This window comes from Amycolatopsis sp. A1MSW2902 (assembly GCF_017312175.1).
Lineage (GTDB): Bacteria > Actinomycetota > Actinomycetes > Mycobacteriales > Pseudonocardiaceae > Amycolatopsis > Amycolatopsis nivea.
The window spans coordinates 4,054,418-4,110,902 of the sequence record NZ_QJPO01000001.1 but is presented as its reverse complement, the minus strand read 5'-3'; the positions used below and the strand labels follow the sequence as shown (position 1 = coordinate 4,110,902).

Annotated in this window: 51 protein-coding genes (2 of these 51 cut by a window edge); 20 read left to right on the top strand and 31 right to left on the bottom strand. The window is 70.5% G+C overall.

What is annotated here, in order from left to right:
- The 5 genes from DMP23_RS18920 to mdo all read right to left on the bottom strand — a co-directional run.
- Positions 1-253, bottom strand: the beginning of a protein-coding gene (locus DMP23_RS18920) for a GPR1/FUN34/YaaH family transporter (RefSeq protein ID WP_238606672.1). Its footprint begins 389 nt before the window's first position; 253 of the gene's 642 nt are visible here — the first part of the coding sequence; it begins with the start codon at positions 251-253; its stop codon lies beyond the left edge, outside the window.
- 39 nt (positions 254-292) lie between these two features.
- Positions 293-1,210, bottom strand: a complete 918-nt coding sequence (gene mftM, locus DMP23_RS18915; RefSeq protein ID WP_337821882.1) for a mycofactocin oligosaccharide methyltransferase MftM — start codon at positions 1,208-1,210, stop codon at positions 293-295.
- On the bottom strand, positions 1,207-2,718 hold the full coding sequence (locus DMP23_RS18910) for a VWA domain-containing protein (RefSeq protein WP_337821881.1): 1,512 nt from the start codon (positions 2,716-2,718) through the stop codon (positions 1,207-1,209). Before DMP23_RS18910 ends, mftM begins: the two co-directional genes overlap by 4 nt.
- Before the next feature lie 10 nt (positions 2,719-2,728).
- Positions 2,729-3,907, bottom strand: coding sequence for an AAA family ATPase (locus DMP23_RS18905; RefSeq protein ID WP_037814404.1), 1,179 nt, complete (start codon positions 3,905-3,907; stop codon positions 2,729-2,731).
- Between the two features lie 67 nt (positions 3,908-3,974).
- Positions 3,975-5,267, bottom strand: a complete 1,293-nt coding sequence (gene mdo / locus DMP23_RS18900; RefSeq protein ID WP_134666197.1) for an NDMA-dependent methanol dehydrogenase — start codon at positions 5,265-5,267, stop codon at positions 3,975-3,977.
- A 335-nt stretch (positions 5,268-5,602) separates the two neighbouring features.
- Between mdo and DMP23_RS18895 the strand changes: the two genes are divergently transcribed.
- Positions 5,603-6,736, top strand: coding sequence for a HoxN/HupN/NixA family nickel/cobalt transporter (locus DMP23_RS18895; protein WP_337821880.1), 1,134 nt, complete (start codon positions 5,603-5,605; stop codon positions 6,734-6,736).
- Positions 6,737-6,791: 55 nt separating this feature from the next.
- Here the strand turns inward: DMP23_RS18895 and DMP23_RS18890 are convergent, their stop codons facing one another.
- The 3 genes from DMP23_RS18890 to DMP23_RS18880 all read right to left on the bottom strand — a co-directional run bounded on the left by DMP23_RS18890 (position 6,792) and on the right by DMP23_RS18880 (position 10,237).
- Entirely contained in the window at positions 6,792-7,202 is a 411-nt protein-coding gene (locus DMP23_RS18890) for a peptidase inhibitor family I36 protein (protein ID WP_037814400.1), read from the bottom strand.
- A gap of 290 nt (positions 7,203-7,492) precedes the next feature.
- Entirely contained in the window at positions 7,493-9,103 is a 1,611-nt protein-coding gene (locus tag DMP23_RS18885; RefSeq protein ID WP_337821879.1) for a PucR family transcriptional regulator, read from the bottom strand.
- Positions 9,104-9,187: 84 nt separating this feature from the next.
- Complete coding sequence (locus DMP23_RS18880) at positions 9,188-10,237, bottom strand: LacI family DNA-binding transcriptional regulator (RefSeq protein WP_337821878.1); 1,050 nt, start codon at positions 10,235-10,237, stop codon at positions 9,188-9,190.
- Between the two features lie 266 nt (positions 10,238-10,503).
- On the opposite strand from DMP23_RS18880, the gene hisD reads away from it, so the two are divergent.
- The 6 genes from hisD to DMP23_RS18850 are packed head-to-tail and all read left to right on the top strand — an operon-like array spanning position 10,504 to position 19,091.
- The gene (gene hisD, locus DMP23_RS18875; protein ID WP_337821877.1) at positions 10,504-11,829 is read left to right on the top strand and encodes a histidinol dehydrogenase; all 1,326 of its coding nucleotides are present in this window, start codon (positions 10,504-10,506) and stop codon (positions 11,827-11,829) included.
- A 48-nt stretch (positions 11,830-11,877) separates the two neighbouring features.
- Entirely contained in the window at positions 11,878-13,458 is a 1,581-nt protein-coding gene (locus DMP23_RS18870; protein ID WP_051729037.1) for an APC family permease, read from the top strand.
- Positions 13,455-14,123: a ThuA domain-containing protein gene (locus tag DMP23_RS18865; RefSeq protein WP_336158748.1), complete on the top strand. Its 669-nt coding sequence runs from the start codon at positions 13,455-13,457 to the stop codon at positions 14,121-14,123. The genes DMP23_RS18870 and DMP23_RS18865 overlap by 4 nt, the downstream gene beginning before the upstream one ends.
- Positions 14,124-14,151: 28 nt before the next feature.
- Positions 14,152-15,939: a thiamine pyrophosphate-binding protein gene (locus DMP23_RS18860; protein WP_337821876.1), complete on the top strand. Its 1,788-nt coding sequence runs from the start codon at positions 14,152-14,154 to the stop codon at positions 15,937-15,939.
- 14 nt (positions 15,940-15,953) lie between these two features.
- Positions 15,954-17,516 (top strand): GMC family oxidoreductase, encoded by a 1,563-nt coding sequence (locus tag DMP23_RS18855; RefSeq protein ID WP_337821875.1) that lies wholly within the window; start codon positions 15,954-15,956, stop codon positions 17,514-17,516.
- A 12-nt stretch (positions 17,517-17,528) separates the two neighbouring features.
- The gene (locus DMP23_RS18850) at positions 17,529-19,091 is read left to right on the top strand and encodes a GMC family oxidoreductase (protein WP_337821874.1); all 1,563 of its coding nucleotides are present in this window, start codon (positions 17,529-17,531) and stop codon (positions 19,089-19,091) included.
- Between the two features lie 30 nt (positions 19,092-19,121).
- On the opposite strand, the gene DMP23_RS18845 is transcribed toward DMP23_RS18850, so the two are convergent.
- From DMP23_RS18845 to xsc, 5 genes are all read right to left on the bottom strand, one after another.
- Positions 19,122-19,841, bottom strand: coding sequence for a sulfite exporter TauE/SafE family protein (locus tag DMP23_RS18845; protein ID WP_337821873.1), 720 nt, complete (start codon positions 19,839-19,841; stop codon positions 19,122-19,124).
- Positions 19,842-19,881: 40 nt separating this feature from the next.
- A complete protein-coding gene (locus tag DMP23_RS18840) occupies positions 19,882-20,628 on the bottom strand; it encodes a sulfite exporter TauE/SafE family protein (protein WP_043838116.1) in 747 nt (248 codons plus the stop codon).
- A 191-nt stretch (positions 20,629-20,819) separates the two neighbouring features.
- Entirely contained in the window at positions 20,820-22,184 is a 1,365-nt protein-coding gene (locus DMP23_RS18835; RefSeq protein ID WP_337824412.1) for an amino acid permease, read from the bottom strand.
- Between the two features lie 295 nt (positions 22,185-22,479).
- Positions 22,480-23,844, bottom strand: coding sequence for an aspartate aminotransferase family protein (locus tag DMP23_RS18830; RefSeq protein WP_037814387.1), 1,365 nt, complete (start codon positions 23,842-23,844; stop codon positions 22,480-22,482).
- 168 nt (positions 23,845-24,012) lie between these two features.
- Entirely contained in the window at positions 24,013-25,821 is a 1,809-nt protein-coding gene (gene xsc / locus DMP23_RS18825; protein WP_037814386.1) for a sulfoacetaldehyde acetyltransferase, read from the bottom strand.
- A 145-nt stretch (positions 25,822-25,966) separates the two neighbouring features.
- Between xsc and DMP23_RS18820 the strand changes: the two genes are divergently transcribed.
- From DMP23_RS18820 to DMP23_RS18810, 3 genes are read left to right on the top strand one after another with little or no spacing between them, the layout of a single operon-like run.
- A complete protein-coding gene (locus tag DMP23_RS18820) occupies positions 25,967-26,812 on the top strand; it encodes an IclR family transcriptional regulator (protein ID WP_037814385.1) in 846 nt (281 codons plus the stop codon).
- A 13-nt stretch (positions 26,813-26,825) separates the two neighbouring features.
- Positions 26,826-27,770: an AAA family ATPase gene (locus tag DMP23_RS18815; protein ID WP_337821872.1), complete on the top strand. Its 945-nt coding sequence runs from the start codon at positions 26,826-26,828 to the stop codon at positions 27,768-27,770.
- Positions 27,767-29,446 (top strand): cobaltochelatase CobT-related protein, encoded by a 1,680-nt coding sequence (locus DMP23_RS18810; RefSeq protein ID WP_337821871.1) that lies wholly within the window; start codon positions 27,767-27,769, stop codon positions 29,444-29,446. Before DMP23_RS18815 ends, DMP23_RS18810 begins: the two co-directional genes overlap by 4 nt.
- Here the strand turns inward: DMP23_RS18810 and DMP23_RS18805 are convergent.
- The 5 genes from DMP23_RS18805 to ald form a co-directional block, all read right to left on the bottom strand.
- Entirely contained in the window at positions 29,443-30,882 is a 1,440-nt protein-coding gene (locus DMP23_RS18805; protein WP_337821870.1) for a sodium:solute symporter family protein, read from the bottom strand. The genes DMP23_RS18810 and DMP23_RS18805 overlap by 4 nt on opposite strands.
- Entirely contained in the window at positions 30,882-31,115 is a 234-nt protein-coding gene (locus DMP23_RS18800) for a DUF3311 domain-containing protein (protein ID WP_037814381.1), read from the bottom strand. The genes DMP23_RS18805 and DMP23_RS18800 overlap by 1 nt, the downstream gene beginning before the upstream one ends.
- The gene (locus DMP23_RS18795) at positions 31,112-32,776 is read right to left on the bottom strand and encodes an amidohydrolase (RefSeq protein ID WP_337821869.1); all 1,665 of its coding nucleotides are present in this window, start codon (positions 32,774-32,776) and stop codon (positions 31,112-31,114) included. Before DMP23_RS18795 ends, DMP23_RS18800 begins: the two co-directional genes overlap by 4 nt.
- 95 nt (positions 32,777-32,871) lie before the next feature.
- The gene (gene pdxR / locus DMP23_RS18790; RefSeq protein ID WP_037814380.1) at positions 32,872-34,335 is read right to left on the bottom strand and encodes a MocR-like pyridoxine biosynthesis transcription factor PdxR; all 1,464 of its coding nucleotides are present in this window, start codon (positions 34,333-34,335) and stop codon (positions 32,872-32,874) included.
- 96 nt (positions 34,336-34,431) lie between these two features.
- Entirely contained in the window at positions 34,432-35,547 is a 1,116-nt protein-coding gene (gene ald, locus DMP23_RS18785) for an alanine dehydrogenase (RefSeq protein WP_043838106.1), read from the bottom strand.
- Between the two features lie 204 nt (positions 35,548-35,751).
- Between ald and DMP23_RS18780 the strand changes: the two genes are divergently transcribed.
- Positions 35,752-36,741: a phosphotransacetylase gene (locus DMP23_RS18780; RefSeq protein WP_337821868.1), complete on the top strand. Its 990-nt coding sequence runs from the start codon at positions 35,752-35,754 to the stop codon at positions 36,739-36,741.
- Complete coding sequence (locus tag DMP23_RS18775; RefSeq protein WP_337821867.1) at positions 36,738-37,415, top strand: phosphonatase-like hydrolase; 678 nt, start codon at positions 36,738-36,740, stop codon at positions 37,413-37,415. Before DMP23_RS18780 ends, DMP23_RS18775 begins: the two co-directional genes overlap by 4 nt.
- Positions 37,416-37,430: 15 nt before the next feature.
- On the opposite strand, the gene DMP23_RS18770 is transcribed toward DMP23_RS18775, so the two are convergent.
- Positions 37,431-37,994, bottom strand: coding sequence for a TetR family transcriptional regulator (locus DMP23_RS18770; RefSeq protein WP_037814375.1), 564 nt, complete (start codon positions 37,992-37,994; stop codon positions 37,431-37,433).
- A gap of 72 nt (positions 37,995-38,066) precedes the next feature.
- On the opposite strand from DMP23_RS18770, the gene DMP23_RS18765 reads away from it, so the two are divergent.
- The gene (locus DMP23_RS18765; protein WP_337821866.1) at positions 38,067-39,239 is read left to right on the top strand and encodes an FAD-dependent monooxygenase; all 1,173 of its coding nucleotides are present in this window, start codon (positions 38,067-38,069) and stop codon (positions 39,237-39,239) included.
- A 154-nt stretch (positions 39,240-39,393) separates the two neighbouring features.
- Here DMP23_RS18765 and DMP23_RS18760 read toward each other — a convergent pair whose 3' ends face one another.
- The 3 genes from DMP23_RS18760 to DMP23_RS18750 form a co-directional block, all read right to left on the bottom strand.
- Positions 39,394-40,038, bottom strand: a complete 645-nt coding sequence (locus DMP23_RS18760) for a cysteine hydrolase family protein (RefSeq protein WP_337821865.1) — start codon at positions 40,036-40,038, stop codon at positions 39,394-39,396.
- A 73-nt stretch (positions 40,039-40,111) separates the two neighbouring features.
- Positions 40,112-41,038, bottom strand: coding sequence for a LysR substrate-binding domain-containing protein (locus DMP23_RS18755; RefSeq protein WP_043838096.1), 927 nt, complete (start codon positions 41,036-41,038; stop codon positions 40,112-40,114).
- A gap of 35 nt (positions 41,039-41,073) precedes the next feature.
- Positions 41,074-41,910, bottom strand: a complete 837-nt coding sequence (locus DMP23_RS18750; protein ID WP_337821864.1) for an alpha/beta hydrolase — start codon at positions 41,908-41,910, stop codon at positions 41,074-41,076.
- A gap of 156 nt (positions 41,911-42,066) precedes the next feature.
- Here DMP23_RS18750 and DMP23_RS18745 point away from each other — a divergent pair, with 156 nt between their 5' ends.
- Genes DMP23_RS18745 through DMP23_RS18725 form a run of 5 tightly spaced genes read left to right on the top strand, consistent with a single transcriptional unit; the run spans position 42,067 to position 46,178 of the window.
- On the top strand, positions 42,067-43,524 hold the full coding sequence (locus DMP23_RS18745; RefSeq protein WP_337821863.1) for a 2-hydroxymuconic semialdehyde dehydrogenase: 1,458 nt from the start codon (positions 42,067-42,069) through the stop codon (positions 43,522-43,524).
- A complete protein-coding gene (locus tag DMP23_RS18740; RefSeq protein WP_337821862.1) occupies positions 43,521-44,252 on the top strand; it encodes a 2-keto-4-pentenoate hydratase in 732 nt (243 codons plus the stop codon). Before DMP23_RS18745 ends, DMP23_RS18740 begins: the two co-directional genes overlap by 4 nt.
- Positions 44,249-44,680 carry a RidA family protein gene (locus DMP23_RS18735; RefSeq protein WP_337821861.1) on the top strand — a complete coding sequence of 144 codons (432 nt, stop codon included), beginning with the start codon at positions 44,249-44,251 and terminating at the stop codon, positions 44,678-44,680. The genes DMP23_RS18740 and DMP23_RS18735 overlap by 4 nt, the downstream gene beginning before the upstream one ends.
- Entirely contained in the window at positions 44,677-45,201 is a 525-nt protein-coding gene (locus DMP23_RS18730) for a 3-hydroxyanthranilate 3,4-dioxygenase (RefSeq protein ID WP_037814362.1), read from the top strand. Before DMP23_RS18735 ends, DMP23_RS18730 begins: the two co-directional genes overlap by 4 nt.
- Before the next feature lie 2 nt (positions 45,202-45,203).
- Positions 45,204-46,178 carry an amidohydrolase family protein gene (locus DMP23_RS18725; protein ID WP_337821860.1) on the top strand — a complete coding sequence of 325 codons (975 nt, stop codon included), beginning with the start codon at positions 45,204-45,206 and terminating at the stop codon, positions 46,176-46,178.
- Here the strand turns inward: DMP23_RS18725 and DMP23_RS18720 are convergent.
- Both DMP23_RS18720 and DMP23_RS18715 read right to left on the bottom strand, forming a co-directional pair.
- Positions 46,175-47,497, bottom strand: a complete 1,323-nt coding sequence (locus tag DMP23_RS18720; protein ID WP_337821859.1) for an NtaA/DmoA family FMN-dependent monooxygenase — start codon at positions 47,495-47,497, stop codon at positions 46,175-46,177. The two genes, DMP23_RS18725 and DMP23_RS18720, sit on opposite strands and share 4 nt — an antisense overlap.
- Positions 47,498-47,513: 16 nt before the next feature.
- On the bottom strand, positions 47,514-48,629 hold the full coding sequence (locus DMP23_RS18715; RefSeq protein ID WP_337821858.1) for an LLM class flavin-dependent oxidoreductase: 1,116 nt from the start codon (positions 48,627-48,629) through the stop codon (positions 47,514-47,516).
- 136 nt (positions 48,630-48,765) lie between these two features.
- On the opposite strand from DMP23_RS18715, the gene DMP23_RS18710 reads away from it, so the two are divergent.
- Positions 48,766-49,632 (top strand): aminoglycoside phosphotransferase family protein, encoded by an 867-nt coding sequence (locus DMP23_RS18710; protein WP_337821857.1) that lies wholly within the window; start codon positions 48,766-48,768, stop codon positions 49,630-49,632.
- On the opposite strand, the gene DMP23_RS18705 is transcribed toward DMP23_RS18710, so the two are convergent.
- The gene (locus DMP23_RS18705; protein ID WP_337821856.1) at positions 49,629-50,408 is read right to left on the bottom strand and encodes a nitroreductase/quinone reductase family protein; all 780 of its coding nucleotides are present in this window, start codon (positions 50,406-50,408) and stop codon (positions 49,629-49,631) included. The two genes, DMP23_RS18710 and DMP23_RS18705, sit on opposite strands and share 4 nt — an antisense overlap.
- A 25-nt stretch (positions 50,409-50,433) precedes the next feature.
- A complete protein-coding gene (locus DMP23_RS18700) occupies positions 50,434-51,456 on the bottom strand; it encodes an LLM class flavin-dependent oxidoreductase (protein ID WP_134733936.1) in 1,023 nt (340 codons plus the stop codon).
- A gap of 95 nt (positions 51,457-51,551) precedes the next feature.
- Here DMP23_RS18700 and DMP23_RS18695 point away from each other — a divergent pair, with 95 nt between their 5' ends.
- Entirely contained in the window at positions 51,552-52,529 is a 978-nt protein-coding gene (locus DMP23_RS18695; protein ID WP_134733935.1) for a quinone oxidoreductase family protein, read from the top strand.
- Between the two features lie 98 nt (positions 52,530-52,627).
- Here the strand turns inward: DMP23_RS18695 and DMP23_RS18690 are convergent, their stop codons facing one another.
- The 5 genes in view from DMP23_RS18690 to DMP23_RS18670 are tightly spaced (at most 6 nt apart) and all read right to left on the bottom strand, a layout consistent with a single transcriptional unit that may run on beyond the window.
- A complete protein-coding gene (locus DMP23_RS18690; RefSeq protein WP_337821855.1) occupies positions 52,628-52,831 on the bottom strand; it encodes a hypothetical protein in 204 nt (67 codons plus the stop codon).
- A 6-nt stretch (positions 52,832-52,837) separates the two neighbouring features.
- Positions 52,838-54,418 (bottom strand): ABC transporter ATP-binding protein, encoded by a 1,581-nt coding sequence (locus tag DMP23_RS18685; protein ID WP_337821854.1) that lies wholly within the window; start codon positions 54,416-54,418, stop codon positions 52,838-52,840.
- Between the two features lie 3 nt (positions 54,419-54,421).
- Positions 54,422-55,246, bottom strand: a complete 825-nt coding sequence (locus DMP23_RS18680) for an ABC transporter permease (RefSeq protein ID WP_134733933.1) — start codon at positions 55,244-55,246, stop codon at positions 54,422-54,424.
- Positions 55,239-56,198 (bottom strand): ABC transporter permease, encoded by a 960-nt coding sequence (locus DMP23_RS18675; protein ID WP_275291936.1) that lies wholly within the window; start codon positions 56,196-56,198, stop codon positions 55,239-55,241. Before DMP23_RS18675 ends, DMP23_RS18680 begins: the two co-directional genes overlap by 8 nt.
- Positions 56,195-56,485 carry the final stretch of an ABC transporter substrate-binding protein gene (locus DMP23_RS18670; RefSeq protein ID WP_337824411.1) on the bottom strand. The gene runs 1,287 nt beyond the window's last position, so only the last 291 of its 1,578 coding nucleotides appear in the window; the start codon falls outside the window, past its right edge; its stop codon occupies positions 56,195-56,197. Before DMP23_RS18670 ends, DMP23_RS18675 begins: the two co-directional genes overlap by 4 nt.

Genomic DNA, 56,485 nt, shown 5'->3' with positions numbered 1-56,485 from the left:
CGTTCTGCCCGAGAGCCGCCGCCCACACCGCGGACACGAGCTGGCCGATCCCGGTGGCGACGAGGATGATCGCCAGCGGCGCGCCGACCGCGGCGGCCGGGACGAAGCCGACCAGCGTGAGCCCGAGCGCGATCGAGCCGACGAGGAAGGTCGGCACGCCGATGAGGGCCGGATCGCCGCCGAGCGGCGAGGGCGCCGGGTCCGGTTCGGCGGCCGCGTGGGAAACGGGGACGTCGATTTCCGCTGCAGTCATCACTTCCTCCTTAGGTCGCCGCGCACCGTTGCGCGGCAGTCAGCGGGGATGCAGCACGAGCCAGCCGCCGTGGTGCTCGTGCACGCTGAACCGGCGGCCCGAGCGGACCCCGAGCCGGCGCAGCGCGGGCAGGTCGAAGACGCGGACGTGCCCGTACTCCTCGGCGGGCTCGTCCTCGAACGGCACGGCGAGCACCACCGGCCCGCGCGCCAGCCGCGTCGCCTCGCGCACGACCTCCTCGCCGACGTCCGGGTCCAGGTGCTCCAGCAGGTGCAGCAAGGTCACGGTGTCCGCGGACGCGTCCGGCAACGGCAGCCGGGCCGCGTCGCACACGAGCGTTTCCACCGGGAGATCCCGCCGTGTCGCGTAGGCCTCGAGCAGTTGCATGGCGCCCGCCGACACGTCCGAGGCGACCACCTCGTTGCGGCCGCGTCCGGCGAGCAGCAGGGCGAAAAAACCGAAACACGAGCCGAGGTCCAGGACGCGGCCGGGCGGCGTGAGGCGCAGCGCGTGCTCGTACACCGGCGCGAATCCGGCGATCACCGAGCGGCCGGGCAGGCGCGGCGGCTCCCGCAGGCACGCGCGGATCCGGTGGAGAGTGTTGTCGTAGAACCGCAGCCACGCTCGCATCGGATCGTCCACAGTGGACTTGACGACGCCGGTGAACGCGTGCTCGAAAACCTCGGCCCCGGACAGCCAGCCGGGTGCGAAGAGTTCGTCGGCCAGCAGCCCGGCCAGGTCGTTGTCGAGGTCCTCCGGGCGCAGCCGGTGCCGCAGTTCCACCCGGCGGCCGTCCTTGTGCAGGCTGAAGTGCTCGGTCCGGACCAGCGGCGCGGGGCCGCCCTGCCCGGCGGTTTCCCGGACCACGGCGAGCGGCCGCGCGAAGTACGCCCCGGCGAGGACGGGGGCGAGCGGGTCGAGGAAGCGGCCGGCGGTGCTCGGCGCGGTCGTCGTCATCCCAGCACGTCCTCGGCCAGCCGGAACGCCGCCCGGTCGAGCCCGGCCAGATCCGCGGCGACCTGCACGTGGTCGCAGAACTCCGCGTACGCGGGCAGATCGCATCCGCCGAGCCGCCACGAGTACCGCGGTTCCGGGGTCAGCCACAGGGTTTGCCGCACGCGCCGGGTGATCTCCTCGAACACTTCGAGCTTCGGATCGTTGCCGTTGCCGCGGCCGTCCCCGAGCACCAGCAGCGTCGTGCGCCGGTTCAGCGCGGCGCTGTGGTCCTCGATCAGCTGCTCGAACGCCCGTCCGTAGTCGGAATTCGCGTCGACGTCCAGCAGCCCGCCCGCGGGCAGTCCGTCGAAAACCAGGCCCAGCGCGCGTTCGAGCGGGTGCTCGGCGAACAGTTCGGTGATCTCGGCCGGTTCGTCGACGAACGCGAACGTGCGCACCTGTCCGAAAAGCGACTGCAGGCCGTGCACCAGGTGGAGGGTGAACCGGGCGGTGGCGCGCACCGACAGTGAAACGTCAGCGAGCACGAGCAGCCGGGGCTTGTCCTCGGCCCGCGTGACTGTCACCGGACGGAACGGCACGCCGTCGTAGCGCATGTTCCGCCGCATCGTGCGGGCCGGATGCACCCGGCCGCGCAACGTGTTGCGCTTGCGGCTGGTCAGCGCGCCGCGCAGGGTGTGCGCCAAGCGCCGCAACGATTCTTCCAGCTGCGCGCGCTCGCGTTCGTCGACCCGCTCGGCCCGCGCCGCCTCGACGACCCGTGTCTCCACCGCGGTTTCGGCGAGTTCGGCCAGCTTCTCCAGATGCCGCCGCAGCAGTTCCGGGAGGTCTTCCAGCACCCCGGCCAGCCCGGGCGGCAGCTGCGCGAGGTCTTCTTCCGCGTCGTTCAGCCAGCCGAGCAAGGCGTTCTCCTGGGCGACGGTCAGCTCGACGTCGAGCCGGCGCCCGGTGGCGGGCGCGAGCTTGCCCGGCACCCCGGCGTTGTGCAGCGACGAGGTTTCCAGCTGCACGCTCGGCGCGGCCGTGCCGCCGGACGCGCTGTCCTTCGAGAGCACGATCTCGTCGGTCATCGCGGCCAGGTCGATCTTGTTCGCTTCCTGGTGCAGGTTGTACTGCTGGGCCAGGTCCTGCTGGTCGAAGTAGTCCCGGATGTCGGCGGGCTTGCCGTGGCTGTGCCCCTGCTCGGGGGTTTCGGACGGCTCCGGCGAGACGGTGAACGTTTCGAGTTCGCCGGTGTCGGACAGGTCGTCGTGGCCGTGCCCGTGCCCGGTTTCTTCGCGCAGCCGCTCGATTTCCCGCAGCGAGAAGTAGGCGTCGAACGCTTCCTCGAACAGTTCGTCGTCCCGCTGGTCCTTGACCAGCGTCATCCGCAACGCCTCGCGCAGGGTGGCGCGCTCGGCGAGAATCCCGGCCTGGGCGGCCGCGCGCATCGCGTCGGTCGCCTCGGAGACCGACATGCGCAAACCGAACAGGCGCAGCAGGCGCACGAACCGGTGCAGGCTGCTCTCCACGGCCGCCGCCTCAGACCGGACGCCGTCGGGTGAACGCCTCGAACGCCCGTCCGCCCTGGCCGCCGCTCGACCGCTGTGCCGGGCCGGAGCCTGGAGAGCCGTAGTAGTTCTCGTCGTGGCGGCCGGGCTGGTCCTTGGCCAGCCGCGCCGCCCGGCCTCCGTCGTCCTCGTGGTGCGAATGGCCGTCGTGGTGACCATGCCCGTGGCCATGTCCGTGCCCGTGGCTGTGCGGCAGTTCGGCGGGCAGCTCCCGGTTCGGGTCGACCAGATCCGGCAGCACCTGCAACGCGCGCCCCAGGTCGCGTTCGTACTTCAGCACCACATTCGCCGTCTCGGCCAGGACTTCCGGCGAGAGCTCCTCGACGCCGAGCACAGCGAGCGTGCGGGCCCAGTCGATGGTTTCGGAGATGCTCGGGCTCTTGCGCAGCCGCAGCCCGCGCAGCTTCCGCACCACCTCGACGAGCGTGCGCGCGGCCGCGTCGGGCAGCCCGGTTTTCTTGGAACGCAGGATCTCCAGTTCGCGTTCAGTGTCCGGGTAGTCCAGGAACAGGTGGAGGCAACGCCGTTTCAGCGCGGCGGAAAGGTCGCGCGTGTTGTTGGACGTGAGCACCACCAGCGGCGGGACCTTCGCGACGTAGGTGCCGACCTCCGGCACCGAAACCTGGTACTCCGCAAGGCATTCCAGCAGCACCGCCTCCAGCGCCTCGTCCGCGCGGTCCACCTCGTCGATCAGCAGCACCGCCGGTTCCTCGCCGCGCACCGCGTCCAGCAGCGGCCGCGGCGCGAGGAAGTGGTCGGAGAAGAACACGCTGTCCTGCGCGTCGATCCGGGCGACCGCACTGGCCAGGTCCGGCGCGTCGGCGATCACGTCGCCGATTTTCTCGCGCAGCATCTGGATGTAGAGCAACTGCTTGCCGTAGTCCCATTCGTAGAGGGCTTTCGTCTCGTCCTGGCCCTCGTAGCACTGCAGCCGCAGCAGCCTGCGGCCGGTGACCGCGGCGAGGGTTTTGGCCAGTTCGGTCTTGCCGACGCCGGCCGGGCCCTCCAGCAGCACCGGTTTGTCCAACGCGGACATCAGGTAGACGGTGGCGGCCAGCCGGCGGTCCGCGATGTAGCCGGCGCCGGCGAACCGGTCGGCCACCTCTTCGATCGAGCCGAACCGGGCGTGGTCGGGGATTGCGGTGGGCACGTCGCCTCCGGTGCGTCGAAGTCGGGAAGAAGCGCGGCGGGGCCGGAGCGAGCCCCGCCGCGCGGGATCAGCCGAGCAGGTCGTCGAGATCGCCGTTGAGGCAGTGGTCGACGACCGGGCGGACCGTGTCGAAGGTGCACTCCTTGGCGTTGCCCGGGGTGCACGCGTCGCCGAGGACGTGGTTGGTGATGCGGTCGACGTCGGCGTCGTCGCCCTTGATCACCTTCGCCCGCTCGTAGTACTTGGTCGGGCCCTGGCCCAGCCGGTTCTTCGAGTAGGAGTCCGCGGTGACGTCGGTGAACTTCTCCGGGATGCCCACGTCGCGCAGCAACCGGATGGCCGCGGCGAGCGCGGCGTCGGCGGCCTGCACGTCGGTTTTGCCGTAGGTGTCGACACCGAGCGCCTCGGCGATGTCAGCGAACCGCTTGTACGCGGCCGGCATGTTGAACGCCCACACCCGCGGCAGCGCGATCGCGTTGTTCAGGCCGTGGTGGGTGTCGTAGAACGCGCTCACCGCGTGCGAGATCGAGTGGATGATCCCGAGTCCGCCGGAGTTGAACGCCTGCGCGGCGATGTACTGGGCGTACATCATGCCTTCGCGGCCGGCGAGGTCCTGGCCGTTCCACACCGCGGCTCGCAGATTCTGGCCGGTCAGCTTGATCGCGTGCAGCGCGTTTCCCAGCGACGGCTCGAAATTCAGCCGGGACACGTACGGTTCGGAGGCGTGCGCCAGCACGTCGAAACCGCACTGTGCGGTGTAGTCGATCGGGCAATCGTAGTAGAGAACGGGGTCGTCGATCGCCAGCGTGGTCACCGACGCGTCGTCGAACGCCACGTACTTGTGCGGGTTCTCCGGATCGGTCGTGGTGTCGGTGATGACGTAAGCCCACGACGTCTCGGAACCGGTGCCCGCGGTGGTGGAAACCGCGATGTGCGGCGGGTTCTTCGGGTTCTCGGATTTGTTGAAGCCCTCGAACTCGTTGACGTTGCGGCCGTCGTGCGCGACCGAAATGCGCGCGCCCTTGCAGGCGTCGTGCGAGGAACCGCCGCCGATCGAGACGAACGAATCGCACTTGTTCTCCTGGTACAGCGTCACGGCGTCCATGACGTTGTAGTCCTTGGGATTCGACTCCACCTGGTCGTACACGACGACCTCGAGACCGTGGTACTTCATCGACTCCACGATCTTGTGCACGATGTCCGTCCCGCGCAGGCCGGACGTCATGACGAGCACCTTCTTGAACCCCATCTTGAGGGCTTCCGGCCCGATCAGCTCGTGCGAGCCGGGACCGAGCAGCGCCCGCGGGAACGGGTGGAACTCCTTGATGGGAAACGGTTTCAACAGCTCATCGACCTGCATGATCGCACTGGTCCTCTCGGCACGTCCGGGCGACGTGCGTGCGGCGGGCGGCTGCTCTGGCAAGAGCACGGACAACCGGAAAGCTAGGCGCGCCATCGCGGTCCGGGAACCCGGCGCGGGCCGATCCCGGCCGACCGGAGACCCCGCTCGGCACGATCGGACGGGCCCCGCCTGCCCGATCGGTCAGGTGCGCGGTCGCGGACCCCGAGCGAGTCCCCGGTACCTGCCCGCCCGGACAGGTACGGCGCGCCCGATCGCACGGCGAGAACCGGGCCCGGGCCGACCTATCGTCGGTCGGCGGACCAGCCCGCGCCCGAAACCTGAGGTGATGCCCGATGACGTCGATCGCGAGTACCCGCCCCGCCGCGCGCCGCCGGCTGTCGCGCCGGGAACGGGCGCACGTCGGCGGGATGGCCGCGTTCATCGCCCTGCTGCACGTCGTGGGCTGGGGCGTGCTGCTCCTGCTCGTCGTCCCCGGCCACTACCGGATCGGCGCGGGGGTGTTCGGCGCGGGAACCGGGCTGACCGCCTACCTGCTCGGGCTGCGGCACGCCTTCGACGCCGACCACATCGCCGCTATCGACAACACCACGCGCAAGCTGATCGCCGAGGGCAAACGCCCGCTCTCGGTGGGATTCTGGTTCTCGCTCGGACATTCCACCGTGGTGGTCGTGCTGACGCTGCTGCTCGCGACCGGGATCCGGACGCTGGGCATCGAACTGACCGACGACGGGTCGCCGCTGCGCACGTTCGGCGGCCTGATCGGCACGGTCGTGTCCGGCGGGTTCCTGTGGCTGCTCGGCATCGTCAACCTGGTCGTGCTCGCCGGGATCGTGCGGGTCTTCCGCCGGATGCGCCGGGGCGACTGCGACGAGGCGGCACTGGACACGCACCTGGAGAACCGCGGTTTCCTCACCCGGATCCTGCGCCGGACGATGCGCGCGATCTCCGCGCCGTGGCAGATCTACCCGGTCGGCATCCTGTTCGGGCTCGGCTTCGACACGGTCAGCGAAATCGCCCTGCTGGTGCTCGCGGGCACGAGCGTGGGCGCCGGACTCCCTTGGTACGCCGTGATGTGCCTGCCGGTGCTCTTCGCGGCGGGCATGTCACTGCTCGACACCATCGACGGCTCGTTCATGAACTACGCCTACGGCTGGGCGCTGTCGCAGCCGCTGCGCAAGGTCTACTACAACCTGACGCTCACCGGCCTGTCCGTCGCGGTCGCGTTGCTCATCGGCACCGTCGAGCTGCTGTCGGTACTGGCGGAAAAGCTCGGGCTGACCGGCGGGCTCTGGGACTGGGTCGCCGGACTCGACGTGAACCGGATGGGATTCGGGATCGTCGGAGTGTTCGTCCTCGGCTGGGCGATCGCGATCGGAGTGTGGAAACTGGGGCGGCTCGAAGAGCGATGGCCGGTGCCGGCCGGTGCGGAGGCCGCTGGCGGAGAGGGATCGGATCGCCCGGGCTGAGCCGCTGGGGAAAGACGCGGGAGCCCCTGCTCGGCAAGGGCTCCCGCGTTCCGGATCAGCAGGCGTTGAGCTTCCAGTAGTCGGCGTTGTCGTTGGCGCCGGGGATGTTGGCCAGGTTCGGCACGTCCCCGTACGGCGGGACCTTGATGAGCAGCTTGTCGGGCGCGAGCACGACGTCGTTGTAGACGCAGATGGTGCGGTTGCCGTTGTTGATGATCGACGACAGCTGGTTGCGCTTGTTGCCGCTGGACGCGGGCGGGTTGTTGAAGTCCCCGGACTGCGTGCTGTTGTAGTTGAGATGCCAGCCGGTGGTGCCGCGGTTGTAGTTGGCGTCCTGGTAGAAGCAGTAGTAGCCGGCCGGGCACGGCGCGGTGGCCGCGGAGGCCGGGGCCGCGGCAAGGACGGTGCCGGCGGCGGCGCCGGCCACGGCGGCCGCGAGAGCCACTGCGGAGCGGATCGTGGGCATGTGGGTTTCTCCCCTCGAAGCGGTCGCCACCGGAGCGGGCGACCGGACGAGCACTACGCTGCCGGGATCCGTCCCCGTCTCGTCCTCGCGCCGTCCTTCCGCAGGTCAGCCCCGATGAAGATCGCGGTTGACCGAGCCACCAGCGGGAGTGATCTCTCAGCCGTGCTCGAGCAGGGGCGGAGCGGGGCTGGTTCGATGCGGGGGAGATGTCGCGCGGGATCTCGACGGTGATCCCCGCACCGCGTTCGAAATCGGCTGTCGTGAGGCGATTCTGCCGCTGAATCAGCCGTTTAGGGGCGGCGCGCGACCGGGCGGCGGAGCAGGTCGTGTCCGCGCACCGCCAGTTGAAGGCGTTGCTGTGATTCGCTGCTGCTCAGGTCGAGCCCGAGCAGCGCGGAAATGCGATCCAGCCGGTAATACAGCGTCCGGCGCTGGACGAAAAGCATCTCCGCGGCGCGGGCTTTGTTGCCCGCGGCGTCCAGGAAAGCTCGCAGGGTGGGCAGCAGGGGGTTCGTGCTTTGCGCGTCGTTGGCGAGGAGCGCGCCGATTTCGTCTTCGACGTAGCGGGCGAGTTCGGGGCCTTCGGCGAGCGTCACGAGCAGCCGGAGGGCGCCAAGGTCATCGAAATGGAGGAAATGGCCGGCGGAGGTCGCGGAGGCTGCCGCCGCGGCGCTGCGGCCTTGCCGGACCGCGGCGGGCAACGCTGCCGCCGGGACGGTCCGGCTCACTCCGCCCCAATGTCCGGCTCCGGCGAGTGCCGCTTCGATCGCCGCGGCGGTCGTCCGGCGGCCGGGCGCGACGACGGACAGGGCGAAGTCGCCAAGGTCTCCGACGACCGCGTTCGCGTCGAGTCCGTGCAGGACGGAGTCCGCGGAGTGGACCGGGGACTGATCGGGCGAATCGCGGAGCGCGGACACGAAGACGACCAGGGTCTTGCTGCGCAAATCCCGGCCGAGGGTGCGGGCGAGGCGGACGAAGTCCTCGCCGGAGATTTCCCCGAGCATGAGGCGATTCAGCAGCGCACCCTGCCGCTGCGCTGAGCGTGCTCCGCTTTCCCGTTCGCTGAGCAGGCTGATCGCGACCGCGGCGGAAGCCCTTTCCAGCGCGTGGAGATCGGCTGGCGCGGGTGCCGCGGTCCCGTGGAGCAGATGCAGCCAGCCCCAGGACTCGCCGCGCAGGACGACAGGTCTGCGTGCGCAAGCCGCGACTTCGCGGAAAGAGCCCGCCTTGGCGACCGGCGCGGCGGACCCGTCGGTGATGGCGGGACGGTGCAGTTCGTGCATCGCGCGAGAGTGCGCTGCCCAGTCCTCGGCGACAGCGTCGGATTCGGCGGTCGCGCCCGCGTAGGCCAGCATCTGATGGGCCACGTTTTCCAGCACCGCGGGCATTCCCGTCCGCCGGGACAGCTCCTCGACCATCGCGAGGTAGTCCTGATCGGACAGCAGGAGATTGAGAAACGCCTGCCCGGCTTCTTCTTCCGCGAGCAACTGCGCAACCCGGCCCTCGACCAGCATCTCGTGCACCTGTGCCGACGCTTCGGCGAACGGGATCTCGTCCAGGAGCCCGACAAGCGGCAGCCCGGCCGCCTCCGCCTCCTCGATCGCGGCGGCGGGCATCTCGTCGAACATCCGCCCGGCCAGTTCGACCACCAGCACGGACGCCCGCGCGTCGGCGACTCGCCTGACGAACGCCCGTTGCCGGTCCGGCGTGTCGCCCATGCCGAGACCCGCGGTCAGCAGCATCTCGTGGCCGCTGAGGAAACGGTGGATGTCCGGGATCTCGCCGGTGTGCACCCACCGGACCGGCCGGTCGAGGTGCTGTTCGCCGGCGTACACCCGGGCGACGGTGCGCTGGAAGACCTCGAGGCGCAAAGCGGTGCGCGCGGTCAGGATTTCGGGCATGGTCCACCTCAGCCACAACAAAGGACGATCGGTTCTTCGGCGGGAAACGGGGGAGAGGCAAGCGTTTCAGCACCGGCGCAAGGGCTATCCCGCGGGCGCGGCAGTGGTTTCTCGCACGACGAGGTCCACCGGCAGTTCGACCGTCTCCGCCGGGGTGCGTCCGTTCAGCAGGTCGTGCAGCATTTCCGCGACGATCCGGCCCTTCTCCCGCATTGGCTGGCGCATGGTGGTGAGCGACCAGCGCTCGGCGTCCGGGGCGTCGTCGAATCCGATCACCGACAGGTCTTCCGGCACTCGCAACCCGCGTGCGCGGGCGGCTTCCAGCGCCGCGATCGCCATGGTGTCGGAGGTCGCCGCGATCGCCGTGAGCGGTGCGGTGTCGAGGAGTTCGTGCGCGGCGGCGGTCCCGGCCGCGCGGTCGAAACCCCCGGCCTCCATGACCGGGACCGGCCCGTCGGCGACGTCCAGGTAGCCGGCGACGCGTTCGCGCACCACCCGTTCCGTGGCCTCGGCCCGGCGGCCGGGCCCGGCGAGGCCGCGGCGGCCGTCGGGGGAGAGCCGTTCGGCCAGCACGCCGGTCTTCCGGTGGCCGAGGTCGAGCAGGTGCCGCATCTGGTCCCGGGCGGCGAGCCGGTCCTGGACGCACACCCGCGGCACGCCGGGCAGCAGCGGCGCGTCGACGACCACCATCGGCAGCCCGCGGGACTGCAGGGTCCGCAGGGACCGGTGGTCGTCCGGCAGGCAGTGCACGATCATGCCGTCGACGATCCCTTGCAGCGCAGCCTGATCGGGCAGCCCGTCGTCCGCGGCGACGGGCGAGCGCGGCAGCGGGACGAGCGTCAGCGCGTGGTCGTCGAACTTGCGGCTCTGCGCGATGCCTTCGAGCAGAGCCCGCGTCGACGGGTCGGTGAAGGCGTACTCGAGGCTGTCCATCACCATCACGCCGATGGCGCCGACCTTGCCCGCGCGCAGCCCCGCGCCCAGCACATTCGGCCCGGCGTACCCGAGCCGCGCCGCCGTGTCGAGGATGTGCCGCCGCTGCGTCTCGGACAGTTTCGCCGGGCGGTTGTACGCGTAGGACACCGCCGCCTGGGACACGCCCGCCGCTCGCGCGATCTCGCGCATGGTCACCATCAGGTCATTCTCCCGACCGTTGACGCCGCAGGGGCGCTATGTCAGAGTTGCCGCTCGTAGTTAATCGTATCACCGCAGTTCAGAGGTGTGAAGTGGGGACTACGGACGGTGCCGGGGGCGGTGGTGGGCGCGGCCTGCGCGCCGGACCAGGGTGTGCAACCGGCGCGGCGGACACTGCACAGCTTGTGCCTGTCCCGCGCCGCGGCCCGAAGCCAGAATTCCTTCTCGAATCCACGGCAGCCGACCAGTTCGTCAAGGAGCGTGCAGTGTCCACTTCGGTCAAGATCGTGAAGGAGCGGCTCGCGGCGGAGCCGGTGCGGGCCGGCCGCCCGGAGATCGCCGACACGGTCGCGGAGATCATCGAGGACGTCCGGTCCGAGGGCGACGCCGCCGTGCGCCGGTGGTCGGAGAAATTCGACTCGTGGAGCCCGGAGTCGTTCCGGCTCGGGCCCGACGAGGTCGCGCGCGTGGTGTCCGGGGTGCCCGAGACGGTGCTGGACGACCTGCGGTTCGTGCAGCGGCAGGTGCGCGGATTCGCCAAGGCGCAACGGGATTCGCTCGCCGACTTCGAGGTCGAGACGCTGCCCGGAGTCTGCTTGGGACAGCGGAACATCCCGGTCGACGCGGCCGGAGCTTACGTTCCCGGCGGACGCTACCCGCTCACCGCGTCCGCGCACATGACCGTCGTGACCGCGAAGGTCGCCGGCGTCGGGCGGGTCGCGGCGACGACTCCGCCGGACCGCGGCAACCCGCCCGCGGTCAGCATCGCGGCGATGCACCTCGCCGGCGCCGACGAGATCTACGTGCTCGGCGGGGTCCAGGCGATCGCGGCGCTCGCGCTCGGCACCGAATCGATCGCCAAGACCGACCTGCTGGCCGGGCCCGGCAACGCCTACGTCGCCGAGGCGAAACGGCAGCTGTTCGGCGAAGTCGGCATCGACCTGTTCGCCGGGCCGACCGAAGTCCTGATCGTCGCCGACCACAGCGCCGACCCGTTCGTCGTCGCGACCGATCTGCTTTCGCAGGCGGAGCACGGACCGGATTCCCCGGCGGTGCTGATCACGACCTCGGACCGGGTCGCGACCGAGACCATCGGGTGGGTCGAGGAGCTGCTGCCCGGTCTGCCCACCCGCGACGTCGCCGGGGTCGCGTGGCGCCAGCACGGGGAGGTCCTCGTCGTGCCTGACCTCGACGCCGCCTATGCCCGCGCCGACGAATACGCCAGCGAGCACGTCCAGATCCTCACCGAACACCCGCGTGCCGCGCTCTCCGCGATGCGCAATTACGGCGCGCTTTTCCTCGGCGACAAGACGTGTGTCGCCTACGGGGACAAGGTGATCGGCACCAACCACGTCCTGCCGACGCGCAAGGCCGCGCGCTACACCGGCGGCCTGTGGGTCGGCAAGTACCTGAAAACCGTTACCTACCAGGAAGTCCGGGACCCGGCCGCGAGCGCCGAACTCGGCGCGCTGTGCGGCAGGGCGTCCCGGCTGGAGAACTTCGAAGGGCACGCGCGCTCGGGCGACGTCCGGGCCGCGCGTTTCGGTTCGGCCGCCCTGGACTGGACCGACCACGTTTTCGGCCGCGCCTGACCGGCGCCTTTTCCCCTTGCCCGCCCGATCCCGATCCGGAGGTCGACGATGACCCCGACACACGAAACCCCCACGACCCCGCCGCCCGGCGGGCCGGTCGCGTCCGCGGAGGACGTCGAACTGCTCGCCGCGCTCGGCTACGAACAACGCTTCGACCGCAAAGTCAGCCTCTGGGGCAACTTCGCCCTCGGCTTCGTCTACCTCTCCCCGCTGGTCGGGGTCCTGTCGCTGTTCGCGGTGGGGCTGTCCACCGCGGGCGGCCCGTCCGTCTTCTGGATCGTCCTCATCGGACTCGGGCAGCTGCTCGTCGCGCTCGTGTTCGGCGAGATCGTGTCGCAGTTCCCGCTCGCCGGCGGTCTCTACCAATGGGCGCGCCGGCTCTGGAACGGCAGGTACGCGTGGTTCACCGCGTGGACCTACATCTGCTGCATCACCATCGGCATCACGAGCACCGCGCTGTTCAGCTCCGACTTCGTGGCCAGCCTCTTCGGCGGCACCGCGCAGCACCCCGGCGTGGCCTCGACGCCTTTGCAGCGCTTGCTGATCGCGGTCGCCGTGACGGCGGTCTGCCTGGTGTGCAACAGTTTCGGCACCCGGGTGCTCGCCCTGATCTCGAAGATCGGCCTCGCCGCCGAGCTGATCGGCATCGTGCTGGTCGGGCTGTACCTGCTGCTGTTCCAGCGGCGCAACCCGGTCTCGATCTTCTTCCACGGCAGTTCGGCCAGCCACCCGGGCAGCTACTTCGCGGCGTTCGTCGCGGCTTCGCTGGTCGGCCTGTTCCTCTACTACGGCTTCGAGGCCTGCGGAGAGATCGCCGAAGAGGTGCCCAATCCGGCCCGGAGCATCCCGAAGGCCATGCAGCTCACCGTCGTCGTCGGCGGGCTCGCCGCGCTGCTCGCGTTCGCCGGCTACGCGCTGGCCGCGCCCGACCTCGAAGCCGTCCTGACCGGTTCCGACACCAACCCGATCCCCGCGATCCTGCAGAGTTCGGTCGGCACCGTCGGCACGAAGCTGATCCTGCTCGTCGCGCTGACGTCGTTCATCGCGGGCGTGATGAGCCAGCAGGCGGCGGCGAGCCGGATCGTGTTCTCCTTCGCCCGCGACGAGATGTTCCCGGGCGCGCGGATCTTCTCCCGCGTGACGAGCCGCTACCGGGTGCCGCGGAACGCGTTGCTCGCGGTCAACGTCGCGCCGCTGCTGATCTTCGTGTTCGTCTACTTCTCGCCGGACTCGCTGGTGCGGATCGCCGCGTTCCAGGTGCTCGCGGGCTACGCCGCGTTCCAGATGGTCGTGCTCGCCGCGTTGCGCATGCGGCTCAAGGGCTGGCGCCCGGCGGGAGCGTGGTCGCTCGGCCGGTACGGGTTCGCGGTGAATGTCGCCGCGCTCGTCTACGGCGTGCTGGCGATGATTCTGCTCGCCGCGCCGACCGGGGACCCGAACGCGTCCTTCGCGGACCGCTGGATCGCGCTGATCGGCTTCCTCGTCGTGTCGGCCGTGGGCCTGGTGTACCTGCTGACGGCGAAGCCGGACCGGAAGTCGACCGCGCCGGAAGGCGACGCACTGGAGATCGCGCAGCGGCTGCGCGACCGCGCCGCTTCGGCGGCCTCCGCGGAAAGGAGCGAAGCATGACCAGGGTCCTGTACCTCTACGGCGGCTGGCCGGGGCACAAGCCTTACGAGATCGCGAACGAGTGGGCGCTGCCGCTGTTCAAGGAACTCGGCTTCGACGTCGACCAGACCAACGACGTCTTCGCCCTCGACGCGGACCTCACCGGCTACGACCTCATCGCCCTCAACTGGAACAACGCGCTGCTGTCCGAAGGGCTTTCGGTCGCGCAGGAGGACGGCCTGCTGCACGCGGTCGAAGCGGGCACCGGGATCGCCGCCTGGCACGGCGCCGCGGCAGCGTTCCGCACCAGCATCCGCTACCACCTGATGCTGGGCGGCAGCTTCCTCGAACACCCGGCGGGGGAGGGCGTGAAGGACCCGTACCGGGTGTCCATTGTGGACCGCGACAGCGAGATCACCCGCGGGGTGGCGGATTTCGACGTCGCGTCCGAGCAGTACTACCTGTCGCTCGACCCGAACAACCACGTGCTCGCCGAGACCGAGTTCACCGGCGAGCACGTCCCGTGGCTCGCCGGGCGGCGGATGCCGCAGGCCTGGACTCGGACCTGGGGCGCGGGCCGGGTGTTCTACAGCGCCGTCGGCCACGACCTGGACGACCTGCAGCACCCCGATGTCACCAGGCTGTGCGCGCAGGGCTTCGCCTGGGCCGCGCGCCGCACCGCCTGAACCGGACTGAAAACACCGAGGAGCAACCATGCCTGTCCTGACCGGAGGCCAGATCGTCGCCCGGACGCTGCGCAACTACGGCGTCGACTACGTGGCCGGGATCCCCGGCCACGGGATCTGGTCGCTGACCGACGCGTTCCTCGACGAGGAAGCGAAGATCCCGTTCGTCCAGACCTTCCACGAGCAGAGCGCGGTGCACCTGGCCGACGGGTACTACCGCGCCACCGGCCGCCCGATCGCCGCGGTGACCTCGATCGGCGCGGGGGCCAGCAACACCGTGATCGGGATGGGCACCGCGTTCACCGACTCGACCAGCGTGCTGGTGATCACCGGCGGCCCGCCGACCCACATGCGCGGGCACGGCCTGCTGCAGGAGCTGGACCGCTACACCGCCAACGACTTCCCGAAGGTCGCCGAGGCGGTGTCGAAGCGGCACTGGGTGGTGACCCGCGCCGAGGAGCTGCCGTTCGTGCTGCACCGGTGCTTCAACTCGATGCTGACCGGACGGCCCGGCCCGGTGCACCTGGAAGTCCCGATGGACGTGCAGGCCGAAGCCGCCGACGTCCAGTTGCACGACCTGGAACGCCGTCTCCCGGTCGGCCGTCAGCACCCCGACCCGGCCGCGGTCGACCGGGCGGCCGCCGTGCTGCGCGCGGCCCGGCGGCCGGTGATCGTCGTCGGCGGCGGCGCGGTCACCTCCGAAGCGGGGGACGCGGTGCGCGCGCTGGCCGAACACTGGCAGATCCCGGTCGTGACGACGTGGAACGGCAAGAGCGCCTTCCCCGAGGACCACGAGCTGTTCGCGGGCAGCGTCGGGCAGACCGGCACGATCGTCGGCAACGCGATCGCGAGCTCCGCGGACGTGGTCGTCTCGGTCGGCTGCCGGTTCACCGACTGGTCCGCCTCCAGCTACGCGCAGGGCGTGAGCTTCTCGATCCCGCCCGCCAAACTGATCCACATCGACATCGACCCGCACGAGATCGGCAAGAACTACCCGGCCGAAGTGGGGATCGTGGCGGACGCGCAGCGCACCGTCTCGGCGATCGCCGAGACGCTCCCGTCGGCGCGGGCGGAACGCGGCGAGTACCTGGCGGAACTGGCCGAGCACAAACGGAAATGGGAGGAGCAGCTGGCCGGTCGCCGCGACAGCGACCGGTTCCCGTTCACCTCGCAGCGTCCGCTCGGCGCCCTCCGGTCGGTCCTGCCGCGCGACTCGATCATCGTCGCGGGCTCGGGCAACACCCAGGGCGCGGTGAAGCAGACGTTCCCCGTTTTCGAGCCGCGGACGCACCTCACGTCCGGCGGTTTCTCCTCGATGGGCTGGGCGGTCCCGGCCGCGGTGGGCGCGAAGCTCGGCCGGCCGGACCGGACGGTCGCGTGTGTGCTCGGCGACGGCGATTTCCTCATGACCGCCCAGGAAATCGCGCTCAGCATCACGATGGACGCGCCGGTCGTGTTCGTCGTGCAGAACAACGCGGGCTACATGTCCATCCGCGGCGGCCAGCGCAAGCAGACCTCGCGGCACATCGGCACCGAGTTCTCGCGGCCGGACGGATCGCCCTACAGCCCGGATTTCGCCGCGCTCGGCGCGTCCTTCGGCATCGAATCCTGGCGGGTGCCGGACGCCGGTTCGCTCGAGCCGATTCTGCGCAAGGCCGTCCAGTCCGGCGAGCCCGCGCTGGTCGAGGTCCCGACCGACCGGGACGCCGCCGGGCCGTGGGTGCCGGGCTGGTGGGACTTCCCGGTCCCGGCCTACATCACCGACGAACGGCAGGACGAGTACCACCGCACGCGCGCCACCGAACAGCATCTCTGAATGGGAGAACCCGCATGACCGACTACGACTACATCGTGCTGGGCGCCGGATCGGCGGGCTGCGCGGTCGCCGGGCGGCTGTCCGAGGACCCCGGCGTCCGGGTCGCGCTCGTCGAAGCCGGCCCGCCCGCGGCCGGGCGGCTGTTCGAGATCCCGGCGCTGTTCTCCCGGCAGATGAAAACGGCCTACGACTGGGATTTCGAGACCGAACCGGAGCCGGGGCTCGGCGGCCGTCGCGCGTATCTGCCGAGGGGCCGGGCGATCGGCGGCACCAGTTCGATGAACACCATGCTGTACGTGCGCGGCCACCGCCACGATTACGACACCTGGGAGCAACTGGGCAACAAGGGCTGGGGCTACGCCGACGTGTTGCCGTACTTCAAGAAGTCGGAGGACAACCAGCGCGGCGCCGACGAGTTCCACGGGATCGGCGGCCCGCTGACGGTGAGCGACCCGGTGTTCGTGCACCCCTTGCTGGCCGCGTGGGTCGAAGCGGCGCAGAACGCCGGGCACGCGTTCAACCCGGACTTCAACGGCGCGGAGCAGGACGGGGTCGGCTACTACCAGGTGACCCAGCGCGACGGACTGCGCTGCAGCAGCGCGGTCGCGTTCCTTGCCGAACGGCCGAATCTGACGGTCCTCACGTCGACGCTCGCCCTGCGGCTGCGGTTCGACGGCACGCGGGCGTCCGGAGTGGACGTCGACCACCTCGGCACGGTTCGAACGCTGCGGGCTTCGCGGGAGATCGTGGTGTCGCTCGGCGCCTACAACTCGCCGCATCTGCTGCTGCAGTCCGGCGTCGGCCCCGCGGGCGAACTCCGCGCCGCGGGCGTGGAACCGCTGCACGACCTGCCCGATGTCGGACGGAACCTGCAGGACCACGCCGGGTGTTTCCTCAGCTTCTCCAGCCGGGCCGAACCGGTGCCCGGCCCGGACACCTCGGCGGAGGAGCGGCGGCTGCGCGAGCACGGCGACGGCCCGATGGCCTGGACCGAGGTCGGCGGGTTCCTGCGGTCCGGCGACGGCCTGCCCGCGCCGGACCTCCAGGTGCACGCGGCGCTCGGGATCGTGCGCGACCAGGGGCTCACCGCGTCGGCCGAACCGGGGATGTCGTTCGGGCCCTACGTCGCGCGGCCCGCGAGCCGCGGCTCGGTCCGGCTGCGGCACAACCACCCGTACGCCAAGCCCCGCATCGTGCACAACTACCTCGACGACGCCGACGACCGGCAGCGCCTGCGCGAGGGGGTCCGGATGTGCATGCGGATCGCCCGGGAAACCCGGCTGACCGGGATGCTGGACGCGGACCTCGCCGGGGCCGCGGCGGCCGGCCTGGCCCCGGCTTCCGATCGCGACCACGACATCGACGAGTTCATCCGCACGCAGTCGTTCTCGTTCTACCACCCGTCCGGCACCTGCGTGCTGGGCAAGGTCGTCGACGAAAAACTGCGCGTGCGCGGACTGGACAACGTCCGCGTCGCCGACACCTCGGTGATGCCGGCGCTCGTCACCGGAAACACCAACGCCCCGGCGATCATGATCGGCGAACGCGCCGCGGACTTCCTCCGCGGCGACGCCTGAGAAGGAGAACCTGTGTACATCCCGCCGGAGGCTCCCGCGGAGTCCATCGTTTCGCCGGAGGACGAACTCGAAACCGATGTGCTGATCATCGGTTCCGGGATGGGCGGTTCGGCGCTCGCGTGGGCGCTGCGCTCGTCGGGGCTGCGCGTGCTCGTCGTGGAACGGGGCGGCTTCCTCCCGCGCGAGCCGGAGAATTCGCAGCCGGCGGAGATGTATCTCAAGGGCCGGTACAAGAACGCCGGCGAGTGGGTGGACGGCCGGACCGGACGGCCGTTCGCGCCCGGCGTCTACTACTGGGTCGGCGGCAACACGAGGTTCTACGGGGCGATGCTGCCGCGGTTCCGGCGCAGCGACTTCGGCGAGGTCGAGCACCACGACGGGGTCTCGCGGGCGTGGCCGTTCCCGTACGAGGAGCTGGAGCCGTACTACGGCCTCGCCGAGCGGCTGCTCGAAGTGCACGGCCAGTTCGGCGAGGACCCGACCGAACCGCCGCATTCGACGCCGTACCCGCATCCGCCGCTCGCGCACGAGCCGGTGATCGAGCGGTTCGCGGCGTCGTTGCGGCGGTCCGGGCTGCACCCGTTCCACACGCCGAACGCGCTGAACGTCGAGACCGACGCCGACCGGGCCGCGGTCACCGCCGCCGACGGCTGCCCCGACGAGACGGGTAGGAAGTCCGACGCGGAGAACCGGCTGCTGCTGCCCGCATTGCGCGAAGGCGTGCGGCTGCTGCCCGAAGCTGAGGCGACCCGGTTGGTCGTCTCGCCCGACGGCAGCCGGGTCGTCGCCGCCGAGGTCCGGCACCGGGGCCGGACGCTGCGGATCAACGCCGGCCGGTTCGCCCTGGCCGGGGGAGCGGTGAACTCCGCGGCGCTCCTGCTGCGGTCGGCCTCGGCGCGCCATCCGGACGGGCTGGGCAACTCGTCCGGGCTCGTCGGCCGGAACTACATGGTGCACAACAGCACCTTCTTCGTCGGGGTGAACCCGTTCCGCACGAACCCCACGAAGTGGCAGAAAACGCTGGGAATCAACGACTTCTACGAGGCGCGCCCGTATCCGCTCGGCAACGTGCAGATGCTCGGCAAGCTCCAGGCCCCGATGCTGAAACCCGCCCGCCGGTGGGCCCCGATGCCCGCGCTCGCGTTCATGGCCGCGCGCAGCCTCGACCTGTACCTGACCACCGAGGACCTGCCCTCGCCGGACAACCGGGTCCGGGTCGAAGGCGGCCGGACGGTCGTCGACTGGACGCCGAACAACGTCGCGCCGCACCGAGAACTCGTCGCCCGGATGCGGCGGCTGGTGCGCAAAGCGGGGTATCCGTTGCTGTTCACCCAGCGCATGGGGATCGAGACCAACTCCCACATGTGCGGCACCGCGGTCGCCGGCCCCGACCCGGCGACGAGCGTCCTGGACGCCTCGTGCCGCAGCCACGACGTGGAGAACCTGTGGCTCGCCGATTCGTCGTTCTTCCCGTCGTCGGCAGCGGTCAACCCGGCACTGACGATCGCGGCGAACGCGCTCCGGATCGCGAAGTCGGTCGCCGGGGCGCCCCAGGGCTTGCCCGGCCTCCTCTAGCGCGGCGGTGCGGGGAACCGCTCACGCCCGTCAGGCGCTGATCATCGTCACCACGCCGGACGTCACGATCAGCCCCACGATCGCCCGGTCGAACACCAGGCGCGGGACCCGGCCGATGAGGCGGCCGCCGAGGATGTTGCCCGCCAGGGCGGCCAGGACCAGGACCGGCAGGCGGGTGCCCAGGTCCGTGGTGTCGAACTGGCCGGCGGTGACCAGGAGGAGCAGGGACAGGCAGTTGGTCACCACGAAGTAGCCCGCCAGGTCGCCGACGAAGGTTCTCGGGGGGACTTTCGCCGAGGCCAGCAGGACGGCTGGGGGCGCGCCGTTCAGGGAAGTCGTCGTGGAGAGGTAGCCGCCCAGCAGGCCGGCGATTGTCTGCTTTGCCGGGGTCGCCGGGTGGGCGTCGCGGGTTGGGCGCAGGAGCAGGCGCAGGCCGGAGAGCACGACCACGGTGCCGGCCAGGATGCGGAGAGCGTGCGGCTGCAGCAGGTGCAGCGTGAGGGCGCCCGCGGCGGCACCGGGGAGGCTTGCGGTGCCTAGGACGGCCACTCGGCGCCAGGCGATGTGGTCGCGTTCGCGGTGGAGCACGGCGAGCCGGGTGATCATGGTGGTGATCAGGTTGATCACGACCACCTGCGGCAGCGGGAGTCCGATGAGCAGCAGCAAGGGCGTGCCGACCAACGACGCGCCGAATCCGGTCAGGCCGCCGATGAAGCCGGCGAAGGCGACGGCTAGTGCGCCGAGGATCATGGGGCCGCCTGGTGGGGGAGCGAGCAGTCGGGGGAACGGGTCATGTGACCACCGCTTGGCCCACCAGGGCAAGGGAAAGCACCGCGAGGAGTCCCAGCACGATCCGGCGGGCGTCGCCGCGGGCGTGGCGGTACAGCCAGCTTCCGGCGGCGACTCCGGCCAACGCCAGGGGGAGGAAGAGCGCGGTCTGCAGGAGGACGTCGCTGGTGAGGAGGCCGCCGGTGCCCGCGGTGGCGACTGTCATGGTGTCCGCGGCCAGGAAGAAGACGACCAGGCTCGCGCGGTTGACCGTCATCGGCAGCGGGGACGCCAGGTACATCAGGACGACTGGCGGGCCGCCCATGCCGCAGGCGCCGTTCAGGACTCCGAAGGCGGTGCCCATGCTCGCGCACGCGCCGCGGCCGGGCAGGCGGCGGGTTCGGCGGCTCAGAGCCAGTGCCAGTGCGGAGAGCCCGACTACCAGGCCGACGGTCAGTCTCGTCGCGCGTTCGGGCAGCGCGGCGAGGAACCAGATGCCGACAGGGAGCCCGAGGAGCGCGCCGGCCAGGAGCCAGCGGACGGACGGGCGGTGGGCGTCGGACCAGGCCTTCGGCAGCAGGGTCACGCTGGACGCTATTTCGAGCAGGAGCGTGCTCGGGACGACGGCCGGGGGCGGCAGGACCAGGCAGAGGCAGCTGACCCACACCAGGGACGCGCCGAAGCCGGAGTAGCCGCGGATCAGGCCTCCGGCGAACAGAGCGGCGACGGCGAACGCCATCGCAGCCGGGGACAGTTGCCAGAAGGTCATCGGCGGCCCGGGGGAGCGAAGACCCTGGACGGGTGCGGCATCAGACCTCCACGGCGCGGGCGATCGCTCCACTGTGCGGGACGTCTGGTCGTGACGGTAGGTCCAGAATCGCGGCATCGGGGGGTGCCAGCCGGGAAAGCCGGGCGGCCCCGTCGAGGGACCGCCCGGCTTTCCCGCACAGACTGAGCAGCTCAGGTCGAGGCGACTCCGGCCTCGCCCCGCGATGAGTCCGTCTCGGTCGCCGCCGCGGGGGCGACCGGACGGCGCTTCCGGAACTGGTACGCGATCAGGATCAGCGCCAGCGTCACCGCGCTGAGCCAGAACTGCGAGCGGGTCGTCGGCAGGAACGCCATGGCCAGGATGACCGCCGCCATCAAGGCGATCGTGGCGTAGCTCAGCCACGGGAACAGCCACATCTTCAGGCTCAGCGCGCCCGGATCGGTGTTCTGCAGCCGCTTCCGCAGCCGGACCTGGGCCAGTGCGATGGCGAGGTACACGAACAGCGCGACCGCGCCGTAGGAGTTCACCAGGAACTGGAAGATCAGGTTCGGCGAGGTGTACGCGGCGATCACCGACACGTACCCGATGACAGTCCCGGCGATGATGGCCCGGCGGGGGACGCCGCTGCGGGACAGTTTGGTGAACATCTTCGGGGCGTCGCCGTTGCGCGTCAGGGCGAACAGCATCCGCGAGGACGTGTACAGCGCCGAGTTCAGGCAGGACAGCACGGCCGTCAGCACGATGGCGTTCATGATCGTCGCCACGGCGGGGATGCCCAGCACGTCCAGGACCGCCGCGTACGGGCTGACGGCGGTGTCGGGGGCGTTCCAGGCCTTGACCGCGACCACCACGAAGACCGAGCCGACGTAGAACAGGACCACGCGGAACACGATGGAGCGCATGGCCTTGGCGATCGCGCGGCGCGGTTCGGCGGACTCGGCCGCGGCGATGGTGACGATCTCGGCGCCGGTGTAGAAGCCGACGCAGGGGACGACCGCGGCCAGCACCGCGCCGATGCCCATGGGGGCGAAACCGCCGTGGGAGACCAGGTTCCCGACGCCTCCGTGCGAGCCGGGCCAGACGCCGAACAGGTACAGGGCGCCGACCACCAGGAACACGAGGATCGCGATGACCTTGATCGAGGAGAACCAGTACTCGAACTCGCCGTAGGAGCGCGCGGAGACCAGGTTGGTGGCGGTGAGCAGCAGGAGCAGGCCGAGGCTCAGCACCCACAGCGGCACGTTCGGCAGCCAGAGCTGCAGGATCCGGCCGCCGGCGACCGCTTCCACGGCCACCACGATCACGAAGAAGTACCAGTACATCCAGCCGACGGTGAAGCCGGCCCGGTTGCCCATCGCCTCCCTGGCGTAGACGTAGAACGAGCCGAGCGCGGGCCGCGCGACGGTCATTTCGGCCAGCATCCGCATGATGAGCACGGTGATCAGCCCGGCGATCAGGAACGAGACCACCGCCGCGGGCCCGGCCGACTGGATGACCACGCCGCTTCCGACGAACAGGCCGGCGCCGATCACGCCGCCGAGTGCGATCAGATTCATGTGGCGTTGCTTGAGGCCCGGTTTGAGACCGCTCTCGGCGGCTGTTTCCGGTGCAGAACCCACGTCTCCTCCTTCCGGCGGCGCCGGGGGACCTCGATGTCCCCGCGCCGGCCGCCGCCGCGATGTCGCTGAGAGCTGCTGTGTGGTTCCCGTCACCGTAGAAAGGAACAGGTCCCTTTGCGAGAGCCAGATACCACCGATGCTCTGGGACCAGAACGAGCCGGCCCCGGACAGCACGACGGGCGCCGGGTGCCCCGTGTCCTACGAGGTACCCAGCGCCCGCCGGCGCTATCCGTCAGGGCTGGATCGCCTTCTCCACGTCGGTGAGCATGCCGTCGACGCCGTGCAGGAGCTCGTCCAGCACGTCCGTGTCGGCCACCAGCGGCGGCGAGATCATGAGCATGGTCGCGCCCCGGTCGTCGCCGCGGAGGATGACCCCGGTGCGGCGGAACGACTCCGGCAGGACCTCCCGCAGGACCTGCAGCGACTCCTGGTCGGTCAGCTCGCGGCCGCCGTCGCGGTCGGCCATCAGTTCGATCGCGTAGAAGAACCCGGTGCCGCGGACGTCCTTGACGCAGCGGTGCGCGTCCTTCAGCGACTCCAGCGCGGCGTGCAGCTTCGGGCCCTCGGAGAGGACGTGCTCGGGCACCTTCTCGTCGCGCATCGCGCTGATGTTGGCGACCGCGATGGCCGTCGACACCGGGTGGCCGCCCCACGTCGCGCCGTGGGTGAACACGCCGCCCTTGGGGGAGTCGTACAGCTCGGTGACCAGCTGCTCGCGCACGATCACGCCGCCGAGCGGGGCGTAGCCCGAGGTGGAGCCCTTGGCGAAGGTGATCAGGTCCGGTACGACGCCGGTGAGTCCGTGGCCGAAGAAGTGGCCGAGGCGGCCGAACGAGCAGATGACCTCGTCCGAAACGAGCAGGATGCCGTACTTGTCGCACAGCGCCCGCAGCGCCGGCCAGTAGCCCTCCGGCGGGACCAGCGCGCCCCGGCCGTTCTGGACCGGCTCGGCGAAGACCGCGGCGACCGTCTCCGGGCCTTCCTCGAGGATGACCGCCTCGATCGCGCGGACGCAGTCGAGCTGGTCGGCCGGGCCGCAGTCGCCGGTGAAGCCGAGGGTGTTCGGGACGTGCCGGATGCCCGGCAGCAGCGGGCCGAACGGCTCCTTGATCTTCGGCAGGCCGGTGACCGACAGCGCGCCCATGGTCGTTCCGTGGTAGGCCATTTCGCGGCTGATGATCTTCGTCCGCTCCGGGGCGCCCTGGCTGCGGTGGTACTGCCGGACGAACTTCAGCGCGGTCTCGACCGCCTCCGAACCGGAGTTGACGAAGAACGTGGTGCCGAGGTCGCCGGGGGCGAGGTCGGCGATGATCCGGGCGGCCTCGATCGACGGCGGGTGCGCCGAGCCCCAGTTGCTGGCGTAGGCGAGGGTGCCGACCTGGTCGGCCGCGGCCTTGGCGATGTCCGCGCGGCCGTGGCCCATGTTGACGCAGAACAGCCCGGCGAGACCGTCGAGGTGGCGGCGGCCCTCGGTGTCGATCAGGTAGCTGCCCTCGCCGCGGACGAACACCGGGAATTCGCTTTGCCAGGTGTCCTTGCGCGTGAAGTGCGGCCCGAGGTGTCGGCGGGCAGTGGCCCGCAGCTCCGTGACGTTCACCTGGCGACCTCCTGTGTGTGCGAGAACGGGAATGTGTCGACGATCGCAATCTTTCTGGTCCACGCCCAGAGCCAGAAAGAGGCGGATCACTGGGGCCAGATCGGGGCCCGGACGCGAAAAACCGGCCGGGCGCGGGGCCCGGCCGGTTCGTCGGCTCGCTAGCGGGGATTACACGTAGTCCTGGTACTTCTCCAGGAACCGCACCGGCTTCGACAGCGCGTCGCGGCGGAACGGGTCGCCCAGCTCGCGGGTGCACATGATCTCGATGACCGTGGTGCGGCCTTCGTTCATCTGCGCGTCCACGGCCTTCTTCAGCGCCGGGCCGACGTCCTCGAGCTTGTCCACGACGATGCCGTCCGCGCCCATCGCCTGCGCGATCCCGGCGAAGCTCTCGCTTTCCAGTTCTCCGGCGACGAACCGGCGGTCGTAGAAGTCGACCTGGTTCTTCTTCTCCGCGCCCCACTGGCGGTTGTGGAACACGACGGCGGTGACCGGGATGTCGTGCCGCACCGCGGTCATGATCTCGCCCATGCTCATGCCCCACGCGCCGTCGCCGGCGTACGCGATCGCCGGCCGGTCCATCGCGGCGGCCTTGGCCCCGATGATGGTCGGCAGCGCGTAACCGCAGTTGCCGAAGGACATCGGCGCGAAGAACGACCGCGGCTCCTCGAAACGCAGGTAGCTGTGCGCCACGGAGTTGATGTTGCCGATGTCGGTGGAGACCATCACCCGCGGCGGCATGGCCTTCTCCAGTTCGCGCAGGACCTGGCGCGGGTGCAGCCAGTTGCCCTCCTCCTGCTCCTGCTCGGCGATCATGTCGAGGGAGTAGGGATCCTTCTCGTGGGTCCACGCGGAGAGTTCTTCCTCCCACGCGTCCTTCTCGGCCTTGGTGCGGTCGGCGCGCTCGCCGCGGGTGGCGTCGCAGGCGAGGGTGCGGTCGGCGAGGCGTTCGGTCAGCGCCGCGGCGGCGGCCTTCGCGTCGCCGCAGATGCCCACGGTGATCTTCTTGACCAGGCCGAGCATCTTGTGGTCGGCGTCGATCTGGATGATCTTCGCGTTCTTCGGCCAGTAGTCCATGCCGTGCTGCGGCAGGGTGCCGAACGGGCCGAGCCGGGTGCCGAGCGCGATCACCACGTCCGCCTGCGAGATGAGCTTCATCGCGGCCTTGGAGCCCTGGTAGCCGAGCGGGCCGCACCACTGCGGGTGGCTGGCCGGGAAGCTGTCGTTGTGCTGGTAGCTGTTGACGACCGGCGCGCCGAGCCGCTCGGCGAGCGCCTTGGCCTCCTCGACGCCGTCGGACATGACGACCCCGCCGCCGGAGATGATCACCGGGAACTCGGCGGTGGCCAGCAGTTCGGCCGCCTGGGCGAGGCTCTTCTCGCCGCCGGGGCCGCGGTCGAGCCGCTGCGGCTCGGGGATCTCGGTCTCGATCTCGCCGTAGAAGAAGTCGCGCGGGATGTTCAGCTGCGTCGGGCCGAGTTCCGCGTGCGCCCGGTCGAAGGCCCGCGCGGTGTACTCGGCCATCCGCTTCGGGTTGTTGACGTGCGCCTGGTACTTGGTGAACTCCTGGAACATCGGCAGCTGGTTGGCCTCCTGGAAGCCGCCCAGCCCGGTGCCCATGGTGCCCGCCTCGGGCGTGATCATCACGACCGGGCTGTGCGCCCAGAACGCCGCCGCGATCGCGGTGACGCAGTTGCTGATGCCGGGGCCGTTCTGCCCGATGACGACGCCGTGGCGCCCGCTGACCCGGGCGTAGCCGTCGGCCATGTGCGCGGCGCCCTGCTCGTGCACGACCGGGACGAGCCGGATGCCGGCCGGCGCGAAGATGTCCATCGCGTCCATGAACGCCGAGCCCATGATGCCGAAGATGTCGGTGACGCCGTTGGCCACCATCGTCTCGACGAAGGCCTCCGACGGGGTCATCTTCGCCGTCCCGCTGACGACGGTGCGGCCGTCGCCCGTCTTCCTCTCCGCCATGGTTGAACTCCTTCGACGCTGAAAGTCTTGGTTTTCGGTACGTGAGGTTCGTAAAAGCTGAACTCGATGGACCATAGGACGCCACGCGCGGGAGGTCAACCGGCAGTTGCTGGAAAACGAGACAGGATGTGCTACTTTTCGGAACGTGAGTGAGTTGCGGAAGACCAGCGCCGTGGAACTCGTGCGCGAGCCGGACGGCGCGGGCCTCGACGGAGACACCCCGACCATGCGGCTGTTCTCGCTGCTCGAGCTGATCGCGGCGAAGGACCAGCTGGTGACGCTGCAGAGCCTGGTCGAGGAGACCGGCCTGCCGAAGCCGACGCTGCACCGGATGCTGCAGCAGCTGGAAGGCGCGGGCCTGCTCGTGCGCCAGGCCGACGGGCGGCATTACGGCACCGGCGACCGGCTGCGCCGCCTCGCGGAGAACCTGCTGCTCAACGCGACGCACCACGGCGCGCGGCGCGCGGTGCTCAACCACCTGGTCGACGAGCTGGGGGAGAGCTGCAACATCACCGCGCTGTCCGGCAGCGAGATCGTCTACCTCGACCGCGTCGAGACGCCCGAGCCGCTGCGGTTCTACCTGCGGCCGGGTTCGCGCGTGCCGATCCACTGCTCGGCCAGCGGCAAGATCATTCTCTCCCAGATGAGCCCGGCGCAGCGGCGCAAGCTGCTCGCGCACGCTCCGCTCAAGCAGTACACCGCCAAGACCGTCACCGATCTCGACGCGCTGGAGGAGGAGTTCGCCCGCATCCGGCGCGACGGATTCGCCCTCGACGACGAGGAATTCCTGCCCGGGCTCGTGTGCGTGGCGGTGCTGGTGCCCAGCCGCAGCGGGCGGTCCAACCTGGCGGTGGCGGTGCAGGCCCCGGTCATGCGGCTCACCGCCGACAAGGCTTTGCAGGCGCTTCCCGCGTTGCAGCGGGCCGCCGAAGCGATCAAGGAGGTCGAGGCCGAGGGTTCGGCCGACGACGCCGACAGCATCCCGTCCTGACGGAGGTCCCCTGATGAACCCGTTGTGCGGCAACGGTCCCGACGCCCGGATCGCGGTGCGCGACGCGTTCGGCATCGACTCGAGCCTGGTCGTCCCGGCCTTTTCCGAGCCCGGCGAGCACGTGCCCGAGATCGATCCGGCCTACCGGTTCAACCCGGACGTGACGCTCGCGTTGCTGGCCGGGTTCGCGCACAACCGGCGCGTGCTCGTGCAGGGCCTGCACGGCACCGGCAAGTCCACGCACGTCGAACAGGTCGCGGCGCGGCTGAACTGGCCGTGCCTGCGGGTGAACCTCGACGGCCATATCAGCAGGCTCGACCTCGTCGGCAAGGACGCGGTGGTGCTGCGCGACGGCAAGCAGGTCACCGAATTCCGCGAGGGCATCCTGCCGTGGGCCCTGCGGCGGCCGACCGCGCTGATCCTCGACGAGTACGACGCGGGACGGCCGGACGTCATGTTCGTCATCCAGCGGCTGCTCGAACGGGACGGCAAGTTCACCCTGATCGACAGCAACACCGTGCTGCGCCCGCATCCGGGGTTCCGGCTGTTCGCCACCGCCAACACCGTGGGGCTGGGCAATCTCAACGGGCTCTACCACGGCGTGCAGCGGCTCAACCACGCGCAGATCGACCGGTGGAACATCGTCGCCGCGCTCGATTACCTGGCGCCGGAAGAGGAAGCGGCGATCGTGCGGGCGCGGGTGCCGCGGACGACCGAGCAGTTCGCCGAAGCGATGGTGGCGGTCGCCGGGCTGACCCGCGAGGGGTTCCGGGCCGGCGACCTGTCCGCGCTGATGTCGCCGCGCACCGTCATCACGTGGGCGGAGAACTGCGAGATCTTCGCCGATCCGGCGCTGGCGTTCCGGTTGACCTTCCTCAACAAATGCGACGAGGCCGAACGCCCGGTCGTCGCCGAGTACTTCCAGCGCTGCTTCGACCTGGAGCTGGCCGCGGCGTGAGCACGCCCGAGACCCGGCGGCGCCAGCAGGTCGAGGAGCTGTCCGCGGCGGCGATCCGGGCGGTCAGCGGGTCGCCGGACGCGCATTTCCGGGGCGGGCGCCTGCACCGCGGCACCCGTCCGGTGCCGATGCCCGCACCGCATCTGCGTTCCGAGGACGAGGACGTGCAGTCCTTCCGCGGCGCGGCGGACGGGATGGCGTTGCACCTGAGCCGGTCGGATCGGGAGCTGCACAAGCGGTTGCGGCCCGAGGGCGGTGTCGAACGGTTGCTGTTCGAGCTGCTGGAGCAGTTCCGGGTGGAGTCGCTGATTCCGAACGGTTTTCCCGGCGTGACGGCGAATGTGCGGCGGCGGCACGAACGCTGGTCGCTGTCGGCGCACCACAATGGACTGACCGAGACGGCGCGCGGCGTGTTGATTTACACCGTCGCGCAGGTCGCGCGGGCGCGGATCACCGGCGAGCCGGTCGTGGAAGAGACCGAGGATCTGATCGAGGCGACCCGGGCGGCGATCGCGCCGATGCTCGGTGCGCACTTGGCCGGGCTTCGGCGGAACCGGGCCGATCAGGCGGCGTTCGCCGAGCACGCGCGGGCACTGGCCGAGGCGGTCGCCGGGTTGCTGGAGCCGGAGAAGTCCGAGGACGCCGACGACGAGGAAGACACCGCGGCGTACGCGCTGCTGCTGGATTTCGACGACGAAACCGGCAGCGAGGAAGGCGGCACCGCGGGCCTCGGTGACCACAAAGGACCGGTGGCGGCCGGGTCGTACCGGGTTTTCACCACCGCCTACGACCGCGAGGACCGGGCGGGACCGTTGGTGCGGCCGGAATTGCTGCGCGAGTTGCGCGAACGGCTCGACGCCCGGGTAGCGAAGCAGGGCGTCAACGTGGCTCGGCTCGCGCGGGAACTCACTGCGGTGCTCGCCGAGCCGGAACGGTCCGGCTGGGACGGTGCGCAGGAGGAAGGCCAGATCGACGGCCGGGCTCTCGCGCGGTTGATCGCGACGCCCGCGGACCATCGGGTGTTCCGGGTCGAGCGGACCGAACCGGTCGCCGACGTGCTGGTCACCTTCCTGATCGACTGCTCGGGTTCGATGAAGGCGCACCGGGAAACCGTCGCGGTGCTGGTCGATCTCTTCGCTCGCGCGCTCGATCTCGCCGGGGCCAGTTGCGAAATCCTGGGCTTCACCACCGGTGCCTGGCACGGCGGCCGGGCGCGGCGGGACTGGATGCGCGCCGGGCGGCCGAAGCACCCTGGGCGGCTCAATGAGCGCCGGCACCTGGTGTTCAAGGACGCGGCAACCCCGTGGCGGCGCGCGCGGCGGGATGTCGCGGCGTTGCTCAAAGCCGATCTGTTCCGCGAAGGCATCGACGGCGAGGCGTTGGCGTGGGCGGCTGAACGGGCCCGGGCGTGCGATGTACGGCGGCGGCTGGTTTTCGTGCTGTCGGACGGAAGCCCGATGGACGGTGCGACCGCGCTGGCCAACGAGGAGCGGTACCTCGACCGGCATCTGGTGCAGGTGGCCGACGGGCTGGAGCGGAGCGAGACGGAGGTGTACGGCATCGGGGTCGGGCTCGATCTCAGTGCGTACTACCGCCGCAGTGTGGCCCTGGACGCCGCGGAAGGCACGGGATTCCGTGCCTTCCGCGAGATCCTCGACCTGATGGCGCGCCGCTAGCCTGCCGGTTGAGCGACCGGCGGGACCGCGGCGGGTTCGTTGCGCTCCAAGGCGATCGGCGAACGCTTCTTGCCCGGAGCGAGCAGGCTCCAGCCGAAGACGATCACCAGGTTGACGCCCATCGACACCAGACCGGTGTTGAGGCCGCCGAGCGTCACGCCGGTGGCGTACAGGACGACCGCGGTCACCACGCCGACCACCATGCCGGTCGCGATCGCGGCCGTGCGCACCCGCCGGGCGAACAGGATCGCCAGCCAGCCCGGCACGACCTGGGCCAGCAGGTTGTAGGTCAGGTTCAGCACGGTGAGCATGAGCGTCGAGGCGGTCAGCGTGAGCACGGCGGCGAGCACCAGGAACACCGCCACCGCCACGACCGTCCAGCGCCGTTGTGCCGCGGGCCGGACGTTCGGGGCCAGGTTGCGGCTGACCATGCCGCCGATCGCCAGCGCCGTCGCGGACAGCACCAGCACGCCGGACAACGCGGCGCCGGCGGCCACCAGACCCAGAACCGGTTCGGGGAGAAGGCCTTTCGCGGTCACCATGAAGACCGTGTTCGGATTCTTCAGCCCGGGGTGCTGCTTGAGGCCGTAGTAGGCGGCGAAGACGAGGAACGGGTAGATGAGCATGTACAGCGGCATCCACACCGTCGAACTCTTCACCGCCCGCTCGGAGCGCGCCGGGAACACGTACGCGCCGCCGAAGCCGAGATAGAAGACCACGCTCTGGAACAGGATCGTGGTCATCGCGAACCACAGGTCCTGTCCGCCCATCGTGGTCTGCGCCCTGGCCAGCGCCTCCGGTCCGGTCACCCCGGAGGTCCCGCCTGCGACCAGCACCGCGGCGAGGCCGACGAGCACCACGCCGAGCAGCATGAACGCGTCCTTGAGGATCGACACGAACGCGGGGGAGCGGATGCCGGACACGGCGATGTAGGCGAACGCGATGATCCCGGCCAGGATGACGCACTGCACCGGCGTCAGTTTCAGCCCGAGGTTGCTCAGGACGACTTGCAGGCCGATGAACTGGTACTGGCCCCACGGCACGAGCGCGATCAGCATCGTCACGCAGGTGATCAGCTCCAGCGTCCGGCTGCCGTAGTGGCGGCCGAAGACGTCCGGGACGGTCATCGCGTCGTGTTTGCGCGCCGCGCGCCAGACCAGCGGGGCGAGGAAGTAGCCCAGCGAATAGGCGAGCAGGATGTAGCCGAGGAACCAGATCCCGTAGCTCGCGCCGTGCGCGTAGATGCCGCTCGGGAAACCGATCATCGTGCCGATGCTGTACACCTCGCCGACGGCCAGGAAGTACAGCAGCCACGGCGGGAACGAACGGCCGCCGACCAGGAACTCGGAGATCCCGCCGCCGCGCGACGAACGGCCCGCCCACAGCGCCAGCAGGATCGACAGCCCCATCACGACGGCGACAATGAGAATCAGCATTACTGGTCCTCCTTCGCCGCGGGCGTGTCCGCCGGATAGTGCTTGCGGTCGAAGAACCGCCAGCTGATCCACAGGCACAGGGTGGTCAGCGGGAAGCAGAGGAACATCCAGAAGAACACCAGCGGGAACCCGGCGACGGTCGCGGGCGAACCCGCCACCAGCGGGATTCCGCCGAGGACCGCCACCGCGGGGATGCCGAGCCCGATGCACAGGCTGGGCCAGCTCCGGATCATCGCGCACCCCCGGCGGGGACGGGATCGCGTTGCCAGACCAGCCGTCCGCCGATCACGGTGGCGTCGACGGTCAGATCCCGGATCCGGTTGGGGTCCACTGTGGTCGGATCCTCGGACAGCACGATCAGGTCGGCGAGCTTGCCGACCTCGAGGCTGCCCTTGCTCTCTTCCTCACCGGCCAGGTACGCGGCGTCGATGGTGTATCCGCGCAAGGCGGCTTCGACGTCGATCGCCTGCTCCGGGCCGAGGAGCTGGCCGCTGCTGGTTTGCCGGGCGACGGCGCACCAGATGCCTTCCAGCGGCGGCACCGGCGTGACCGGGGTGTCGGAATGGAGTCCGAAGTGGATTCCGCGGGAGCGGGCCGACGCGAGCGGGCTGATCCGGCGAGCCCGTTCCGGGCCGAGGAAAACGTCCCGGTGCCGGTCGCCCCAGTAGTAGACGTGCTTGATGAAGAACGACGCGGCGATGCCGTTTTCGGCCATCCGGTCGAGCTGGTCCTCGCGGGCGGTCTGGCAGTGTTCGATGCGGTGGCGGCGGCCGGTGCCTTCGGGCGCGCCGAGGCGGGCGTAGCCGTCGATGATGGCGTCGATCGCGGCGTCGCCGTTGCCGTGCACGGCGACCTGCCAGCCGGCGGCGTCGAGGGCGGCGATGCGGCGGGACAGTTCGTCCGGTTCGAGCAGCATCATGCCGTGTTCGTCGGGGTCGCAGGTGTAGCCCTCGGCCAGGCAGCCGGTGCGGCCCTGGATCGAACCGTCCGCGACGATCTTGATGCCGTTCATGGTGAAGCCGTCCGGATTGGACGGGTCCGGCGATTCGGGGGCGCCTTCGGCGAGGCCGGGCAGGAGGGTGTGGAAGAGGTAGCCGTGGATGCGGGTGCGCAGCTTTCCGGCGCTGGTGAGCATCCGGTACGCGGCGAGTTCCTGTTCGCCGCCGATGAGGCCGATTCCGGTGTCGTGCACCGAAGTCACGCCGTTGCGCAGGTACTCGGCGTCGGCGAGCTGGAGTGCCGCGGCCAGTTCGTCGGGGCCTTGCGACGGCATCGCGGAGTTGACCAGGAACGCCGCGGTCTCGATGAGGAGGCCGGTCGGTTCGCCGCGTTCGTCGCGGGCGATGGCGCCGCCGGGCGGGTCGGGTGTGGCCGCGGTGATGCCAACGGCTCGCAGCGCGGCGGAATTCGCCACGCTGAAGTGTCCGGTCACGTGGGTGAGCAGGACCGGGTTCCGCGGCGAAGCCGGGTCGAGATCGTGCCGGGTGGGGTGCCGGTTGTCGGCGAGAAGTGTGTCGTCGTAACGGAAACCCTTGATCCATTCGCCGGGGCCGAAGTCGCGCGCCGCCTGGTGGACGCGGTCGGCGATGTCGCTGATCCGGTCGTTGGGCGGGCTTCCGGCGTCGACCGGGGCGGCCAGCGCCATGCCGAAGAACGAGGGATGGTTGTGCGACTCCACGAAACCCGGGATGACGGTGCGCCCGGCCAGGTCGAGCACGGTCGTTTCGGGACCGGCGAGAGCGGCGATCGAACGGTCGTCGCCGATCTCGGCGATCCGGCCGTCGCGGGCGGCGAGCGCGGAGGCCCGCGTCCCGCCTCGGTCCAGGGTCAGCACCGTGCCCCCGAGCACCACCAGGTCGGGGGCCGGACGAGCGGATACCGCGGGTTCGCCCACGATGGGACCTCCTTGTCCACGTGTCCTGCCCCAAGACAGTGCCGGGGGAGCTGGCCCGCGAACAGGTCCAGAAGGCGACGCGCGCGTGGGTCCAGTCAGCTGTCCAGCAGCTCCCGGCAGAGGTCGCCGAGCAGCCGGATGCCCGGGTCGATCGCGGACGGCGGGGTGGCGGAGAAGCCGATGCGGAAGTGGTTGCGGGGCGGGTCGTCGCCGAGGAAGAAGATGTCGCCGGGTTCGATGAGGATGCCCAGCTCTTCCGCGCGCTCCACCAGGACCCGGCAGTCCAGTTCGGACGGTCCGGTCATCCACAGGCTGACGCCGCCGGGCGGGTACGGGCCCTGCGCCCACGGCAGGTACTCGGCGACCGCGGCGGTGGTGGCGGTCCACTTGCGCATCAGCTTCGTGCGGTAGCGGCGCAGCGAGCGGTGGTACTCGCCGCTCTCGATGAGTAGCGCCAGCGCCCGTTGCAGCTGGCCCGGCGGGTGGCGCAGGACGTACCGGCGGGCCTCGCGCAGCGCGCGCACCAGCTCGCGCGGCCCGACCAGGTAGCCGAGGCGCAGGCCGGGGGAGAGGAACTTGGAGAAGGTGCCGAGGTAGACGGCGTCGCCGGTGTTGTCGAGCGCCTTCAACGCCGGGGTCGGGCTGCCCTGGTAGCGGAATTCGCTGTCGTAGTCGTCTTCGACCACCACGGTGCCGGACGCGGCGGCCTGGGTGAGCAGCTGGCGGCGGCGGCCGATGCTGAGGGTCGCGTTGGTCGGGTGCTGGTGGCTCGGGGTGAGGTAGAGGAGGTCGACCCCGTCGAGCGATTCGGGCGGTTGCAGGCCGCGGGAGTCGACGTCGATCCCGGTCACGCGGGCGCCGGTGCGGAGGAAGATGTGCCGCGCGTCGAGGTAGCCGGGGTTTTCGATGGCGACGACCTGGTCCGGTCCGAGCAGCACGCGGCCGAGCAGGTCGAGGCCCTGCTGCGAGCCGACGGTGATCAGCACCTCGTCCGGGTCCGCCTCGATGCCGCGGGTGGTGAGCAGCTGGCGGCAGACCATCTCGACCAGCATCGGGTCGTCGGAGCCGACGCTGTCCTGCAGGCTGTGGAAGACGTGCGGGCGGTAGAGGGCGTCGCGGAGGCAGCGCGTCCACGACCGGGCCGGGAACGCGGTGATGTCGACCTGCCCGGCGAGGAACGGGTACGGATAGCTCGCCCAGTCGGTGCGTTTCTCGATGTGCGCGACGCCGGCGTCCGGGAACCGGCGCACCCGGGCCGCCCAGTCGATCCGCGATTCGGTGTCCCGTTCCTCAACCGCGCAGTGCGGGCGCATCTCGGTGTTGACGAACAGCCCGCTGCGCTCGCGGCTTTCCACGTAGCCCTCGGCGACCAGCTCCTGGTAGGCGAGGTTGATCGTGTTGCGGGAGACGCCCAGCTCGACGGCCAGTTCCCGCGAGCTGGGCAGCCGGCGGGCCGGGTCGAACGTGCCGATGGCGATGCCGTGCTCGATCGCCCGCCGGACCTGGCGGTACAGCGGTTCGTCCGACGAGCGGTCGATCTCGATCAGCGTGCGTGGCACGTGCGTTCTCCCAAGTGGCCGGCGTGCAGCGGGGTGGGCTGAAACGTAACTCGCAGTGGCCGGTTTTCCCACCCCGCCGCGCTGCGCCGGGCAGGCTCAGGCCAGCGCGTCGGCGACGTCGGTGACCGGCAGCCCGTGCGCGACGGCGACCGGCTCGTAGGTCAGCGCCCCGGCCACGGTGTTCACGCCGCCGCGGAGTTCGGGCGTGTCCTGGACCGCGGTGCGGAGGCCCTTGTTCGCGATTTCCAGCGCGTAGGGGAGCGTGACGTTGGTGAGCGCGTGCGTGGAGGTGTGCGGGACCGCGCCCGGCATGTTGGCCACGCAGTAGAACACCGATTCGTGCACCCGGAAGGTCGGGTCGGCGTGCGTCGTCGGACGCGAGTCCTCGAAGCAGCCGCCCTGGTCGATCGAGATGTCCACGAGCACGCTGCCCGGCTTCATCCGCGAGACCGTCTCGTTGGACACCAGGCTCGGGGCCTTCGCGCCGGGGACGAGGACCGCGCCGATCACCAGGTCGGCTTCCAGCACCGCCTGCTCGATCGCGTACGAGTTCGCCGCGGCGGTGCGGATGCGGCCCTGGTACATCCGGTCGGCGGCGCGCAGCTTGTCGACGTTCTTGTCGAACAGCACGACGTCGCCCCAGGTCCCGGCCGCGACGGCGACCGCGTTCATCCCGGCGACGCCCGCGCCCAGCACGACCACGCGGGCCGGCGGCACCCCCGAGACGCCGCCGATCAGCACGCCGCGCCCGCCGTTGACGCGCATCAGCGTCTGCGCGCCGACCTGCGGGGCCAGCCGTCCGGCCACCTCGCTCATCGGGAAAAGCAGCGGGAGGGAGCCGTTGGGCAGCTGGACCGTTTCGTAGGCCACCGAGGTGGTGCCCGCGTCGAGCAGGGCCTTGGTGCAGGGCTCGCTCGCGGCGAGGTGCAGGTAGGTGAACAGCAGCTGGTCCGAGCGCAGCCGGTGGTACTCCTCGGCGACCGGCTCCTTGACCTTAAGCACCATGTCCGCGGTGCCCCACACGTCGTCCGCCTGGTCGAGCAGCTTCGCGCCGGCGGCCGTGTAGTCCTCGTCGCGGATCGACGAGCCTTCGCCCGCGCCGCGTTCCACGAAGACCTCGTGGCCGGCCGAGGTGAACTCGTGTACTCCGGCCGGCGTCGCCGCCACCCGGTATTCGTGGTTCTTGACCTCGCGAGGCACACCGATCTTCATCGCCTGCTCCCATCTGCCGTGTCTGGTGCGGTCGAGAGTGCGGGACGACTGGCCACGGCGAAAGTGCCAGAAACCGCTCGGTCGACGGGTCCAGACGACGGCCCTTCTGGACCTGTCAACGGGCACTGTTCTGGCTCTGTCCCTTGGGGCCAGGGGTCGGGATCCTGCTCGGGGAGCACTGCCGTCCGCGAGGGAGTTTGCGAGATGACCATGGCCCCTCTGGCCGAGACCTGGCGGGACCGCGTCGGCGGCGCCCGCCCGCGGATCGCGCTCGCCGACGGCGCCGACCCGCGCGCCGTCACCGCGGCCGCGCACCTGGCCGAGCGCGGCGAAATCGAGCCGGTGCTGGTCGGACCCGCGGACGAAATCGCTGCAGCCGCGGCAGAGCTTGGCGTTTCGGTGCCACCTTTCCTGGACACGGCGGAGCTGGCTGCCGACGACGCCGTCCTCGCGCGGCTGGCTACCGCGTTTCCCGACCGGGTTGAGACAGTCCGCACCGATCCGGTCGCCCTTTCCGCCGCGCTACTCGCACTCGGCCGGGTGGACGCGTGCCTGGCAGGCGCGACCCGGCCCACCTCTGATGTCCTCCGGGCCGGCCTGCGAATCGTCGGCCTCGCTCCCGGCGTCCGGACTCTCAGCAGTTGCTTCCTGATGCTGTTGCAGGACGGCCGATCGCTCACTTTCGCCGACTGCGCCGTGGTTCCCGAGCCGGACGCGGAGGCACTGGCGGACATCGCCGTCGGTGCGGCTTCCACGCACCGGGCGCTGACCGGAACCGAACCCGTCGTGGCGATGCTTTCCTTCAGTACCCAAGGCAGTGCCAAGCATTCCGCGGTGGACAAGGTCCGGCAGGCGACTTCGTTGGTGCGGGAACGGCTGCCCGGCGTGGCAGTGGACGGCGAACTGCAATTCGACGCCGCTGTCGTGGACGCGGTCGGGGTGGCGAAAGCGCCGCGGTCGACCGTCGCCGGGCGGGCGAATGTGCTGGTGTTCCCCAACCTTGACGCGGGGAACATCGCTTACAAGATCGCCGAACGGCTGGGCGGAGCGACCGCGCTGGGACCGATCCTGCAAGGCGTCGCGGCACCGCTGCACGACCTGTCCCGCGGCTGCAGCGCGGCCGACATCGAGACGATGGCCCTGATCAGCGCAGTGCACGCGGTGACCGGCCGGGAAGTGGAGGGGGTCCGATGACGCGAGCGGTGGAACTGGTCGTGCTGGACATGGCAGGCACGACAGTCCGCGACGACGGCGCGGTCGAGGCAGCGTTCTCGGCGGCCCTGGAGGCAGTCGGGGTGCCCGCGGACTCGCCGGAGCGCGAGGATGTGGACGCCTACGTCCGTGACACCATGGGACAGTCGAAGATCGAGGTCTTCCGGGCGCTCTTCCCCGCGGACGGGGTGGCGGAGAAGGCGAATAAGGTTTTCGAGACTGCTTTTGCTTCGCAGGCGATTGAAGTTGCCGCGCCGCTTCCGGGTGCGGAGGAAGCGATCGACAAGCTGCGCGCGCAGGGCCGCCGGGTGTGCCTGAGCACGGGCTTCTCGGCAGCGACCCGCGATGCACTGCTGGAGCGGCTCGGGTGGACGGACCTGGCGGACCTGGTGGTGTGCCCGGCTGATGCGGGTGGGCGAGGCAGGCCGTTCCCGGACATGGTGCTGACTGCGGTGCTGCGCTTGGGAATCACCGACGTCCGCGCGGTCGCGGTCGCGGGGGACACCGGCTTCGACATGCTGACCGGCCGACGAGCGGGTGCATCGGTGGCGGCCGGGGTGTTGACGGGGGCGCACGACGAGGCGACGTTGCGGGCACACGGGGCGACGCATGTGCTGGGGTCGGTGGCTGAGTTGCCTGCGGTGCTTGAACTCTAGCGAGGCGTCGTCGTATCAGGCGGGCGGCGCGACCGCAGTAGCGATCAACGCCCGTGCCGCGATCTCGATCCGTTCTTCGTCCCCGGTTACGATCCGGTCCAGGCACAGCCCTCGCAAGCCCGAGATCAGCAGGCTCGCCCGGGCTGCCGCGTCGGGTTCGGCGTAGCCCAGTTTTCGGTACACCGGCACCAGCGGGTCCACCATCGCGGTGATCGCTTCCCTCGCGACGGTCAGGTAGCGCTCCGGCTGGGTCGGGGCCAGTGCCAGGACCTGGAAGAGGATGTGGATCGGCCGTTGCTGGCGACCCCGGGTGATCGCGTGCCACAGGGCGTGCGCCGCGGCGGCGAGGGATTCCTCGTCGTGGACGGAGCGGAAAAGTTCGGTGACGTCCGGGCGGCTCGCGGCGATCGCTTCGGTGATCAGGTTTTCCCTGCTGCCGAAGTAGTACAGCAGCATCCGTTTGCTCGTCCCCAGCGCTTCGCCCATCGGCGCGAGCGACAGGTCCGCCAGGCCGTGCGTCGCCAGGTAACCCACGGCCTGCTCGAGCAGTTCGGCGCGACGGCCGGTTCCGGAATCCACCCCTTGACTGTACCGATCGGTACGCCGTACCGTCCATTCGTGTACCGATCGGTACATGGGCGAGGAGGGCTGATGGCGAGCAAAGCACTCTCGGTGGCGATCGTCGGCGGCGGGATCGGCGGGCTGACGCTCGCGCTCGCGTTGCGGCAGCGCGGGATCGGGGCGGAGGTCTACGAACGGTCGGCCGAACTGCGCGAGGTCGGGGCTGCGGTGGCGCTGGCCGCCAACGGGTCCCGGATCCTCGGGCGGCTGGGGTTGCGGGACGAGCTGGCCGCGTGTTCCGCGGTGCCGACGGAGCTGGTCTACCGGCATTGGCGGAGCGGGCAGCCGGTGATGGCGTATCCGGTTGGGGACAGCTACGAGGAACGATTCGCCGGGCCGTATTTCGGGGTGCATCGGGCGGACTTGCAGCGGATCCTGGCGGGTGCGTGCGGGAAGGTCCATCTTGGACGGCAGGTGACCGGCGTCGGTGCGGACGGATCGCGGTATCGGCTCGAATTCGCCGACGGGACAAGCGAAACCGCCGATGTCGTGGTGGGCGCGGACGGGGTGCACTCGACGGTGCGCGAGTGGGTGGACGACGCGCCGTTCGCCCGGTACTCGGGTTCGAGCGGTTTTCGCGGGCTGGTGCCGGTGGAACGGCTGCCGTCGTTGCCGGACGCGGGGGCGATCCAGTTCTGGATGGGGCCGGGCGGGCATCTGCTGCACTACGCGATCGGCGACGGGTCGGTGGTGAATTTCCTTGCGGTGCTGGACGAACCGGCCGTGTGGCCGGGGGAGTCGTGGACCGAGGACATTCCCCGGGAGCGCATCGAGGCGGCTTTCGAGGGCTGGCATCCGGCGGTGCGGGAGATGGTCGGCGCGACGACGCTGTATCAGCGGTGGGGGTTGTTCGGCCAGCATCCGCTCAACCGCTGGCACCGCGGCGGGGTGGTGCTGCTCGGCGACGCGGCGCACGCGATGCTGCCGCACCACGGGCAGGGAGCGAACCAGACGATCGAGGACGCGGTGACGCTCGCCGAATGCCTTGCCCATGACTCACGCGACGCGGCACTCGCCCGGTACGAGAAGCTGCGGCGGCCGCGGACCCGGGCGGTGCAGCGGAGTTCGTGGGTGGCGAATGCCTTGCTGCACCTGCCGGACGGTCCGGCGGCGGAGGCGCGGGACGCCGCATTGGAGCGGATCGGGGAGACGGTGGAGTGGATCCACGCGCACGACGCGCTGGCAGCGGCGGGGCGCGGATAAGCGGCTCCGCGAATTCCGGGGTTGGGCGGGCCGCCGCTCCGGCGGGCGGGCGCATTCGTGCGGTCCGTTCGCAAGGGGCTAGGCGACTCCCCGGATTCCGGACCGGGCGGGGGCGGGCAGTGCTCCCGGCGGCGAGTCCGCTCGCAGGGCGCGGCTAAGCGGCTCCCTTTTCCGCCAGCGCCCTGAACTCCGCGCTCGTCAACACGTCCGCAGTGGACTGGGCGAGAACAACCAGCGTCGCCGCGTGCACTTCCGCGGCGGACATCGCGCCGTGGCCCAGGTCGGGGTGGTCGTAGGTGGCGCACGCGTCGGACAGCACCCCGGTGCGGAAGTCGCGGAACATCGCGTCGCGGATGGTGGCGTGGACGCAGTCCTCTGTGGTCACTCCGGTGGCGATCAGGGTGTCCACGCCGCGTCCGCGCAGCTGCATTTCGAAATCCGTGCCGTAGAAGGCGCTGTAGCGGTGCTTGGGGATCAGCGGTTCGTCCGGGCGGCGGTCCACTTCGGAGTACAGCGCGGCGCCGGGCGTGCCCTCGATGAGCGCGGCGCCGGCGGCGATCGGCGGGTACAGGTCGGCGAACCGGCCCATGTCGGTGCCGTCGGGGCGGTGGACGTGCGCGGTGAAGAACACCGGGATGCCCGCGTCGCGGCAGAACCGGACGGTGTCGTTGAGGGCCGGGATCATCGCGCGGCCTGCCGGGGATTCCAGCGGGGCGCCGGGAGCCAGGAAGTCGTGCTGCATGTCGATGACGACCAGCGCGGTGCGGGCCGGATCGACGGTGGACAAGCGGTAACCCATGGAACGCTCCTTCCGCGGAGGTCCATGGAGTATCACGGGTTGTCGTCGGTCGTCAAGAAAGCGACAGAGCGCGTCAGGCGTCTTCGATCTGCGCGGCGACGGTGTGCAGGGACTCGATCAGCGCCTGGGTGGCCGGGTTCAGCCGGCGGCCGGCGGCGAGGGTCAGGCCGACGCTGTGGCCGATGTTCTCCAGCGGCGTCGGCAGCGTGACCAGCCGCGGGTCGTCCATGCCGAGCAGGCCGGGGAGTGCGGCGACCATGGCGGTTTCGGTGAGCAGCTGCCGCACAGTCAGGAACGATGTCGCTTCGACGCGGTTGGCGGGCAGGTCCAGGCCGTGCTGGGCGAAGAGGCTTTCCAGCTCCTGGCGCAGCATCGTCTCGGTGCCGGGCACGATCCACGGGAACTCCGCCAGATCCTCCAGTGAGACGCTCCCGCGCGCGGCGAGCGGGTGGTGCGCCCCGGCGACGACGCGGATCGACTCCTGGTACAGCGCCCGCCGCCGGGTGTCTTCGGTGCCGGGGCCGCTCAGCCTGCCGACGATGACGTCCACCCGGCCCGCGGTCAGCTCCACCAGCAGCGATTCCGGCGTTCCCTCCCGGACGACGACCGTGACCAGCGGATGGTCTTCCTTCAGATGCGCGATGGCCCGCGGCAGCAACAGGTTCGAACCCGCGAGGTGGATGCCGGCGACGACCCGGCCGCGGGTCGCGTCTGCGATCTCCACGACGTGCCGCGCCGCGTGGGTGAGCTGGGCGAGCACGGCACGCGCGTGTTCGGTGAACGCGGTCCCGAACTCGGTCGGCGTGATCCCGCGCGGCCCGCGTTCGTAGAGCGGCACGCCGAGGATCGCTTCGAGATCGTGCAGGCCGCGCGTGACGACCGGCTGCGTGACGTGCAGCGCGGCCGCCGCGCCGACGACGCTGCCCTGCTCGGTGAGGGTGTCCACCAGCACGAGGTGCCTGAGCTTGAGGCGGCCGTCGAGCAGGCGGGGCATCTCCATTCCGGCGACATTACTGTCCGGCTCGGCTTCCGGCGTCACGAGAGGGCGAGCCGGATCAAGGTCTGGCTGAGCGCGGAGCCAGGGTCGGCTAGGTCGAGGAAGACGTCGAAGTGGTTCCGGCCGGGCACGACGGTCAATGAACCGGCGGCAGGCCAGTGCGCGTGGAAAGCCTTGCTCTGCCGATGGAATCCCGCGGCTTCGTGTTCCGCGACCGCCACGTGGAGCGGCACGGTGCCTGGCGGCGCGAGGATCGGGCTGAGCGCCTCTGCACGGGTCGGGTCGAGGGACAGCCACGCGTTGGCGAACGAGTCGACCAGCGGGCGGAGGTCGAAGAGCCCGCTGATCGCCATCGCGCCTTTGACGACGTCCTCCGGCAGCCCGGCGGCGCGCTGCCATCCGGCGACGGCGGTCATCGCCGCCAGATGCCCGCCGGCCGAGCTGCCCACGACGTGGATGCGGTCCGGGTCGAGGCCGTGCTCGGCACCGTGGTGGTGCACCCACGCGACCGCGGCGCGGATCTGGCGCACGATCTCCTCCAGCGGTGCCGCAGGAGCGAGCGTGTAGTCCGGCACGACGGTGGCGATTCCGGCGTCAGCCAGCATTCGCGCTGGGAACGCGGTGTCGTGGCGCGAGAGCATCCGCCAGTAGCCGCCGTGGATGGCGAGGACGACGGGGCGCAGCTGTCCGGGGGAGATGCCCCAGACGTCGAGTCGTTCGTTGCTGATCGGGTCGAAAGCCAGATCGCGAACGCCTGCCATACCGGCAGTGGCGGATTCGGAGGCGGAGCGGTAGCGGGCCATCACGGCGTCGAACTCGGCCTCGGTCACCGTGCCCTGCGCGCTGTAGTCCCGATCGACGTTCGGATGGTTCACGAGAGCCATCCTTCGCCGCCGCTGTCATGCCTGACCAATGCCCATTCCGGCGAAAGATATACCGGAACGGGCATGGGCGAGACATGTCCGGACAGCTATGGGAGCGGCGGCAAAGAGCATTGGCGAGGCATTCCGGACGTCCCTACGGTCAGCTTCATGGCTGCGGAACTCCACAACGTCGTCGGCGGGACCCGGGTCGCCGGGCGGCGCACCTTCGAGAAGATCGACCCGGTCGACGGGTCGCTCGTCGCGCACGTCCACGAGGCCGGTCCGGACGTGGTCGACGCGGCGGTCGCGGCTGCGCGTGCCGCGGCGGACGGGCCGTGGGGACGTGCCTCGGTCACCGAGCGCACCGCTTTGCTGCGCCGGATCGCCGACCGGATCGAGGAGCGGTTCGAGGATTTCGTCGCCGCCGAGGTCCGCGACACCGGAAAACCGGAGCACCTGGCGCGCGACCTGGACGTGGCGCGGGCGGCGATGAACTTCCGTTCGTTCGCCGACACGATCGCGGCGGCCGGTCTCGATTCGTTCCTGACGGATCTGCCGAACGGCCGGAAGGCGCTGAACTACGCGGTGCCCAAGCCGCTGGGCGTGGTCGCGGTGATCGTGCCGTGGAACCTGCCGCTGCTGCTGCTGACCTGGAAGGTCGCGCCCGCGCTCGCGTGCGGCAACGCGGTGGTGGTCAAGCCGTCCGAAGAGACGCCGTCGACCGCGACCTTGCTCGCCGAGGTGATCGCGGAGGCCGGTGCGCCGACCGGGGTGTATAACGTCGTGCACGGCTTCGGGCCGGACTCCGCCGGGGAGTACCTCACCACTCACCGCGGCATCGACGGCGTCACGTTCACCGGCGAATCCCGGACCGGCTCGGCGATCATGCGCGCGGTCGCTCCGTCGGTACGGCCGGTTTCCTTTGAGCTGGGCGGAAAGAACGCCGCAGTGGTGTTCGCGGACTGCGATCTCGAGAAGACCCTCGACGGACTCGCCCGGTCCGTTTTCCTGAACACCGGGCAGGTGTGCCTGTGCACGGAACGGGTCTACGTCGAGCGGTCCGTCTTCGACGCGGTCGCGAACGGGCTTGCCGAGCGGGCGAAGGCGTTGCGCCTGGGCCGGCCGGGCGATCCGGACACCACGACCGGGCCGTTGATATCCCAGCAGCATCGGAAGAAAGTCCAGTCCTATGTGGACCTCGCGGTCGCCGAAGGCGCGACGGTGCTCGCCGGCGGCGCGGTTCCGGAACTGGGGCCGGAACTGGCGGGCGGGTCGTGGATCGAACCGACGCTGTGGACCGGGCTGGACAACTCGGCGCGGGTCGTGCGCGAGGAGGTCTTCGGACCGGTCGCGGCACTGATCCCGTTCGACACCGAGGACGAAGCCGTCCGGCTGGCGAACGACACGGACTACGGGCTCGCCGCCGCCGTGTGGACGACGAACCTGGAGCGCGGCCACCGCGTCGCGCAGCAGATGCGGGTCGGGATGGCCTGGGTCAACACCTGGTACCTGCGCGACCTCCGGTCGCCGTTCGGCGGCGTCGGGCTTTCCGGCATCGGCCGCGAGGGCGGCCTGCACTCGATGCACTTCTACACCCAGCCGACGAATGTGTGCGTGCAGCTATGACGATCGAGGACCACGCCGCGCGGCTGGACCGGGCGACCGCTACCGGGCAGGCGATCCCGCAGCTCACCAGCGCCGGGCCGATGAGCCTGGAAACCGCGTACGCCGTGCAGCACAAAGGAATCGCGCTGCGCGAGGGGCGCGGGGAGCGGCTGGCCGGGGTCAAACTGGGCTTCACGAGCAAGGCTAAGGCCGAGCAGATGGGCGTCTCGGACGTGATCATCGGCTCGCTGACCGACCGCATGCGGATCGAGGACGGCGGGACGTTCGACGTCGGCCGCGGGGTGCATCCGCGCGTCGAGCCCGAGGTCGCGTTCCGGCTCGGCCGCGACGCCGAGATTGTCGCCGTCGCGCCCGCGCTGGAGATCATCGACAGCAGGTACCGCGACTTCAAGTTCAGCCTGGCCGACGTCGTCGCCGACAACACCTCGGCGTCAGCGTTCGTGCTCGGCCCGTGGACCCAGCTCGACCAGGTGGATGCGCTGGCCGTGGACCTGCTGTTCGACGGCGAGGTCGTCGCCACCGGCTCGACCGCCGACATCCTCGGCGACCCGCTGCGGGCGCTCCCCGCCGCACAGCGGATGGCCGCCGCGTACGGGCATCGCCTGCTCGACGGTTCGGTGCTGCTGGCCGGGGCGGCGACCGCGGCGGTCGCGCTGCAGCCCGGGACGCACGTCGAGGCGCGGGTCGCCGGGCTGGGTTCGGTTTCCGTTCACACGATGGAGGGATGAGCGTGGCGCAAGCCCATGTCGTCGCCGGGAAGGCGACGCCGCGCGGGCGGTTCCCGCACGTGAAAGTGGTCGGGGACCTGGTGTTCGTCTCCGGCACCAGCAGCAGGCGGCCGGACAACACGTTCGCCGGCGCGGCGGCCGACGAGTTCGGCGTGACCACTTTGGACATCCGGGCCCAGACGCGTGCGGTGATCGAGAACATCCGCGACATCCTGGCCGCGGCCGGCGCGGGGCTCGAGGACCTCGCGCAGCTGACGGTGTTCCTGGTCACCATGAACGATTTCGGCGGCTACAACGAGGTCTACGGCGAGTTCTTCGACGAGAACGGCCCGGCCCGCACCACCGTCGCGGTGCACCAGCTGCCGCATCCGCATCTGCTCATCGAGATCCAGGCGATCGCCCGGATCCCCGGCAAGGAGGAACGATGACCGCCATCCCGCCCGTGTTCGACTTCGCGAAGTGGATCAAAGAGCACGAGGACGAGCTGAAGCCGCCGGTCAACAACAAGCAGATGTGGGCCCCGATGGGCGATTTCATCGTGCAGGTCGTCGGCGGGCCGAACCAGCGCACCGACTTCCACCTCGACCCGTACGAGGAGTGGTTCTACCAGTACAAGGGCGACATGCACGTCAACCTGATGACCGACGACGGCCCGCAGCGCGTCGACATCCGCGAGGGCGAGATGTGGATGCTGCCGCGGAACGTGCACCACTCGCCGCAGCGTCCGCAGGAGGGCTCGATCGGGATCGTGATCGAGCGCATCCGGGAGGAGGGGACGCTCGAGAAGTTCGTGTGGTTCTGCCTGGAGTGCGACGCGAAGGTGCACGAGGTCGAACTGCAGGTGCGGGACATCGTCGACGACCTGCCGCCGGTGTTCGAGCAGTTCTACGCGTCCGAGGAAGCCCGGACCTGCGGGGCGTGCGGCACGCTGCACCCGGGGAAGGGCTGAGCGTGCGCGCGATCGACGTCCACAGCCATTTCGTCCCGCACGGCTGGCCCGACCTCGGCGAGGGAATGCCGTGGCTGCGCGCGGAAACCGAACGCGAGGCCATGATCATGGTCGGTTCGGAGGAGTTCCGCCGGATCCGGTCCGACTGCTGGGACGCCTCGGTCCGGCTGCGCGACATGGACGCCGACGGCATCGAGGCGCAGGTCGTCTCGCCGACGCCGGTGTTCTTCGGCTACGACACCAGCCCGGGCCAGGGCGAGAAAATCGCCCGGGTCTTCAACGACCTGGCGCTGGAAATCTGCGCGCCCGCGCCGGACCGGCTGGTCCCGTTCTGCCAGGTTCCGTTGCAGGACACCGACGCCGCCTGCCGCGAACTGGACCGTGCCGTAGCGGCCGGGCACCGCGGCGTGGAGATCGGCAACCACGTCGGCGACCGAGACCTCGACGACGCGGGCGTGGTGACGTTCCTCCAGCACGCGGCTTCGCTCGGCGTCCCGGTTTTCGTGCACCCGTGGGACATGCCGGACGCGCCGCGGCTGGACCGCTGGATGGCGCGGTGGCTCACGGGGATGCCCGCGGAGACGCACCTGTCGATCATCGCGATGATCCTCGGCGGGGTGTTCGACCGGGTGCCGCCGAGCCTGCGGATCTGCTTCGCCCACGGCGGCGGGTCGTTCGCGTTCTGGCTGGGGCGGCTGGAGAACGCGTGGCACCAGCGGGCGGACATTATTGCCACGTCGGAGAAGCCGCCGTCGGAGTATGTCGGACGGTTCAGTGTCGATTCGGTGGTGTTCACCGAGCCGGCGCTGCGGAATCTGGTCGACACACTGGGGGCGGAGCAGGTGATGGTGGGGAGCGATTACCCGTATCCGCTGGGGGAGCGCCCGGCCGGCGGGGTGGTGCGACGGGCGGAGTTCCTCGACGAGGCCTCGCGGGAGTTGTTGTTGCGGGGCAACGCGAGGCGGTTCCTCGGCTAGTCCAGGCCGAGGTGGTCCCGCAGCGTAGGGCCGCGGTAATCCTCCCGGAACACCCCGCGTTCCTGCAGCTTCGGGACCACCTCGTCGGCAAACCGGTCCAGCCCGCCCGGCGTCACGTGCGGGACCAGGATGAAGCCGTCCGACGCGTCCGCCTGCACGAGTTCGTTGATGGCCGACGCGACCGTTTCCGCGGAGCCGATGAAGTTCTGCCGCCCGGTGACCTCGATGATCAGTTCCCGGCTCGACAGGTGCTTCGCTTCCGCCAGCTGGCGCCATTCGTTGGCGGTCGCGATCGGGTCGCGGTGCATGCGGACGCTCGCGCGGCCCTTCGAGATCAGGTCGCCGACCACCGGGTCGAACGACGGCAGCGGGCCGTTCGGGTCGTGGCCGCTGAGGTCGGTGTTCCAGAGCTGTTCGAGGAACTTGATCGCGGTCTGGTCGCTGACCTGCTGCAACCGGACCTCGTGGGCGAGTTCGTGCGCTTCGGCGTCGGTGTCGCCCAGGACGAACGTCGCGGCGGGGAGGATGACCAGTTCGTGCGGGGCGCGGCCGTATTTCGCCAGGCGGCCCTTGACGTCCGAGTAGAACGCTTGGCCCGCTTCGAGGGTGCCGTGCCGGGTGAAGATGGCGTCGGCGGTCGCGGCAGCGAATTCGCGGCCTTCTTCGGAGTCCCCGGCCTGGATGGTCACCGGGCGGCCCTGCGGGCTGCGCGGGACCGGGAAGCGGCCGGAGATGTCGAAATGGGCGTCGTGGTGGGCGAAGTCGCCGCCGTCGGCCAGGAAACGGCCGGATTCCTTGTCCGCGAGGAGTTCGCCGCCGCGCCAGGAGTCGAAGAGTTCCCACGCCGTGCGCAGGAAGGTTTCGGCGCGCGAGTAACGCTGGTCTTGCGGCAGGAAGCCGCCGCGGCGGAAGTTTTCGCCGGTGAAAGCGTCCCAGGACGTCACGACGTTCCACGCGGCCCGGCCGGCGGAAAGGTGGTCCAGGGAGGCGAACTGGCGGGCCACCTCGAACGGTTCGTTGAAGGTGGAGTTGATGGTGCCGGCCAGGCCGAGCCGGTCGGTGACGGCGGCGAGCGCGGACAGCACGGCGAAGGTGTCCGGGCGGCCGACGACGTCGAGGTCGTAGATTTCGCCGTTCTGTTCCCGCAGGCGCAGGCCTTCGGCGAGGAAGAAGAAGTCGAATTTCGCGCGTTCTGCGGTCTGGGCCAGCTTCACGAACGAGCTGAACTCGATGTGGCTGCCCGCTTCGGGATCGCTCCACACGGTGGTGTTGTTGACCCCGGGGAAGTGCGCGGCGAGGTGGATTTGCTTGGCAGTCATGGAAATCTCCCGGGACTCAGGCGGCGTAGCGGTTGGCCGGGCGCGGCAGGCCGAGCAGCCCGCGCAGGGTCGAGGCCTCGTATCCGGAGCGGAACGCGCCCCGGTCGCGCAGTTCGGGGACCAGCGCGCGGGTGATGGCGGTCAGGTCGTGCGGCAGGGCACCGGGGCGGAGCCGGAAACCGGTCAAGCCGGCGGCGTGCCAGTCGAGCAGGAGGTCGGCCAGCTGGGCCGCGGTGCCGGTGAAGACATGCGCGTCCGAGCTGAACTCGGCGCGGTCGTCCAGGCGGGCTTTGCGCTCGGCCGCCGCCTGCGAGGTTTCGTCGAGGAAGACCACGAGGTCGGCGAAAACCTGAAGGGGCGCACCGATTTCGTCGATGATCGACGCGGCGTGCGCGCGGTCGTTCGGGGTCACATACACGACGTCGGCCTGGCGGGCGGCGAGGCGATAAGCGTCGGGACCGTGCGCGAGTGCGGCGACGATCGGCTGGCCCTGCGGCGGGCGCGGCGTGATGGACGGGCCTTTGACGGAGAACCAGCGGCCCTCGAAGTCGATGTAGTGCAGTTTGTCGCGGTCGATGAACCGGCCGGTGGCGACGTCGCGAATCTCGGCGTCGTCCTCCCAGCTGTCCCACAGCCGGCGCAGCACCTCGACGTAATCGGCGGCTTCCTCGAATAGCTCGGGAACTTCGGGCGGCGTGCGGCGGCCGAAGTGCCGGAACTCCTCCGGACTCCCGGACACCTGCACGCGGACCCCGGCGCGGCCGGTGCTCACGTAGTCGAGCGTCGCGATCGCCTTCGACAGGTGGAACGGCTCCGTGTGGGTGACGACGGCGGTCGGGATCAGGCCGATGTGCGACGTCAGCGGCGCGATCCGCGAGGCGAGCAGCACGGCGTCCAGGCGGGTTTGCGCGCGGTCGGCGCGGGCCGTCGGCTCGGCGGGATCGCGCAGGGAGAGGAAGTCCTCGAAAGTGACGAAGTCCAGGTGCGCGGCTTCGGCTTCCTGGACCAGTTCGGTCCAGTATGCGGCGGTGAGCAGGTCGGCCGGGCGGGCGTCCGCTTCGCGCCACGCGGCCGGGTGCCAGCCCGCGCCTTCCAGCGCGACGGCGAGCCGTGGTCCGGTGAGCCCTGTCATGCTGCGTCCTTTCCCCGTGGATGCCAGCAGTGTGGCGCGGAAACCGCGGCGGACGCGACGGCAACCAGTTTCTGGGACGGGCGGCCGGAGCGGGAATAAACCGGTTGCTCGCAGTCACGCCGACGCGGTTTGCTCGATGCTGATGAATCGGATGCACGCGGATGAAGCGGAAATCGACGACGACCTGGTCCGTCGCCTCGTCGCGGCCCAATTCCCGCAGTGGGCCGGGCTGGCGGTCTCGCGGGTCGCCTCGTCGGGGACGGAAAACGCGATGTTCCGGCTCGGTGACGATCTCGTCGCCCGGCTGCCGCGGCTGGAACGCGGGGCCGCCGAGATCGGCCACGAACAGCGCTGGCTGCGGTGGCTGGCGCCGCGGCTGCCGGTCGCGGTGCCGGAAGTGCTCGCCGAAGGACGGCCGGGCGAGGGCTTCGAGTGGGACTGGTCGGTGCTGCGCTGGCTGCCCGGCGTCAACCCGGATTTCGGCGACGCGCAGGTGGCGCGGGACTTGGGCGCGTTCGTGAAAGCGTTGCGCGGCCTTGATACTTCGGGGGCACCGGAGGTCAGCCGGGGCCGTCCGCTGCGCACGCGGGACGCGCCGACCCGGGAGGCGATCGCGCAACTCGGCGGCGATCCGGCGTACGTCGCGGCGTGGGAGAAGGCGCTCGCGGCACCGGAGTGGGCCGGACCGCCGGTGTGGCTGCACGCGGACCTGTCGCCAGGAAATGTGCTGGTCGACGACGGCGGGCTGAGCGCGGTGCTGGACTTCGCGGGAGTCGGGATCGGCGATCCGGCGGTGGACCTGATCCCGGGATGGAACACGTTCGCGGCGGCTGAGCGGGAGGTGTTCCGTGAGGCAGTGGAGGTAGACGACGCGACGTGGGAGCGCGGGCGGGGCTGGGCGTTGTCGATCGCGCTGATCCAGCTGCCGTATTACCGGGAGACGAATCCGGTGCTGGCGGCGAACGCGCGGCGCACGATCGAGGCCGTGGCGTCGGACGGTTAGTCGAGGTCGATCCGGATCGTCAGCAGGTCGGTTCCGAACGCCTGGACCGCGGTGCTGTTCCAGCGTGGCAACGACTTCAGCCGCGCGCGGGCGTCGTCGTCCGGGAGCAAGCGCGCGACTCCGCGCAGCCAGCGGCCGTGCAGTCGCAGCCGGACGCGCGGGTCGGCCTGGATGTTGCGGACGTACTGCGATCGTTCGCCGAACTCCGACACCAGCCAGAATTCCTGACCCACACGGCGGCCGCCGATCGGGGTCTGGCGGGGGAGACCCGAGCTGCGGCCGGTCGTTTCGAGCAGCGTTTGGCCGGGGAGCCGCGACAGGACCGGGTTGCCGAGCCGGCGCTGGAACGTCGTGACGATCCGGTGCTGGAGGTCGCCGGGCCGAGCTCGACCGGCGGCGGCCCGCAACCGGGCGGGGATGACCCGTTCGTGGATCGGCACGGCCAGGGCCCACAGCTGGCGGGCCGGGAACCGGTTATAGGTGACTTCTGTGGTCCAGTACACCCGGTCCGCGTCGAGGTGGACGATGTTGCGGGTGGTCATCAGGGGCGAGGGCGCTTCGAGCACGACGCGGTCCGGGGTGGCCGAAGCGACGGTCCAGCCGAGGACCCGGTCGGGCGACAGACGAGTGGTCAGGCCGAGGCCGAGCCACCCGGTGCGCAGGAAGGCCCGCAGCGGCGGGGGAGCGCCTTCCCAGACCGCCCGGGCCCACGCCAGGGCGTCGCGCTGGTCTCCGGCAGGACGCGAAATGTCCACTGTGGACGTGAAATCCGGCACTCCGTCACGCTAGCACCCACCACCGTCAGGACGCCGGTTTCCAGCCCAGCTCCGGACCCAGCCGGGTGGCCAAGTCGGTGAGGATCTGCACGTAATCCTCGTGCTCGAAGGTAAACGGCAGCGCGAAGGCGACCTCGTCGATCTCCCGGAAGGCGGCATGCTGGTAGAGCTGTTCGGCGATCTCGGCGGATGTGCCGACGTAGTCACGAGAGAACAGCAGACCTCCCGGCCCCTGCGGGGTTTTCGTGCGCGGCAGGCGTTTTGCCGCATAATCCTCGTACTTCGCGCGCTGCTCAGCCGTGGCGCTGTCGGTCGGAATCACCACCAGGCCTTGCGAAACCCGCGCCCGCGCGCCGTCCGGATGGTGCGACCGGAAGGCGCGCACGTGCGAGAGCTGGATCTGCTCGAAGTCCGTCGAGCCGTCCTCGGCGCGGACGACGCTGCTGGTCAGGTAGTTCATCCCGGCTTGTCCGGTCCAGATCGCCGACCGGGTGCTCGCGCCGCCGTACCACAGGCGGCTGGCGAGGCCGGGCGAATGCGGCTGCACGCGCTCGGAGAACGTCTCGATGCCTTCGACGCCGCTGAACGTCGACGCGGGCTCGCCGCGGACCAGCGACAACAGCCGCGACACCCGGTCGTAGCCGAAGTTTTCGAGGTCGCCGGTGTCCGGGTACAGCGCGCCCCGGACGTCCTCGTAATGAATCGGCGGGCTGACGCTCACGCCCGGGTTGAGGCGTCCGCCGGACAGGATGTCGACGGTGGCCAGATCTTCCGCAAGGCGCAGCGGGTTTTCCCAGCCGAGCGGGATGACCGCGGTGCCCAGTTCGATCCGGCTGGTGCGCTGGGTGGCGGCGGCGAGCACCGCGACCGGCGACGAGATGCCGTACTGCAGGTGCCGGTGGCGGACCCAGGCGCTGTCGAACCCGAGCTGCTCGCCGAGTTCGAGCACGCGCAGCGTGGATTCGTGGCCGGGCCGCGGGTCGTCGCCGTCGAACAGGCCGATCGTCAGGAAACCCAGTTTGCGCAGCGGGTGCGTTTCGCTCGGCACGGCGGATCCCTCCTGGGGTTGGCTAAGCCGGAATAACCGCGGGCCGGTCCAGGTTGTTCCGGCTCGCTGACACTGAACACTGGGGAGTACGCACGATGCGCGCTTTGTCCATCACCCGCTACGGCGGTCCCGAAGTCCTCGAAGAGATCGAGGTGCCCGAGCCCGTTCCGGGGCCGGGCGAAGTGACCATCACGGTCTCGCACGCGTCCGTCGGGCTGATCGACGCGCTGATCCGCCGCGGGACGCTCGCGGAGTACGACTACGCGCCGAAGCCGCCGCTGGTGCCGGGGCTCGAGGTCGCGGGCACGATTCGCGCGGCCGGACCGGGGAGCGGCTTCTCGGTCGGGGACGAGGTCGTCACGCTCACGCTGCCCGGAATGGGCGGATACGCAGACGTCAAGCTCGCGCCCGCCGCGCTCGTCGTGCCGCTGGCGGGCACCGGCGTGGAGCGCGCGCAGGCGGTGGCCGGTCTGGCGAACACCGTGACGGCCTACCTCTCGCTCACCGAGGCAGTGCGGTTGCCGAAGGACGCGCGGGTGCTCGTGCACGGCGCGCTCGGCGGCCTCGCCTCGGTATACCCCGAGGTGGCACGGCTGCTCGGCGCTCGCGAGGTGGTCGGCACGGTCCGGCGGCCCGAGCAGGTCGAGGCGGCGAAGCAACTCGGTTTCGACCGGGTCGTGCTGTCCGGGGAACTCGGCGAACTGAGCGACGAGCGGTTCGAGATCATCGTCGACCCGGTGGGCGGCGACCTGCGGATCGCCTCGCTGGACCTGCTGGCGCCGATGGGACGGATGCTGGTCGTCGGCAGCGCGGGCAGCGAGACCGCGCCGCTGGTGGACTCGAACGCCGTGTGGGGCAAGAACATCGGCGTGGTCGGCTTCAACGTGGGCGGCTTCCTGGCCGCCGACCCCACGCCCGCCCGCCCCGCCGCGGACGCCGTGCTGCCGCTCTACACCGACGGCCGGATCCGGCTGCCGGTCACCGTCCTGCCGATGGCGGAGGCGCGCGAGGCACACCGGCGGATGGACACGGGCGAGGCTGTGGGGCGGCTGGTGCTCGCCAACCCCGAATGACCGCGTCTTGACGGTCGTGAGGGACCCCCTGAGGGAATCAGATTCCTTCAGGGGGTCCCTCACGGACCGCAAACTCGAGCGCGCGGCCGCTCCTGACGTCACGCGGTCACCTGCTCCCCGCCGGGAATCGCCGCCAGCAGGTCGCGGGTGTACTGCTCGCGCGGCCGCACCAGGACGTCGTCGGCTGGGCCAGTTTCGAGCAGCTTGCCTTGGCGCATGACCCCGACCTGGTCGGCGATTTCCTGCAGCACGGCCAGGTCGTGGGTGATGGACAGGGATGTCGGGCGGCTGGTGCTCGCCAACTAACGTCACGCGCGCACCTGCTCCCCGCCGGGGATCGCGGCCAGCAGGTCGCGGGTGTACTGCTCGCGCGGCCGCCGCAGGACGTCGTCGGCTGGGCCAGCTTCGAGCAGCTTGCCTTGGCGCATCACCCCGACCTGGTCGGCGATTTCCTGCAGCACGGCCAGGTCGTGGGTGATGAACAGGTAGGTCAGCCCCAATCCATCCTGCAGTTCCACCAGCAGGTCCAGGATCTGCGCCTGCACCGAAACGTCCAAAGCGGACACCGGTTCGTCCAGCACGACGAGATCCGGACGCAGCGCCAGCGCACGGGCGATCGCCGCGCGCTGGCGCTGGCCGCCGGACAGTTCGGCTGGTTTCCGGCGCAGCACTGACGACGGCAGTGCGACCTGGTCCGCCAGTTCGGCGACCCGTTTCGCCCGGCCGCCGACGCGGAACGCACGCAGCGGTTCGCCGATCACGTCGGCGATGGAAAAGCGCGGGTTCAATGAGGCGTACGGGTTCTGGTAGACGAGCTGGAACCGGCGCCGCAGCCTGCGCAGTTCGGCGGGGGACAGCTGCGTGACGTCCTGACCATCGAAGCTGATCGTGCCCGCGGTCGGGGTTTCCAGGCCGACCGCCATGCGTGCGGTCGTCGTCTTGCCGGAGCCGGATTCGCCGACCAGCGCCAGCGTCCGGCCGCGCGTGAGCTGGAACGACACGTCGTCCACGGCTTGCACCGAACCGGCGCGCGAGGCGAAGGTCTTCGAGACCGACTCCACGGACAGCAGGACTTCCGGGCCTTCCGCGCGGCAGGGCCGGAGCGGTTCGCGGCTCAGGCTCGGGGCGGCGGCGAGGAGACGTTGCGTGTAGTCCTGCGTCGGAGCGGCGAGGAGTTCGCGGGCCGGTCCTTCCTCGACCAGGCGTCCCTCGGACAGCACGGCGATCCGTCCGGCCCGGTCTGCGGCGACGCCCAGGTCGTGCGTGATCAGCAGGATCGCGGTGCCGTCGTCGGCGGCCAGTTCCGCCAGATGGTCGAGGATTTCCTTCTGCACGGTCACGTCCAGCGCACTGGTCGGCTCGTCGGCGATGATCAGCCGCGGTTTGCCTGCCAAAGCGATGGCGATCAGCACCCGTTGCCGGAGTCCGCCGGACAGCTCGTGCGGATACTGCCGCGCGCGCAATTCCGGGCGGTCGACTCCGGCCCTCCGTAGGAGTTCCACCGCGCGGGCGGCGGCCTCGTTCCGCGCGGCCAGGCGGTGGATGAGCAGCACCTCGGCCACCTGTTCGCCGATCCGCCGGACCGGGTTGAGCGACACCGTCGGATCCTGCGGCACCAGCGCGATCCCGGTGCCGCGCACCTGCCGCCAGTCCTTTTCGGACAGTGTGGTCAGGTCGCGTCCGTCGAAGGCGATCCGGCCCCGGCGGACCAGGCCGCCGCGGGGGAGCAGCCCGATCGCGGCGTGCGCGGTGGTGCTCTTCCCGGACCCGGATTCGCCGACCACCGCGACGATCTCGCCCGCTCCGACCCGCAGGCTGACGTCGCGCACGGCGGGCACCACGCCGCCCGAGGTGCGGTACGAGACCGCCAGTTCGCTGATCTCCAGCACTTGTCAGCTCCGTTCGCTGTCGAGAGCCCGGGAGACGCGGTTCGCCGCCAGCACGACGGCCGCGACGGTCAAGCCCGGGAACGTGGTCATCCACCAAGCGGTGGCGAGGAAATTGCGGCCGCCGGCCACGAGCGCGCCCCATTCCGGCGCCGGCGGGCTCGCGCCGAACCCGAGGAAACTGAGCGCGGACACTTCGAGCACCGCGGTCCCGACGGTCACCGTGGCCAGCACCAGCACCGGCCCCAGCGCGTTGGGCAGCACGTGCCGCCCGAGCACCCCGGCCCAGCGCACGCCGGACGCCCGGGCCGCCTCGACGAACACGCCGGAACGCACCCGCAGCACCTCGGCGCGCATCAGCCGGGCGAACGCGGCGAGGTTCGCGACCCCGACCGCGATCGCGACGTTCGTGGTGCCGAACCCGAGCGCGGTCACCAGCGCCAGCGACAGCAGGATCGCCGGAACCGCCTGGAGGACGTCGACAATCCGCATCACGACCGCGTCGAGCCACCCGCCGCGGAACCCGGCGAGCAGTCCCAGCGCGGACCCGGCGGCGAACGCGACGAGAACGGCGAGCACGGTCGCGCGCAGGGAAAGCCCGGCTCCGTGCACGACGCGGGCGAACACGTCGCGGCCGGTTTCGTCGGTGCCGAAGAGGTGGCTGAGCGACGGGCCTTGGAGCCGTTCGGAGGGGACGCCGGTGATGGGGTCCTGGCCGGTGAACAGCGTGGGCGCGAAGGCCGCGATCAGCACCGCGACGAGCACGAGCCCGGACACCAGCAAACCGGGTCGGCGGACGAGGAACCGTTGGGACAGCACGGCTTCAGACACGCGCGGGCACCTCCTTGCGCACGGAGACCCGCGGATCCAGCAGCGGGTACACGAGATCGACGACCAGGTTGAGCACCACGAAGAAGAACGCCGCGAGCACGATCACCGCCTGCACCACCGGCACGTCCTGCGCGGTCACCGCCGACGCCGTGACGCGGCCGAGCCCGTCGCGCGAGAACACGGTTTCGGTCACCACCGAACCGGCCAGCAGGTTTCCCGCGACCACGCCCACCAGGGTGAGCGCGGGCAGTCCGGCGTTGCGCAGCGCGTGTCCGAAGTGGACTCGACGGCGGCTCGCGCCCTTCGCCCGCACCACTTCGATATACGGCTCGGCGAGCTGAGTTTGCAGGCTCTTCGCCAGCACCTGCGCGATGATCGCCCCGGTCGGCAGTGCGAGCGTGACCGCCGGGAGAACCAGCGACGCGAAACCGGTCGACCCGAGTGCCGGGAACAGCCGCAGCTGGAACGAGAACAGCTGGATCAGCAGCAGCCCGACCCAGAACGTCGGCAGCGAGGTGCCCAGCGGCGGCAGGGAAAGCAGCAGCTGGCTCACCCAGCGGGTGCGGGTGAAGGTGCCGAGCACGGCGATCCCGCCGCCGAAGACGATCGCGAGCACCAGTGCCAAGCCGGAGACGGCGAGCGTCGGCGGCAACGCGGCGAGGACCTGGTGGGTGGCGTCGTCGCCGGTGGCGATCGAGGTGCCGAAGTCGCCGTGCAGCGCGGCGAGGAGGTGCTTGCCGTACTGCACGAGAACCGGGTCGTCCAGCCCGTACTCGGCGCGCAGGGCGGCGATCTGCTCCGGCGACGCGCTGGGTCCGCCCTCGGCCGAGCCGAGTTTGGTGAGCACTGCGTCGCCGGGCAGCAGGTACAGGATGACGAACGACAGCGTGAACGCCGCCCACAGCACGACTACGGCCTGCAGAACGCGGCGAAGCAGCGGGAACCCTTTCACGAGCCCGAAACCCAGGCGTCGAACAGCTGCAGCCGCGAGGAAGCCTCGAAGCCCACGTCATGCGCGGTCGGGCCGACGCCGAGCACCTGCGTCAGCTCGAACACCGGGATCGAGTAGGCCTGCTCCACGATGGTCCGCTGCGCCTTTTCCGCTGCTGGCTTGCGCTTCGCGGGATCGACCGTGGCGGACTGTTCGGTCAGGGACGCGTCGAGCGGGTTGTCCGCGGGCAGCTTGCTGCGGTTGTTCGTCTTCGTGGAGAACTGCTGGCGCAGGATGTCCGGGTCGGC

What these genes read in the sequence shown, in the direction of transcription:
- mftM (WP_337821882.1), bottom strand. Translation starts at nt 1,210, where the DNA reads ATGACGACGACCGCGCCGAGCACCGCCGGCCGCTTCCTCGACCCGCTC.
- mdo (WP_134666197.1), bottom strand. Translation starts at nt 5,267, where the DNA reads ATGCAGGTCGATGAGCTGTTGAAACCGTTTCCCATCAAGGAGTTCCAC.
- DMP23_RS18895 (WP_337821880.1), top strand. Translation starts at nt 5,603, where the DNA reads ATGACGTCGATCGCGAGTACCCGCCCCGCCGCGCGCCGCCGGCTGTCG.
- DMP23_RS18890 (WP_037814400.1), bottom strand. Translation starts at nt 7,202, where the DNA reads ATGCCCACGATCCGCTCCGCAGTGGCTCTCGCGGCCGCCGTGGCCGGC.
- DMP23_RS18885 (WP_337821879.1), bottom strand. Translation starts at nt 9,103, where the DNA reads ATGCCCGAAATCCTGACCGCGCGCACCGCTTTGCGCCTCGAGGTCTTC.
- DMP23_RS18880 (WP_337821878.1), bottom strand. Translation starts at nt 10,237, where the DNA reads ATGGTGACCATGCGCGAGATCGCGCGAGCGGCGGGCGTGTCCCAGGCG.
- DMP23_RS18870 (WP_051729037.1), top strand. Translation starts at nt 11,878, where the DNA reads ATGACCCCGACACACGAAACCCCCACGACCCCGCCGCCCGGCGGGCCG.
- DMP23_RS18865 (WP_336158748.1), top strand. Translation starts at nt 13,455, where the DNA reads ATGACCAGGGTCCTGTACCTCTACGGCGGCTGGCCGGGGCACAAGCCT.
- DMP23_RS18860 (WP_337821876.1), top strand. Translation starts at nt 14,152, where the DNA reads ATGCCTGTCCTGACCGGAGGCCAGATCGTCGCCCGGACGCTGCGCAAC.
- DMP23_RS18855 (WP_337821875.1), top strand. Translation starts at nt 15,954, where the DNA reads ATGACCGACTACGACTACATCGTGCTGGGCGCCGGATCGGCGGGCTGC.
- DMP23_RS18845 (WP_337821873.1), bottom strand. Translation starts at nt 19,841, where the DNA reads ATGATCCTCGGCGCACTAGCCGTCGCCTTCGCCGGCTTCATCGGCGGC.
- DMP23_RS18840 (WP_043838116.1), bottom strand. Translation starts at nt 20,628, where the DNA reads ATGACCTTCTGGCAACTGTCCCCGGCTGCGATGGCGTTCGCCGTCGCC.
- DMP23_RS18835 (WP_337824412.1), bottom strand. Translation starts at nt 22,184, where the DNA reads ATGAATCTGATCGCACTCGGCGGCGTGATCGGCGCCGGCCTGTTCGTC.
- xsc (WP_037814386.1), bottom strand. Translation starts at nt 25,821, where the DNA reads ATGGCGGAGAGGAAGACGGGCGACGGCCGCACCGTCGTCAGCGGGACG.
- DMP23_RS18815 (WP_337821872.1), top strand. Translation starts at nt 26,826, where the DNA reads ATGAACCCGTTGTGCGGCAACGGTCCCGACGCCCGGATCGCGGTGCGC.
- DMP23_RS18805 (WP_337821870.1), bottom strand. Translation starts at nt 30,882, where the DNA reads ATGCTGATTCTCATTGTCGCCGTCGTGATGGGGCTGTCGATCCTGCTG.
- DMP23_RS18800 (WP_037814381.1), bottom strand. Translation starts at nt 31,115, where the DNA reads ATGATCCGGAGCTGGCCCAGCCTGTGCATCGGGCTCGGCATCCCCGCG.
- ald (WP_043838106.1), bottom strand. Translation starts at nt 35,547, where the DNA reads ATGAAGATCGGTGTGCCTCGCGAGGTCAAGAACCACGAATACCGGGTG.
- DMP23_RS18780 (WP_337821868.1), top strand. Translation starts at nt 35,752, where the DNA reads ATGACCATGGCCCCTCTGGCCGAGACCTGGCGGGACCGCGTCGGCGGC.
- DMP23_RS18775 (WP_337821867.1), top strand. Translation starts at nt 36,738, where the DNA reads ATGACGCGAGCGGTGGAACTGGTCGTGCTGGACATGGCAGGCACGACA.
- DMP23_RS18765 (WP_337821866.1), top strand. Translation starts at nt 38,067, where the DNA reads ATGGCGAGCAAAGCACTCTCGGTGGCGATCGTCGGCGGCGGGATCGGC.
- DMP23_RS18760 (WP_337821865.1), bottom strand. Translation starts at nt 40,038, where the DNA reads ATGGGTTACCGCTTGTCCACCGTCGATCCGGCCCGCACCGCGCTGGTC.
- DMP23_RS18755 (WP_043838096.1), bottom strand. Translation starts at nt 41,038, where the DNA reads ATGGAGATGCCCCGCCTGCTCGACGGCCGCCTCAAGCTCAGGCACCTC.
- DMP23_RS18745 (WP_337821863.1), top strand. Translation starts at nt 42,067, where the DNA reads ATGGCTGCGGAACTCCACAACGTCGTCGGCGGGACCCGGGTCGCCGGG.
- DMP23_RS18740 (WP_337821862.1), top strand. Translation starts at nt 43,521, where the DNA reads ATGACGATCGAGGACCACGCCGCGCGGCTGGACCGGGCGACCGCTACC.
- DMP23_RS18735 (WP_337821861.1), top strand. Translation starts at nt 44,249, where the DNA reads ATGAGCGTGGCGCAAGCCCATGTCGTCGCCGGGAAGGCGACGCCGCGC.
- DMP23_RS18730 (WP_037814362.1), top strand. Translation starts at nt 44,677, where the DNA reads ATGACCGCCATCCCGCCCGTGTTCGACTTCGCGAAGTGGATCAAAGAG.
- DMP23_RS18720 (WP_337821859.1), bottom strand. Translation starts at nt 47,497, where the DNA reads ATGACTGCCAAGCAAATCCACCTCGCCGCGCACTTCCCCGGGGTCAAC.
- DMP23_RS18715 (WP_337821858.1), bottom strand. Translation starts at nt 48,629, where the DNA reads ATGACAGGGCTCACCGGACCACGGCTCGCCGTCGCGCTGGAAGGCGCG.
- DMP23_RS18710 (WP_337821857.1), top strand. Translation starts at nt 48,766, where the DNA reads ATGCTGATGAATCGGATGCACGCGGATGAAGCGGAAATCGACGACGAC.
- DMP23_RS18695 (WP_134733935.1), top strand. Translation starts at nt 51,552, where the DNA reads ATGCGCGCTTTGTCCATCACCCGCTACGGCGGTCCCGAAGTCCTCGAA.